46 protein-coding genes and 2 pseudogenes (2 of these 48 running past the window's edge) are annotated in these 57,671 nt (G+C 55.5%); 26 read left to right on the top strand and 22 right to left on the bottom strand.

Features of this window, described 5'->3' with window-relative positions; all coding sequences use genetic code 11:
* Positions 1–935 (top strand): annotated as a pseudogene (locus RAC89_RS31845) (IS3 family transposase); it begins 207 nt to the left of the window's first position.
* Between the two features lie 200 nt (positions 936–1,135).
* Here RAC89_RS31845 and RAC89_RS08810 read toward each other — a convergent pair.
* Entirely contained in the window at positions 1,136–1,495 is a 360-nt protein-coding gene (locus tag RAC89_RS08810) for a group I truncated hemoglobin (RefSeq protein ID WP_284642137.1), read from the bottom strand.
* A gap of 129 nt (positions 1,496–1,624) precedes the next feature.
* Positions 1,625–6,598 (bottom strand): phosphodiester glycosidase family protein, encoded by a 4,974-nt coding sequence (locus tag RAC89_RS08805; RefSeq protein ID WP_306613074.1) that lies wholly within the window; start codon positions 6,596–6,598, stop codon positions 1,625–1,627.
* A gap of 306 nt (positions 6,599–6,904) precedes the next feature.
* Here RAC89_RS08805 and RAC89_RS08800 point away from each other — a divergent pair, with 306 nt between their 5' ends.
* The 6 genes from RAC89_RS08800 to RAC89_RS08775 all read left to right on the top strand — a co-directional run bounded on the left by RAC89_RS08800 (position 6,905) and on the right by RAC89_RS08775 (position 15,866).
* Positions 6,905–8,050: a DUF3048 domain-containing protein gene (locus tag RAC89_RS08800; RefSeq protein ID WP_306613073.1), complete on the top strand. Its 1,146-nt coding sequence runs from the start codon at positions 6,905–6,907 to the stop codon at positions 8,048–8,050.
* Positions 8,051–8,132: 82 nt separating this feature from the next.
* Positions 8,133–8,657, top strand: coding sequence for a PadR family transcriptional regulator (locus RAC89_RS08795; RefSeq protein WP_306613072.1), 525 nt, complete (start codon positions 8,133–8,135; stop codon positions 8,655–8,657).
* Between the two features lie 201 nt (positions 8,658–8,858).
* A complete protein-coding gene (locus RAC89_RS08790; protein ID WP_306613071.1) occupies positions 8,859–10,022 on the top strand; it encodes a PP2C family protein-serine/threonine phosphatase in 1,164 nt (387 codons plus the stop codon).
* Between the two features lie 30 nt (positions 10,023–10,052).
* Positions 10,053–13,688 (top strand): response regulator, encoded by a 3,636-nt coding sequence (locus RAC89_RS08785; protein WP_306613070.1) that lies wholly within the window; start codon positions 10,053–10,055, stop codon positions 13,686–13,688.
* Positions 13,689–13,774: 86 nt separating this feature from the next.
* The gene (locus RAC89_RS08780) at positions 13,775–14,644 is read left to right on the top strand and encodes a CheR family methyltransferase (RefSeq protein WP_306616072.1); all 870 of its coding nucleotides are present in this window, start codon (positions 13,775–13,777) and stop codon (positions 14,642–14,644) included.
* Positions 14,645–14,675: 31 nt separating this feature from the next.
* On the top strand, positions 14,676–15,866 hold the full coding sequence (locus tag RAC89_RS08775) for an ATP-binding protein (protein ID WP_306613069.1): 1,191 nt from the start codon (positions 14,676–14,678) through the stop codon (positions 15,864–15,866).
* A 42-nt stretch (positions 15,867–15,908) separates the two neighbouring features.
* Here the strand turns inward: RAC89_RS08775 and RAC89_RS08770 are convergent, their stop codons facing one another.
* Genes RAC89_RS08770 through RAC89_RS08755 form a run of 4 tightly spaced genes read right to left on the bottom strand, consistent with a single transcriptional unit; the run spans position 15,909 to position 20,051 of the window.
* Positions 15,909–16,127, bottom strand: coding sequence for a CLC_0170 family protein (locus RAC89_RS08770; RefSeq protein WP_306613068.1), 219 nt, complete (start codon positions 16,125–16,127; stop codon positions 15,909–15,911).
* 28 nt (positions 16,128–16,155) lie between these two features.
* Entirely contained in the window at positions 16,156–17,391 is a 1,236-nt protein-coding gene (locus RAC89_RS08765; RefSeq protein WP_306613067.1) for a Ger(x)C family spore germination protein, read from the bottom strand.
* Positions 17,360–18,484, bottom strand: coding sequence for a GerAB/ArcD/ProY family transporter (locus RAC89_RS08760; RefSeq protein ID WP_306613066.1), 1,125 nt, complete (start codon positions 18,482–18,484; stop codon positions 17,360–17,362). The genes RAC89_RS08765 and RAC89_RS08760 overlap by 32 nt, the downstream gene beginning before the upstream one ends.
* Positions 18,432–20,051 carry a spore germination protein gene (locus RAC89_RS08755; protein WP_306613065.1) on the bottom strand — a complete coding sequence of 540 codons (1,620 nt, stop codon included), beginning with the start codon at positions 20,049–20,051 and terminating at the stop codon, positions 18,432–18,434. The genes RAC89_RS08760 and RAC89_RS08755 overlap by 53 nt, the downstream gene beginning before the upstream one ends.
* Positions 20,052–20,248: 197 nt before the next feature.
* Here RAC89_RS08755 and RAC89_RS08750 point away from each other — a divergent pair, with 197 nt between their 5' ends.
* The 4 genes from RAC89_RS08750 (at position 20,249) to RAC89_RS08735 (ending at position 22,990) form a co-directional block, all read left to right on the top strand.
* Entirely contained in the window at positions 20,249–21,442 is a 1,194-nt protein-coding gene (locus RAC89_RS08750; RefSeq protein ID WP_306613064.1) for a glucose-1-phosphate adenylyltransferase, read from the top strand.
* 80 nt (positions 21,443–21,522) lie between these two features.
* The gene (locus RAC89_RS08745; protein ID WP_306613062.1) at positions 21,523–22,074 is read left to right on the top strand and encodes a hypothetical protein; all 552 of its coding nucleotides are present in this window, start codon (positions 21,523–21,525) and stop codon (positions 22,072–22,074) included.
* 116 nt (positions 22,075–22,190) lie between these two features.
* Complete coding sequence (locus RAC89_RS08740) at positions 22,191–22,526, top strand: STAS domain-containing protein (RefSeq protein WP_306613061.1); 336 nt, start codon at positions 22,191–22,193, stop codon at positions 22,524–22,526.
* Positions 22,523–22,990: an ATP-binding protein gene (locus tag RAC89_RS08735; protein ID WP_306613060.1), complete on the top strand. Its 468-nt coding sequence runs from the start codon at positions 22,523–22,525 to the stop codon at positions 22,988–22,990. The genes RAC89_RS08740 and RAC89_RS08735 overlap by 4 nt, the downstream gene beginning before the upstream one ends.
* 79 nt (positions 22,991–23,069) lie before the next feature.
* Here RAC89_RS08735 and RAC89_RS08730 read toward each other — a convergent pair whose 3' ends face one another.
* The 7 genes from RAC89_RS08730 to RAC89_RS08700 all read right to left on the bottom strand — a co-directional run bounded on the left by RAC89_RS08730 (position 23,070) and on the right by RAC89_RS08700 (position 31,141).
* Positions 23,070–24,032 (bottom strand): ABC transporter permease, encoded by a 963-nt coding sequence (locus RAC89_RS08730; RefSeq protein WP_306613059.1) that lies wholly within the window; start codon positions 24,030–24,032, stop codon positions 23,070–23,072.
* A gap of 3 nt (positions 24,033–24,035) precedes the next feature.
* A complete protein-coding gene (locus RAC89_RS08725; protein WP_306613057.1) occupies positions 24,036–25,112 on the bottom strand; it encodes an ABC transporter permease in 1,077 nt (358 codons plus the stop codon).
* Complete coding sequence (locus tag RAC89_RS08720) at positions 25,105–26,670, bottom strand: ABC transporter ATP-binding protein (protein ID WP_306613056.1); 1,566 nt, start codon at positions 26,668–26,670, stop codon at positions 25,105–25,107. The genes RAC89_RS08725 and RAC89_RS08720 overlap by 8 nt, the downstream gene beginning before the upstream one ends.
* A 14-nt stretch (positions 26,671–26,684) precedes the next feature.
* On the bottom strand, positions 26,685–27,752 hold the full coding sequence (locus RAC89_RS08715; RefSeq protein ID WP_306613055.1) for a BMP family lipoprotein: 1,068 nt from the start codon (positions 27,750–27,752) through the stop codon (positions 26,685–26,687).
* Between the two features lie 6 nt (positions 27,753–27,758).
* The gene (locus RAC89_RS08710) at positions 27,759–28,646 is read right to left on the bottom strand and encodes an aldo/keto reductase (RefSeq protein ID WP_306613054.1); all 888 of its coding nucleotides are present in this window, start codon (positions 28,644–28,646) and stop codon (positions 27,759–27,761) included.
* A 156-nt stretch (positions 28,647–28,802) separates the two neighbouring features.
* On the bottom strand, positions 28,803–30,455 hold the full coding sequence (locus RAC89_RS08705) for a sensor histidine kinase (protein ID WP_373430010.1): 1,653 nt from the start codon (positions 30,453–30,455) through the stop codon (positions 28,803–28,805).
* 224 nt (positions 30,456–30,679) lie between these two features.
* On the bottom strand, positions 30,680–31,141 hold the full coding sequence (locus RAC89_RS08700) for a Dps family protein (protein WP_306613052.1): 462 nt from the start codon (positions 31,139–31,141) through the stop codon (positions 30,680–30,682).
* Positions 31,142–31,363: 222 nt separating this feature from the next.
* Here RAC89_RS08700 and RAC89_RS08695 point away from each other — a divergent pair, with 222 nt between their 5' ends.
* From RAC89_RS08695 to RAC89_RS08685, 3 genes are read left to right on the top strand one after another with little or no spacing between them, the layout of a single operon-like run.
* On the top strand, positions 31,364–31,699 hold the full coding sequence (locus RAC89_RS08695; RefSeq protein ID WP_284642101.1) for an STAS domain-containing protein: 336 nt from the start codon (positions 31,364–31,366) through the stop codon (positions 31,697–31,699).
* A 44-nt stretch (positions 31,700–31,743) separates the two neighbouring features.
* Positions 31,744–32,187: an anti-sigma B factor RsbW gene (rsbW, locus tag RAC89_RS08690; RefSeq protein ID WP_284642099.1), complete on the top strand. Its 444-nt coding sequence runs from the start codon at positions 31,744–31,746 to the stop codon at positions 32,185–32,187.
* The gene (locus RAC89_RS08685; protein WP_306613050.1) at positions 32,184–32,963 is read left to right on the top strand and encodes a sigma-70 family RNA polymerase sigma factor; all 780 of its coding nucleotides are present in this window, start codon (positions 32,184–32,186) and stop codon (positions 32,961–32,963) included. Before rsbW ends, RAC89_RS08685 begins: the two co-directional genes overlap by 4 nt.
* A gap of 99 nt (positions 32,964–33,062) precedes the next feature.
* On the opposite strand, the gene RAC89_RS08680 is transcribed toward RAC89_RS08685, so the two are convergent.
* From RAC89_RS08680 to RAC89_RS08665, 4 genes are all read right to left on the bottom strand, one after another.
* The gene (locus RAC89_RS08680; protein WP_306613048.1) at positions 33,063–33,323 is read right to left on the bottom strand and encodes a GlsB/YeaQ/YmgE family stress response membrane protein; all 261 of its coding nucleotides are present in this window, start codon (positions 33,321–33,323) and stop codon (positions 33,063–33,065) included.
* 88 nt (positions 33,324–33,411) lie between these two features.
* The gene (locus RAC89_RS08675) at positions 33,412–34,578 is read right to left on the bottom strand and encodes a Ger(x)C family spore germination protein (protein WP_306613047.1); all 1,167 of its coding nucleotides are present in this window, start codon (positions 34,576–34,578) and stop codon (positions 33,412–33,414) included.
* A 14-nt stretch (positions 34,579–34,592) separates the two neighbouring features.
* On the bottom strand, positions 34,593–36,032 hold the full coding sequence (locus tag RAC89_RS08670; RefSeq protein ID WP_306613045.1) for a spore germination protein: 1,440 nt from the start codon (positions 36,030–36,032) through the stop codon (positions 34,593–34,595).
* A 36-nt stretch (positions 36,033–36,068) separates the two neighbouring features.
* A complete protein-coding gene (locus tag RAC89_RS08665; RefSeq protein ID WP_306613043.1) occupies positions 36,069–37,157 on the bottom strand; it encodes a GerAB/ArcD/ProY family transporter in 1,089 nt (362 codons plus the stop codon).
* A 154-nt stretch (positions 37,158–37,311) separates the two neighbouring features.
* On the opposite strand from RAC89_RS08665, the gene RAC89_RS08660 reads away from it, so the two are divergent.
* From RAC89_RS08660 to RAC89_RS08645, 4 genes are all read left to right on the top strand, one after another.
* Entirely contained in the window at positions 37,312–37,863 is a 552-nt protein-coding gene (locus tag RAC89_RS08660) for an RNA polymerase sigma factor (RefSeq protein WP_306613042.1), read from the top strand.
* Positions 37,860–39,380, top strand: coding sequence for an ABC transporter substrate-binding protein (locus RAC89_RS08655; protein WP_306613041.1), 1,521 nt, complete (start codon positions 37,860–37,862; stop codon positions 39,378–39,380). The genes RAC89_RS08660 and RAC89_RS08655 overlap by 4 nt, the downstream gene beginning before the upstream one ends.
* 20 nt (positions 39,381–39,400) lie before the next feature.
* Positions 39,401–40,747, top strand: coding sequence for an extracellular solute-binding protein (locus RAC89_RS08650; protein WP_306613040.1), 1,347 nt, complete (start codon positions 39,401–39,403; stop codon positions 40,745–40,747).
* Between the two features lie 80 nt (positions 40,748–40,827).
* On the top strand, positions 40,828–41,697 hold the full coding sequence (locus RAC89_RS08645; protein ID WP_306613038.1) for a helix-turn-helix transcriptional regulator: 870 nt from the start codon (positions 40,828–40,830) through the stop codon (positions 41,695–41,697).
* A gap of 17 nt (positions 41,698–41,714) precedes the next feature.
* On the opposite strand, the gene RAC89_RS08640 is transcribed toward RAC89_RS08645, so the two are convergent.
* A complete protein-coding gene (locus RAC89_RS08640) occupies positions 41,715–42,569 on the bottom strand; it encodes an AraC family transcriptional regulator (protein ID WP_306613036.1) in 855 nt (284 codons plus the stop codon).
* A 139-nt stretch (positions 42,570–42,708) separates the two neighbouring features.
* Between RAC89_RS08640 and RAC89_RS08635 the strand changes: the two genes are divergently transcribed.
* Together RAC89_RS08635 and RAC89_RS08630 are read left to right on the top strand one after the other, a co-directional pair.
* Positions 42,709–45,204 carry a glycoside hydrolase family 2 protein gene (locus RAC89_RS08635; RefSeq protein ID WP_306613035.1) on the top strand — a complete coding sequence of 832 codons (2,496 nt, stop codon included), beginning with the start codon at positions 42,709–42,711 and terminating at the stop codon, positions 45,202–45,204.
* Positions 45,205–45,762: 558 nt separating this feature from the next.
* Complete coding sequence (locus tag RAC89_RS08630) at positions 45,763–46,914, top strand: glycoside hydrolase family 88 protein (RefSeq protein WP_306613033.1); 1,152 nt, start codon at positions 45,763–45,765, stop codon at positions 46,912–46,914.
* 49 nt (positions 46,915–46,963) lie between these two features.
* On the opposite strand, the gene RAC89_RS08625 is transcribed toward RAC89_RS08630, so the two are convergent.
* Complete coding sequence (locus RAC89_RS08625) at positions 46,964–47,884, bottom strand: AraC family transcriptional regulator (RefSeq protein WP_306613031.1); 921 nt, start codon at positions 47,882–47,884, stop codon at positions 46,964–46,966.
* Positions 47,885–48,087: 203 nt separating this feature from the next.
* On the opposite strand from RAC89_RS08625, the gene RAC89_RS08620 reads away from it, so the two are divergent.
* Positions 48,088–48,816, top strand: coding sequence for a ThuA domain-containing protein (locus RAC89_RS08620; protein WP_306613030.1), 729 nt, complete (start codon positions 48,088–48,090; stop codon positions 48,814–48,816).
* A gap of 74 nt (positions 48,817–48,890) precedes the next feature.
* Here the strand turns inward: RAC89_RS08620 and namA are convergent, their stop codons facing one another.
* Positions 48,891–49,898 (bottom strand): NADPH dehydrogenase NamA, encoded by a 1,008-nt coding sequence (namA, locus tag RAC89_RS08615; protein WP_306613028.1) that lies wholly within the window; start codon positions 49,896–49,898, stop codon positions 48,891–48,893.
* Between the two features lie 136 nt (positions 49,899–50,034).
* Complete coding sequence (locus RAC89_RS08610) at positions 50,035–50,523, bottom strand: hypothetical protein (protein WP_306613027.1); 489 nt, start codon at positions 50,521–50,523, stop codon at positions 50,035–50,037.
* A gap of 330 nt (positions 50,524–50,853) precedes the next feature.
* Here RAC89_RS08610 and RAC89_RS08605 point away from each other — a divergent pair, with 330 nt between their 5' ends.
* From RAC89_RS08605 to RAC89_RS08585, 5 genes and pseudogenes are all read left to right on the top strand, one after another.
* Entirely contained in the window at positions 50,854–51,144 is a 291-nt protein-coding gene (locus RAC89_RS08605) for a YerC/YecD family TrpR-related protein (protein ID WP_010494821.1), read from the top strand.
* 95 nt (positions 51,145–51,239) lie between these two features.
* The gene (locus RAC89_RS08600) at positions 51,240–52,013 is read left to right on the top strand and encodes a sirohydrochlorin chelatase (protein ID WP_306613026.1); all 774 of its coding nucleotides are present in this window, start codon (positions 51,240–51,242) and stop codon (positions 52,011–52,013) included.
* 7 nt (positions 52,014–52,020) lie between these two features.
* A complete protein-coding gene (locus tag RAC89_RS08595; RefSeq protein WP_306613025.1) occupies positions 52,021–53,013 on the top strand; it encodes a diacylglycerol kinase in 993 nt (330 codons plus the stop codon).
* Positions 52,997–54,457 carry a 23S rRNA (uracil(1939)-C(5))-methyltransferase RlmD gene (gene rlmD, locus RAC89_RS08590; protein ID WP_306613024.1) on the top strand — a complete coding sequence of 487 codons (1,461 nt, stop codon included), beginning with the start codon at positions 52,997–52,999 and terminating at the stop codon, positions 54,455–54,457. The genes RAC89_RS08595 and rlmD overlap by 17 nt, the downstream gene beginning before the upstream one ends.
* A gap of 213 nt (positions 54,458–54,670) precedes the next feature.
* Positions 54,671–56,008: pseudogene (locus RAC89_RS08585) on the top strand (IS3 family transposase).
* Between the two features lie 82 nt (positions 56,009–56,090).
* Here RAC89_RS08585 and RAC89_RS08580 read toward each other — a convergent pair.
* On the bottom strand, positions 56,091–57,671 hold the 3' portion of the coding sequence (locus RAC89_RS08580) for an HD domain-containing protein (RefSeq protein ID WP_306613023.1). The gene runs 840 nt beyond the window's last position; only the last 1,581 of its 2,421 coding nucleotides appear in the window; its start codon lies beyond the right edge, outside the window — the gene reads right to left on this strand; the stop codon is at positions 56,091–56,093.

Genomic DNA, 57,671 nt, shown 5'->3' with positions numbered 1-57,671 from the left:
GAACTTCAAGAGGAGAACGAGATTCTAAAAAAGGCGATGCACTTCTTCACGAAAAACCGAGACTGATTTACGCGTTTATCCGTAAATTCCGCTTCCAGTTTCGTGTTGAGAAGATGTGCTCTGTGATGGGCGTTTCCCGAAGCGGTTACTACAAGTGGCTGAACCGAAAGCCAAGCGAACAGGAAAAGCTTCGCAAGAAACGGATGAAGCGAATCCAGCATCATTTCTATGCCTACAAGCGTCGTTACGGCAGTGATAAGATTGCGACAAATTGCGTGAAGAAGGCGATACCATCTCGACGAAAACAGTGGCTCGCCTGATGAAAGAGATGGGGTCGCGCTCTTGCACAGTGAAGAAATACAAAGCAACCACCAACTCGAAACATAATCAACCGGTGTATGACAATGTGTTAAACCGCGGCTTTAACGTACTTGCACCGAACAAGGTATGGGTAACAGATATTACGTACATTGGGACATCTAAGGGCTGGGTTTACCTAGCGAGCGTGATGGACCTGTACTCTCGCAAAATCGTCGGTTGGGCGCTTGGGGAGCGAATGACCAAAGAACTAGTGTTGGAAGCGTTTGACCAGGCTTGTGAACGGCAAAAGCCTCCCAGGTCTAATTCACCATTCTGATCGAGGCTCACAGTATGCCTCAAACGAATACCGCGAGCGGCTGACGAAGCATGAGATGATTGGCGACATGAGTCGTAAGGGCAACTGCTACGACAATGCATGTATCGAGTCCTTCCACAGCGTAATGAAGAAAGAGCTCGTGTACCAAACAAAGTTTCACACCCGAAAACAGGCGTATGATGCAATTTACCGGTACATTGAGTTCGACTACAACCGGATCCGCATCCACTCGACGATTGGTTATCTCACCCCGCATCAGTGCGAGAAGAGGTACTATGAACAACACCAGGTTTCATAGTTTCTGTGTCTACTTTCTTGACAGAGGTCCAGCCAGCCCCTCAGCGCGCTGTGCAGTGGCATAATTGCCACTATTACCGTGACTTGGGGCATGATCGGCCTGTGTAATCGCACAATTGCGATTACACTGTCTCTGCGAGCGACGCCGGCTGCGTGCGTCCTGATGGGGGCATGGTCTACCTGCGGCTGCGTGTATCCAACCTATTTATATAAAATATCGTCCTTAAGCGAGGCAACCCGCGTCAGAATTTGATCAATCTCAGCGGCACTTACGCCAAAGTGAGCCAGAGCATCATGAAGATGCGTTGCAATCGCCTGGAAATGGGCCGGCTGCAGGTTCATGCCTTCATGCGCCTTCGCCATCGACAAGCCGGAGTATTGATTCGGTCCGCCCAGGGCAAAGCTGATAAACTTCGTTTGGTGCTTTCTTTGCTTCTCCATGTCCGTGTTGTTGAAAAAGTGGTTCACCGTTTCATCCGCCAGCACAAGCTCATAAAAGTAATCGACTACCTTCCCGATCGTTTCTTCTCCGCCAAGCTTCTCATAAAGCGCTGTTGTCATGTTCACTCCACATCCTTCTCTTTATTTTGTACTCCGCCATTGTACCGGGATTCCAAGAAGCGAAGTGTGATTTCAATCACACCTCCATAAAAAAACAAGAGGCCCACTAAACGGACCCCTTGTTTCAGCTTATCTCCCCGGGCGACCGGGTGGGTTGTGACCGGAGGGCGAGCCCGGATTCGCCGGATTCGCCGAAACGTTCAAGCGGACGCTTGCGGAATGACCGCCGAAGGCTGCGGTGAGGACGGTGCTGCCTGCTTGCAAGGCAGAGATTTCACCCGCCGTGCTTAGGGCGGCGACCCCCGGCTTGCTGCTCGTGAACTGTACGCCGTCCGTCAGGACCGTGACCGTGCCGTCGCTATACACCGCCTTCACTACGGCGGTATCCTTCTGGCCGACCTTCAGGGAAGCCGGCGCTTCCAGTACAATCCCCGTCAGCGCTGCAGGGGGCTTCACTACGGTCAACCCATAGGACGCGGTTTTCCCGCCATACGTGGCCGAAATGACGGTGCTGCCTTCCGCCAAAGCCAACACCAAGCCCTGTGCATCGATAGCAGCTGCAGCAGGATTGCTGCTTTGGAAGTAGACGCCGCTTGTCACGGTGGTTTCCGTACCGTTGCTGTACTGAGCCTTCGTCACGACTTGGCCCATCGTGCCGGCAACCATCGAGGTCGGCCCGTCGAGCTGAAGGGAGGTCAGGACGACCGGCGGCTCCGGCTTGACGATTTCGAAGCGATCGACTTCCTGTCCTGCCAATGTCTTGGCAACTACTGTAAGGGTGCGATTTATGATTTCGACCGTAGTATAGATTTGCGTATTGTCATCGAAGACGATTTCCTGCCAAGGCCTTGGCGTCAGTTCATAAAATTTGGGACCGGTTGATCCGCCGACTACATACCGGGTGCCCTGGCCTTCCTCGACCTTCGCGCCGCCTTTCATAGGGAAGGTCCTCATATAAATATGATCATGTCCGTTAAGCACCAGATCGACCCCATGCTTATCGAAAATAGGTACCCAATGTGTTTGTACAGCTGTGCTTGAATAAATGCTGCCGTAAGGTCCCTGGTGGAAAATAACGACCTTCCATCGCTTCTTGGAAGCCGCCAAATCTTGATCCAGCCACACGGCTTGCTCCTGAAGGTCTGCAACGGACATCTCGGTATTCATAACCGCAAAGTGCGTATCCTTGATATCGAACGAGAAGTTCGAGCCGACGGCGTTCGGAGCCCCGTTCTGCGGATGATGGAAATGAGCCAAATAATCTCCGTTTCCGTTCGTGCCCGTCACCTCGTGATTGCCTACCACGGTAACCAGGGTATGCTTCAGGAACTGATCCTGAGCCGCATCAAACCACAGGTTCCATTGCTCCTGCTCGTGTCCGTGATCCACCATATCGCCAGCGTGGATCAGCAGATCAGCATCAGGATGCTCCGAGGCAGCCTTAGAGATCACCTGACCCCATAGGCTGAAGCCTGCCGCATCGGATGCCTGGGAATCGCCGAAGAACAGAAGCTTCGTGCCGGTGCCGTCAGGCGACGATGTGCGGAAGGTTCCCGAAACACTCACTTGGTCGGCTCCATCGCCAACGCGGTACACATAAGAGGTATCCGGCTGAAGTCCCGTAACCGCCGCCTTATGGACACGGTAGGTGCCGTCGTTGTTGGTGTTGTAAGTGGAGCTGAAGCCTTCCGTTCGGGACACATTGTTCCGGTCAAAGCCGGAGAACTCGGAAGCCTTCACCCACTCGACGATCGTATTCTTCGTATCCGGATGCGTATGCCAGGTGAAGTGACGGCCGGTGCTCGCCTCATCACCCATCGTAACGCTAATGTTTCTAGGGGCGGCGGTCCCGACGAGCGGCGATACCTTGAAGCTCATGACCGGACTATACGCACCATCCTTGACGGCCTGCAGCTGATAGGTTCCGACCGCTTGGGTTGCCGCGCCGGTGATCAGCTTACCCGCAGCATCCGTAACGGCCCCTTCGATAGCGGCTCCATTCAGCAGCAGGGTGGCTCCTTCCACCTTAGCGGTTCCGTCCGCTGCCTCGAAGGCCGCCGGGTATCCAAGGGCGATATCGGCATGCTTCCAGGTCAGCTGCAGCTCGCTCTTCACGGTGGAGGTAACCGGAGCGCCATAGAAAGGAGTGGTCGTACCCGGCGTTTCCGTCTTCACGATAGAACCGGAAACGAATTGAATGGTGCTCGTTCGGGTCACCTCGCTCTTTGCTTGCTCCAAGCTGAGAGGTCCGATGACATCCGGCCGGACGGTATAACGAATTCGAGCAACGAGATCGCTATCCGTAAGTCCGGCTGTTTCTACGTCCGTCAGGTTCAGCCTAACGGTACCTTTAGATGGGTCGATCACCGAGGTCAGCTGCGCCTCCGAGAGCTTAGGACCGCGAAGCACCTGAAGATCCTTGACGATGGCAGGGTTCCATTGAAATTCGGCATGCCCGCTCTTCAGCTTGCCGGCCGATTCTACCCGAACATCCAGATGATAGCTCTTCCCGAGATAGAGGGTGTCAGGTGTGGTGTACAAATACTGCGGCGAGCCGAGATTGACATGGAAATACCATTCCTTGATCGTTTGATTGCCGCTCAAGTCGCGAATGGCTGCCTTCACCTTGTGACGGCCCTCGGTTAACGGCTCCGTCGGTGTGTAAGCAACCCGTCCTTGAGGCGGATACAGGCTGTGCTGCACAAGAACGTCATCGACATATAGACGGATGCGATCCGGGTCAATCAAGGTCGTACCCGGATGCGTGACCGGATCGTAGCCGACGTCCTCACCGATGAAGCGGATTTCCGGAGTGGCCGTCTTAACCGTGGCATTCTCAGCCGGATTCAATATTTTGATCAACGGCGGGGTGATATCTTCCGTTACCGGCCCGTATACGGCCCGAATATCATCGATATAGATCGCTCCGGCATCCTTCCGTGCATTGTTCGTCTCCATATACCGGACCGGCAGATCCATCGTTAACGGGGTCGTCTTGCCTGTCGGCAGCGTGGCCTCTACATACCGCCAGCCGGTCCAGTTGACACCGGTGGTCTGGGGGGTATAATCGACGGCGAAAGCCGCCCCTCCCCCGTCACGCAGCTGCCCGCGAAGCCAGTGACCCTTGCCGTCCCCGTACACCCACATGCTGATCTTCTGAGGGTATCCGGGAATTTGAATCCGGTTCGCCGCCGAGGTGGCTTCCAGATAAGCGCCGGAGGTGCCGGTTTTTCCCGTAAAATCATATTCCAGCTTCAGGGACTTGCCGCCGGATCGGACGAAATCGGGGTCCGTTACCTCAGAGATGGCGACGGAGTTGGCCGCCACGCCGGTTGCCTTGTATTTGCCGATACCGGCTTCGAAGCCCTCCATAACGACGGGCTGCAAGCCGACACTGACCTGCATCGAGGTCTCGATATCGCCATATTTTACATAAATTCGGCCGGTTTGTCCGTTCGCCGATGATGCGGTAAAGACACCGTCCGGACTGATCGTACCTATGGAGCCCTCTACACGCCATTCAAAGCTCTCATTGCTCGCTTGAATCACTTGGCCGCTGCGCAAGGCGGTTACGGACAAAGGAACGACGGCGTTCGATTGAAAGGTCTTGGCCTCATCCGGGAAACGAAGCTCCGTAAGCCGGTCCACGACCTCCACCTCCGCCGTTCCTTGCACCCCGCCCTCTGCCGACGCCGTAATGGTGCCGGTTCCCGCAGCTAAGCCGGCTGTGAATTTCCCGCTGGCATCGATGGACCCGATGGCGGTATCCGCTTGCCAAACCGGAGCTCCTGTGTAGGGGGCCGGATGTCCGTTAGCGTCGATCCCCAGCGCTCTGAAGGGGAAGGAAGCCCCTTTCAAAATACGCTCGGCATTCGGCTGCAGCACCAGCTTGGAGGCGACGGAAAGCTCGGGAGCTGTGTTCACCAGCAGAAGACTGTTCCCTGTGTTCCGTTCCCCTCCGTCGGAGCCGCGATTCAGCATGGGGATCCCGGTGGTGCCCGGCATTCTCGCCACGAAGGTGGAGGAGCCTCCGCCGTCCAGATTCATGGCGTTCACAACGCCGAGGTCAGCCATGATTTGGGCGAGCTCGTATGTTTCCACCCCTTCGCTGAAGCCGGGAGCCCGGCCGTCAATTTCCATCATGACGACGGTACCGTCCGCTTTGGTCCCAATCGCCGTGCGAGGATGCACTCCGGCAGGTCCAACGTTCGTTTGCACTACGCCGTCTTTAAGTAAAGGCCCTTGTCCGCCGATGGCGACCTGCACGTCCGCCCATTCTCCGGACAGCTCGAAAGAGGCGGTGACTTCATCCCCGACCTGCAGCCCGGCCAGAACCGGACGCGCGGTCCCCGAAGCGGAGAGCACGACCTTTCCTTCTACAAGAGGCGTATCTCCCTGATCCTTGCGAAGCTCAGCCACCTTCAGCTTCAAAGGTACGCCGCTTTGAACCGCCCCTTCCACAATGTCGAGCACGACCTCGTCTCCCGTTGCCGATGTTTTGGTAGAGGAGAAATAATCCGTAGTGTAAAGGACAAGCTGGTTCATATCCCGGAACCGGTTGATGTGAGTGAGGTTCGTAGTCGCAGCGCCGATTGTAACCGTTTTCGTTAATACCGGCGTTCCGTACACGGATGTGCCGTCTGCCTTTATTCCGAAAGCGAAGGGGCTCGCAGCGCTATTCAGAATCTTGCCTTCGCCTACAAAAAGGCCGTTCGGAACTCCCGTGGCGTTGCCGCTGATGTCATAGAAGTCGCCGTTAATCCCTGCGACGACGCGATGGCTGGGACGATCGGCGTAGGCTGCCATTTTGGTGACGCCTTCCATGCCCCGCACCTTGCCGGATTTCGTACCCGCTTGAAGCTTGAGATTCGAACTCTTGGGGTCAAAGGATACAAAGTGTACCTTCTCCGCCCCTCGGGGAATCAGCATGTCGTACCAGTGATACATTGCCCCCGGAGCAAGCTCCGCTTGACGCGCATCCACCACCTGCCCGAAGGCGGTAGCCGGCAGGCTCAGCGGTGAAGCCAGTGCGAGCGGCTGCAATAACGTAAGAAGCATGGATAAGATCAAAAACAGGCTGAACAAGCGTTGACGCCTTCCCATGAATGAAATCCCTCCGTTTCCGGCTGAAGGGGAACTTTAGAATTCCTTAATCAGCCTATGGTGGAATTATATGTGAAAAGAAATTTCAGATTCAATACAAATTTTGAAATAAAATATTAAATTTAGAAAAAACAGGAGGAAGGAACTACCGGACCAGCTCGAGTAAGTCAAGCCTTGTCGAAAGGCGCCCTTCTTATGAACGGAGGATTAATAATTCGTGAAAAGTGTCTGTTCGCCGCTTCTAAATCTGTGTCTACTAGAATATAGATTCCTAGACGGACTAGTTGACAGAGGTGACATGAAACAATGAATAAAACGAAGCGAACTACCATGCTGCCCTCATGGCTGCGGAACGCGAAAATGCTGCTGCTTACCGGAGGGCTTGCCATGACGGCGGCAGCTTGCTCCTTCGGCACACCGGAAGCCGTTCCCGCCGCCAGTGAAGCACCGGCGATCCAGACCCCTGCAGGCGCGTCTCCTCAGAACCCCGCAGCCCCTTCTGCCCATAAGCCATCGGTAAAGTCCCCGCTGACGGGACAAGAGACAGCGGTGTCCGACGTCATGAGGCGTCCGGTCATGGTGATGGTGAACAACTTTGCCTCGGCGCGTCCCCAGAGCGGGCTGTCGCAGGCCGATATTCTTTTGGAATGCTTGGCGGAAGGCGATATCACGCGGATTGTGGCGATATTCCAGAGCCGGATGTTTGAGGAGCCGATCGGGCCGGTGCGCAGCATTCGTCCCTATTTTATCGATATCGGACAAAGCTTTCATGCCCTTCAGGTGCATGCCGGGGGCAGTCCCGACGCCTATACCATGATCTCCGAGAAAAGGATTGAGGATCTGGACGAGATTACGAATGCAGGCCCCTACTTCTGGAGGGAGAGCTTCCGCAAAGCGCCGCATAACCTGTACACCAGCTTGCCGAAGCTGAAGAGCGGGGCCCAGAAGAAGGGCTACGCTTGGGAGACGGACAACGCTTCGCCCGCCTATTCCTTTCAAGCCTCCTCCGGCGGAGCGGTAGAAGCGATGGCCGGTGCGGCGGCACACGGGCCTAAGGTGGATGTCACTTTTTTAAGCAAAAATTACGTGGTATCCTACGCCTATGACGCTCAGCGTCGGATTTACCAGCGGTCGATCAATGGAGCGAAGCATATTGACTTGAACAACCAGGAGCAGCTGACGGCGACCAATCTGGTCGTTCTCGGGACGGACCACAGGGTGCTCGACAGCGAAGGACGGCTGGAGGTGCGGCTGACCGGTACGGGTCCGGCTCTGGTATTTATTCGCGGACAAGTAAAGCAGGTGCAGTGGAAGCGGGAGCGAACGGATGATTTGATCCGGCTCTACGACGGGGACAAGGAGATCAGCTTCCAGCCGGGCCAAACGCATATGATGATGGTGCCGCTGAAGCCTGATTTTGAGAGCCATGTCGTGTATTCAACGAACAATTGACAGCTTCTCCGGCCCCGCTGTAAAGTGAATCCTATGAAGCTTATCATCGGCTTTGGGGATGAAGAGGGAGAGGAGACTGCGCATGACACGACTGGCGCTTCTCGGATTGCTGCTGAACAAGTCCATGCATGGCTATGAGCTGCAGAGCATGATCGAACAGAGCAAGATGGACCAGTGGGCGAACATTCTGTCCGGCTCGATTTACTACGCGCTGAACAAGATGGAGGAGGAAGGCCTGGTCGCAGCCGAGTCGGAGGAGCGGACCGGGGCGCGGGTGCGCAAAGTATATGGCATCACGGAAGCGGGAAGAGCACAGTTCAAGGAGCTGCTGCTGCAGTCGCTCGGGGCGTATCCGCATTCGGCGAAGTCCGAGTTTACCTTGAGTCTTGCGTGGCTTCCCCAGCTGCCGAAAGAGGAAGCGCTGGGAGTGCTCCGGCAGAACTTGGCTCAGCTCGAGCAGCAGAAGCAATTCTGGGAGGCGGGCAAGCGAATGACGGGAGAGAAAGATCCGTCCCCGTATTTGGCGGCCGGCTACGAGAATGCTATGGAGCTCATGGAGGCGGATATCCGTTATGTAACGAAGCTCATCACCTTATTGCAAGCGTGAGGGCTTTTCTTTTTGTTTTTATACCCGTTGCCGGCCGGTAAGCTTAGGTTTATCGCTCCAATCTGTTTCAATCGCATTGCCAAAAGGTTACATAATAATAGACGATCCGCATGGGATTGTTTGTTATAATAGAGCGTGATTGTTTTGTGCTCGGATCAAGAACTCGGGAATGCCATAGGGACAAGGAGCGGTAACCAACGGATGAATATAGCAATTGTTGACGATAACCAGGTAAATATTATTGTCATTGAGAAAATATTGAAAAGCGCCGGCTACGAATCGTTCTGGAAGGCATCTTCCGCTGGGGAGCTGCTGGAGAGACTTGACGAGCAGGCGAATGCCTCGGGGGGCAAGGTGCCGGTCGATCTCATTCTGATGGATATGATGATGCCGGAGATGGACGGGATTCAGGCGTGCCGTTTGATTCAGCTGGATGAGCGGTTCAAGGATATTCCCGTCATCATTGTGACGGCGCTGGGTGACTCCAATAAGCTGGCGGAGGCCCTGGAAGCCGGGGCGATCGATTATGTCATGAAGCCGGTGAACAAGGTGGAGCTTATTGCGAGAATCCGCGTGGCGCTGCGACTGAAGTATGAGAAGGACTGGCATAAGGAGAACGAAGCCAAGATCCGCGGGGAGCTGGAGCTGGCCCGTCAAGTGCAGACCAGTGTGCTGAGCTTGCCTGTCAGCAGGGAGGATCTCGATATCAGTGCCGCATATTACCCGTCGTTCGAGCTGGCGGGCGACTTGTATGCATGGCACCGAATCGATGAGGACCGGTACGGCGTGATTTTATTGGATATGATGGGGCACGGCATTTCTTCCTCGCTGGTCTGCATGTTCATCTCCTCCGTCATGCAGGATACGATCACCCGATTCGTAGCGCCGGAATTTGTAATCACCGAGCTCAATCGGTACATGAATCAGCTGAATCGGCAGCGGGCGGCCGTCAGCTATTATTTTACGGCCGTTTATCTGCTCATCGATACGAAGCGCAAGACGATCGAATACGTAAACGCCGGGCATCCGCCGGGATTTTTATTCGAGGAAGGAAAGGCTCCCGTGGCTTTGGATCAGGGCAGCTGTGCAGTGGGCTTTTTCGACCAGATGGATATTGTCAAAAGCACCTACGCCTACGAAAAGCCGATCCGGATCGTGCTGTATACGGACGGCTTGCTTGAAGCGATGCCGCTGCCGGAGGATGTACAGGAGGAGACGCCGGAAAGCGACATTTTGGCGGAAAGACTGCAGGGACTCATCTCGAAGCACGGCGATCCGGCTCAGCTGGTAACTACCCTGCTGTCCAAGGAAGCGCTGGAGAGCCAAAGCGACGATATTTGCCTGGTGCTGGTGCAGGCGGAGTAACGATAGCTGGGGAGAGAGGTATCTGGGGAAATGAACATCCGTACTAAGCTGTACTTAGGGTTCGGCACACTGCTGATATTGATGTTTGCGCTGGCGGGGATCGGTCTCAGCCGGTTAACCAGCTCGGATAACACGATCACGGAAATATACGACAACCGTTACTACAAGGTCCAATATGTTTCGAACATGAGATATGACGTATCGGATCTTGCCAGGGGCATTTCGAACCTGCTGTTAATGAACAATGAAGAATCCGAACGCAGCAACCTGCAAACGATTCTGACGCTGAGGGATAAATTGACGGGTGAGCTGAACCGGGCCAACGGTATATTTGCCGACCCGGATGCCCGCGTGATCGGAAGTAAGCTGCTTTATGACGGACAGCAGTATGTAAAGTTTGTCGACGAGGTCGTACGACTCTACAGGGAAGGCAACAAACAGCAGGCGGGGGAGCTGCGTTCCGGCGTAGGGGTACCTCTGCAGGAGAAGCTCAACGAAAGCATCAAGGAAATGTCCGCTTACCAAGATAAAAGCTTGATTACTGCTATTGATAGTGCCAAGCAGACGAATCGCGATACCATGTACTCCACGGGGCTTGTCACGGTGATCGGGCTGCTGTTCGGCTTTGCCGTCATGTATTGGATTATCGCCAGCATGACCCGGGGCCTTGGCGTGTTAGGCGGGATGATTACGGGCTTCGCTAACGGCCGCTGGGGAGACGCCTCCTATCGTGTTCCGATCGTCAGCCGGGATGAATTCGGACAGCTGGCCAAAGTCTTCAATCAGCTGGCCGAGGATCTGGAGGAGACGACGGCGAAGGAGCGGATGCTCAATAAGCTGACCGAGGAGCGAGCCTGGATTCAGACGCAGATCGCGTCGATGTACTCCCGATTGCAGGAAGCGGAACGCTTGGAAGAGCTCGGCGAGGCATTCATCGGGGAGCTGTGCCGTGTTGTCGAGGCGCAGGCAGGCGCGGTGTACGCGCTGGACCGTTCGGAGCGCGGAGAGCCGCTGCTGCTGATAGGCTCCTATGCGCTGACCGAACGGGAGCCGGCGCTGCGCCTTCGCTTAGGGCAAGGCTTGATCGGCCAATGCGCAGCGGACGGAAAGCCGATAGCCTTGAACAATTGGCCGAGAGATTATGCGGCGATAGGGTCGGCTTACGGCGAGGTAGCTCCTGCTGCGCTCTATGTGATGCCTGTGGTGTACGACGAGGCGGTGATCGGCGCATTCGAGATGGCCTCGATGAAGCCGTTTACGGAGCTGCAGGAGCAGCTCGTCACGCAAATCGCCGAGGTGTTCGGAACGGTCCTGAACGGATTGCAGGGCCGCCTTCGCATTGAGGAGCTGCTGCGGATCCATCAAGCGCTGACCGATGAGCTGCAGAGCCAGTCGGAGGAGCTGCTGTCCCAGCAGGACGAGCTGAAGGCGTCGAACGAGCGGCTGGAGGAGCAGACGAAGGCGCTGCGGTCCTCGGAGCAGCTTCTGCAGCGTCAGCAAGAGGAGCTGGAGCATATCAACCGGATGCTGGAGCTGAAGGCGGCGGAGCTGGAGGAGCAGATCCGTTCGACGGAGGAAGCGAACGAGCAGCTGGAGCAGACCAAGCGGGCCTTAGAGAAGCAAACGGCGGAGCTGAAGCTGGCGTCGAAATACAAATCCGAGTTTCTGGCGAACATGTCGCATGAGCTGCGTACACCGCTAAACAGCCTGTTGATCCTCTCGCAGCTGCTGCGGGAGAACAAGGACAGCAACCTGACAGGGAAGCAGGTGGAATATGCGGAGACCATCTACTCCTCCGGCTGCGATCTGCTGAAGCTGATCGACGATGTACTGGATTTGGCCAAGGTGGAATCGGGTCGGATGGAGCTGCATCATGAACGGGTAAGAATAAGCGAGCTGGTCGAGACCGTGGAGAAGGTATTCGAGCCGGTTGCCAGGAAGAAGGAGCTCATCTTTGAGGTGCAGGTGGCGGACGGGGTGCCGGCGGAGCTGGAATCCGACGGTATCCGGGTGCATCAAATCCTGAAAAATCTGCTGTCCAACGCACTCAAGTTTACGCATAAGGGAAAGGTTCGGCTGACGGTGGACGCTGTTCGGGAGCCGAAGCCGATGATCTCCTTTGCTGTGGAGGATACGGGCATCGGCATCTCGCCGGAGAAGCAGCAGATGATCTTCGAGGCATTCCAGCAGGCGGATGGAACGACAAGCCGTAAGTATGGAGGCACGGGCCTCGGGCTCTCCATCAGCAGAGAGCTGGCGCAGCTGCTCGGCGGCTTCATTGAGCTCAGCAGCACGGAGGGGACCGGCAGCCGGTTTACGCTGCATTTGCCGCTTCGGGCGGGGTGGGAGCACAGCCGTGTGCCTGCGCTGCATGCGGGAGCGGAGGCTTCCGCCGCTGCGGAGCCGCTGAAGCCGGCGGCTCCCGATCCCTGGAAGCGGGCGGCGGCGGAGGAAGAACCACCGGGGGATGACCGCGACGCCATTACGGAAGAGGACCGGGTACTGCTGATTATCGAGGACGATGCGCATTTTGCCCAAATCCTGCTGGATATGACGCGCAGCCGCGGGTTCAAGGGAGTCGTTGCGCATCAGGGCGATACCGGACTCGAGCTGGCGAGGAAGCTGCAGCCCGATGCGATCCTGCTCGATATACAGCTGCCGGTGATCGACGGTTGGTCTGTGCTGGTGCAGCTGAAGCATGACGCGGCAACGCGGCACATTCCGGTGCATGTGATCTCCGTGGTGGATGAAATTCACCAGGGACTTTCCATGGGAGCCATTGCATGGCTTCGCAAGCCTTCGTCCAAGGAAAGTCTGGAGCAGGCTTTTGCCCACGTCCAGAGCTTCCTGCAGCGGGAGCTGCGCGAGCTGTTGATCGTGCAGGAGGATGAGCGGCAGCGCAGCAGCTTAATCGAGCTGATCAGCCATGATGACGTCCGCATTACCGCCGTGGCCGGAGGCAAGGAGGCGCTGCAGGCTTTGGAGGAGCGATCCTATGACTGCATGGTGCTGGATTATGGAATTACGGAGCCCGGGATATATGAGCTTCTTGACCGGATCAAGGCGGAAGAGAAGCTGCGCCGGCTGCCGATCCTCATCTACACGGGAACGACACTGGATAAGAAGGAGCAGCTGAGGCTCAAGAAATATGCGGAGTCCATTATCGTGAAGGATGTCAAGTCACCGGAGCGGCTTCTCGATGAGACGGCGCTGTTCCTGCACCGGGTGGAGGAGCGGCTCCCGGAAGAGAAGAAGATCGTGCTGCAGAAGCTGCACAGCAAGGAGGCCGTCTTCGCCGGCAAGAAGGTGCTGCTGGCCGACGATGACATCCGCAATGTGTTCGCGCTGTCCAATCTTCTTGAGGGCATGGATATGCAGGTCTCCTTCGCGGAAACCGGACGGGGCGCGCTTGAGCTGCTGGAGCGCGAGCCTGATTTCGATATGGTGCTGATGGACATTATGATGCCGGAAATGGACGGCTATGAGGCCATGCGGGCGATCCGGTCCCAAGAGGCGTTCGAGCATCTGCCGATCATAGCGTTAACGGCAAAGGCGATGAAGGATGACCGGGAAAAGTGCTTGATGGCGGGAGCCTCCGACTATATTACGAAGCCGATTCACGCCGAGCAGCTGCTTTCGCTGATGAGGGTATGGCTGTGCAAATAGGGGGAGGGAAAGGCGGCAATCCGGAGCCGGGCGGAAAGGGCGGCGAGATAAAGGAGAGCATTCACATGACGACCAAGACAAGGCACATGTCCCTTCCTGAAATATACCCTCCTCCTCCTCCTGCAGGCAAGGAAGAGGAGGAGCGGGAGCGAATTGAGATCGGGCTGCTGCTTGAGGGGCTGTTCCGGCTCTACGGCTATGATTTTCGCAACTATGCCTACCCCTCCATGCGGCGGCGTATCTGGCACCGGATTCATGCGGAGCGGCTGCAGACCGTATCCGGGCTGCAGGAGAGAATGCTGCACGATCGGGCTTGCATGGAACGGCTCGTTTCCGATCTCGTCATTCACGTAACGGAGATGTACCGTGACCCAAGTCTGTTCGCCGCGTTGCGGCAGCGGGTCATTCCCATGCTGAAGAAGCAGCCGCTCATCCGGATCTGGCATGCGGGCTGCTCGACCGGGGAAGAGGTGTACTCAACGGCCATACTCCTTTATGAAGAGGGCTTATATGACCGGGTACGCATCTATGCGACAGACGTGAACGAAGAGGTGCTGAATACGGCGGAGCGGGCAGCCTATCCGCTGAAAAAGATGCAGCATTATACCAAGAATTACATGCTGGCCGGAGGCAAGGATGCGTTCTCCCGCTACTATTCCGCTTCGGGGGACGCAGCTGTATTTCATCCGTTTTTGAGGGAAAAAATTGTGTTCGCCCAGCATAATCTGGTAACGGACCGTTCATTTAATGAGTTTCATTTGATTTTTTGCCGCAATGTGATGATTTACTTCGATTCCGTTCTGCAAAACCAAGTACATGGGCTCATCTATGAAAGCCTGAGTCCGGAAGGGATTCTGGTGCTCGGGCAGAAGGAATCGATCACCTTCACAAAGCATGCCGCAGGCTATGAGACGCTCGATGCGCAGGAGAAGATTTATCGCAAGGCTGTAACCTAACCTGGAGGCATTCCCGAAGCGAGGTGTTCCTATGGAAGAACCGATTCATATCTTGGCGGTCGATGACCAACCGGAGAACCTGCTGGCGCTGGAAGCGGTTCTGGAGGATGAGCCGTACCGGCTTGTGAAGGCTTATTCCGGTGAAGAGGCGCTTCGCCACTTGCTCAAATACGATTTTGCCGTCATTGTGCTCGATGTGCAGATGCCAGGAATGAGCGGCTTCGAAACGGCGCAGTGGATCAAATCCCGCGAGAAAACGAAGGCGATTCCCATCATCTTCATCACGGCGGCGCCCGAGCACCAGGATCAATCCTTCACCGCCTACTCGGTCGGGGCAATCGACTACATTGTAAAGCCGTTCGTGCCGCGCACGCTGAAGTCCAAGATTGAGGGCTTCGTCAGCATTCATCTGGTCAAAAAAAAGCTGCAGCAGCAAACGGAGCTTCTTAACGAGCGCACGCGCGAGCTTCAGAAGGCGAAGGAGGCGGCGGAGCAGGCGGCACGGGCCAAGGCGCAATTTCTGGCCATCATGAGCCACGAAATCCGAACGCCGTTGAACGGAGTGCTGGCCATGGCCGACCTGCTGCTGGAGACGCCGCTCAATGAGGAGCAGCGGGATTATACGGAAACGATTCGCCGCAGCGGAACGGCGCTGCTGTACGTGATTAACGATATTCTGGACCTCTCCAAGATCGAGTCCGGGAAGATGGAGCTGAAGGAGGGACCGCTCGATCTGCATGCCTGTCTGGTCGAAACCTTCGAGATTTTCTACCATGACTGCCGCAGCAAGTCGCTGGAGATGACGGCGGAGGTGGCACCGAACGTCCCGGCCCTGCTGGTCGGGGACGAAAGCCGGCTGCGGCAAATCTTGATTAACCTGGTCGGCAATGCCGTCAAATTTACCGATCAGGGGGGTGTGCACGTCACGGTATCCCTTCTGCGCAGAGAGGGGGAGCGTCTGGAGCTGGAATTCCGCGTAGCGGATACCGGCATCGGTATTCCCGAGGAGCATCGCCGCCAATTGTTCGAGCCGTTCACGCAGGTGGATTCCTCCATGACGCGCAAGTACAGCGGTACGGGACTGGGGCTGGCGATTTGCCGCAATTTGGTACACATGATGGGCGGACACATCTATCTGGCCAACCGGGACGCCCCCGGCGCCGAATTTGTGTTTACGGTCTTGGCGCGGGAGTGCCGGCTGTCGTTAGCGGAGGAAGCCTGACGCAGCGGGTGCTCACGCCCGGGTGAAGGCTTCCAGCTGCCGTTAGGAAGTATTTTGGATAAACCGATACACGTGATTCCCGGCGTAGGTAACGATGCCGAGGACAATGTTCAACCAGCCGAGGAATCGGGCGGCCTTCCTTTCTTTCTGCATGCCGTCCAGCTCATACACCTTCACATCGAGTAGCAGCATACCGACCCCCGATACGATCAGCAGAAAGATGGTAAAGCTTAAATAACCGATGGAAAATCCCGATGCCAAAGCGGTTCTCCTCCTTCCGTTATAGCCGTTACTTGGCTTTCATGCCGATGCGTCGAATATGCATTTCTGCGGTGATTTCAAACGACAGCGTTTCGTACATTTCCTGCCACGTTTCCTTCGTCTTCACCTGCCGGTTCCAGTAGTCCGGTTTCTTGGCCCGAACATGCTCGCCGAAGCCGAAGATATCGGACCGCTGGGCCTGCGTCTTCTTGATAAGATCGGAGTAGGCCTTGGCGGCCTCCTTCGAGAGCTTGGACTCGATCTCATCGATTTGTTCCGTCGTCAGGGTGCCGACATCCGACGATTTTTCTATAATATTGCCCTCCACCAGAATACGTATGGAGATATGCGGCTTTCCGTCCCGAAGCTCCGCGCGAATAAAGGACTTTCTGCTCCTTCCCCCAAACATATAGTACTCCGATGTGTTCTCCAGCTTAACGTACACTTGCCCCCCGGCAGGATTCATCCCTTTGATCCCCATGAATAACGGTATTTCCAGCGGTGTCGTATGTCCGACCATGCGGTCGCCGCGGAAAAAAGCGAGCCCGGCGATCTCCACCGTATCCTCGCTTCTCAGCCGGATGTAAGGGAGGTACCCTTCCTGACCCTTCGCAGAGGAGTTGCTCCAGAAGATGCCGAGGAAATCATCCGGAAATCGTCCCATCTTCACGGACTGATCCATCGTATTCATCAGATACAGGGTCGGCACCCGTTCCAGTTGGGGCGCGGCCCTCATCAAATCCGAAGCCTTGTCCTGGCTGATGAACATCCAGTTCATCCGTCGGATCTCGGGATTACGCCGGAGAAAGTCGTTCAAATTCTCAATCCCTTCTCTAGCTACGCTTTCCGAGACAACGATGATTCGTAAATGGCCGTAGAACAGCGGAGGCGAAACCCGCTGCTGTAAATTGTTCAAGGCATCGTTCAGCGTATGCCCTCTACCTTCGACCACCCAAACGGTATTCTGCCCGCCTCCCTTGCCGCCCTCCCCGCCGCTTCCCGGTCCCAGCGGGATTCGGCCCGGTACGGCGATTTGAATAGTGACCCGGATCGGTTTGGCTTCGGGAGCCCCAAATCTGCCCTTCATGTGGGAAATTTCGCTTTCCTTTTTCATATCCTCCTCCGAAGCCTTATCGATTCCGATTCCCAGGACAACCGCCCTTTCCTCAATTTCCTGGCGATCCCAGCAGCCGGAGAGGAGGAGGGCCGCCAAAGCTATCGCTAAGGCGGCGTTAAGTAGCCGGATTCCCTTGCTTCTGTTCATGGGAGGGCCCCCTTTTTTTCCGCAGCACGGCGATGATTAGCAAAAGGAGCGGGTAACCGATGGTAAGAATCAGTCCAAGCTGCCCGACTACCGCTACAATTTCGTACATATCCAGAATGTTCTCCGGATACATGGCCATGGCAAAGAGAGTGGGGAGAATAAACAAAGACAGCAGCTTGTGGTCCCTTAGTCCGACGACCTTCGATAAGGTATGTACAGTAAAGTAATAGCTGGAAAACAGCGTCGTGAAGACGGCCGTTACCCAAACAGCCAAAAATGCAGCGTCAAGCCGCTCGAGTATGTTGCCGGGGAGCGTCGTCGTTTTGGCCAGCTCAAGCGTAGGCCACAGCAGCTTCTTCGTTTCCTCCGTGCCGAAGACGCCGACGGCCGCCACAACGATCGACAGATAAAGACCCCCGGCAATAAGCATTCCCCAGAAGCTTCCCTTCATCGCTCTAGCAGGATTGCGCAAGTGGGGGATGACCATCGTGTAAACAAAGGAGCCTTGAAACAGCGCCGCGATGGTCAGGATGCCGGGCAGCATCTGTGGTATCGGCCCGCTGCCCCAAATCGGCTGCATGTAGACCAGCTGTGCGTTCTTGAGGGACAGCGCCACAATCAGGATGGCCGGAAACACAATCAAGGGCAAATAAAAATGGTGAATATAAGTAAACGTAGTCAAATCATTTCTCGCCGAGATCGTCGCCAGCAGCAGCATCGCCAGCACCGTAATTTCCAGAGGTGTTTTCTTGAGTACGGAGGTGATGACCACTTCCCCGAACTCCCTTGCCGCAAGCGAGGTCAGCAGGGCGAAGAACAGCACGATAAGCATGATGGTTGTGCGCGAGAGCGCTTTACCGATCAGCAAGTCGCTATATTGCACAAGGGTAAGGCTGGGAAACCGTTGTCCGAGCTTCGTAATAAGCCACAGGCTTGCGGAAGCGATGAGAATGGCGATCATAGTAACCAGGATCGCCCCCGTATCCGCCGCGCGAACCGCGAACAAGGGAAGAGGCAGTACGCCGACACCGATGATGGTACTAATCAGAATGGCTGCCGCCTGGATCGTTGTGATTTGCTTGGGTGTCTCCATTCGGCGTTTTGCTCCTTTCTCTGCCGACCTTCAACGGGTCAAGCACATTCGTGGTCGGCTGCTTCAGCTTATCCACTACTTGCTTGCCCAGCCTGCGCTTGTTCCTGGTATGGAGCTGGGTAGGCCGCCGCCACATGCTCCACAAGGGCGCGCGAATGACGGTATCCTTCATGCCCTCGAAGTTTCCTGGTACAACGGGACTTAGGTAGGGGATGCCGAACGATTTTAAGGACAACAGATGGTTCGCGATCATAATCAGGCCCAGCATGACGCCGTACAAGCCGAACATACCCGCCATCACGATCAGCGGAAACCGAAGAAGCCGTAACGCAAGGGCGGCATTATAGGCCGGCGTAGCGAAGGAGCCGATGGTGGTCAAAGCGATAACGACTACCGTAATGGGACTGACGAAGCCGGCCGCCACGGCAGCCTGCCCGATAACCAGAACCCCTACGATGGAAAGCGCGCCCCCGATTTGCTGGGGCAAGCGGAGCGTCGCCTCGCGTAACACCTCCATGGAAGCCTCCATAATCATTACCTCAATAACGGATGGAAAAGGGACACCTGCACGCCCTCCGGAAACAGCCACTGCGAACTCGGTCGGGATCAGCTCCGGATTGAACGAGATGATCGCAACGTAGAGGGAGGGCGTGACCAGAGAAAACCCAAGCGCCAGCAAGCGGGCCATCCGAATGAAGCTGACCAGCAGGTATCGTTCCGAATAATCCTCGGTTGTCTGGTAGAACTGATTGAACACCGTAGGGACGATCAAGGCGAAAGGGGACCCGTCGACCAGGATCACCACCCGTCCTTCCATCATGTTCGCTACCGCTTTATCCGTGCGCTCCGTGTTGGCGGTTTGCGGGAAAGGCGAATGGTGGTTATCTTCTATGAACTGCTCCAAGTAGCCCGCATCCAGAACACCGCCGATATCAATAGCCGAGATGCGCTCCATAACTTCCTTCACCAGCTCATCATTCGCGATGCCTTTTAAATAACAGACCGCCACTTTGGATTGGGTGACTCGTCCGATAGACAGCGTACGTACTTGAAAATCGGGTGTCGGCAGGCGATAGCGGAGAAGCGAGATGTTCGTCTGGAGCTGTTCGATGAAGCCCTCCCGAGGACCGCGGATTACCTGCTCGGTATCCGGCTGCTGCAGGGAACGCTTCTCGATCTGGGCCGTGTCGAGCAGAATCGCCTCGGTCAAGCCGTCCACGGTGATAAGCGTGCCGCCGCGAAGAAGATCACTCAGTGCCGAATCTATGGTTTGCACCGACTTTACATTATTGAAATAAATGACATCCCGGAGGAGGACATCCTTTAGCTGGCTCATAGGGATGCTTCGGTTCTGAAGATGGGGCGGGGTATGCATCAAGGGCTTCAGAATATCCTCATTGACGACTGCGGTATTGCTCATGTTCGCCAAATACATCATGGCCGCTTCATGCTCCGCAAAGATCCGAAATCGTCGCACGACAAAATCGTCCGTCTCGCCTAGAAGCTCGGTGAACGAGTGGATGTTGCTTTCCAGCTGGGCTTCAAATGCGGACGACCCTTCCTTCATACGTGAGACCTCCCCATTCAGGTTATGGTTACTTTTCCCTGAATAGTGAGAAAATATGTGGAAAGGGAACCGCCTCAAGCTTGGTTTGCCGAAAATATCATGGATATGGACGACCAATTAATGGAAAAATGATGATTCAACAATTAGCCGGGCGGTTAATGAGAAGTAAGCGAACAGGGAACGAAAGGGGCAGGGAAATGATGAATCCGCAAACTTGTGTTGCCATGCTTCTGGCAGGCGGGGAAGGCCGCAGACTGAGCGTGCTGACGCGGCAGAAGGCGAAGCCGGCCGTTCAATTCGGAGGGGCGTACCGCATTATTGATTTTGCGCTTAGCAACTGTCGGAATTCGGGTCTTTCGGCTGTAGGAGTCATTACTCAGTATAAGTCGGAATCCTTACATAACCATATCGGATGCGGAGACACGTGGCTGCCGGAGAGCGGGGTCACCTTGCTTCCTTCCACACAGCGGCACATACGAAAAAGCGGGTACTCAGGCACTGCGGACGCGGTGTATCAGAACATTCCGTATATAGAAACCTATGAGCCTGAGCATGTCTTGATTCTTTCGGGCGATCACATTTACCGAATGGATTACCGGAAGCTGCTGGAGGAGCATCAACGCTCCGGGGCGGACGTGACCCTAGCGGTTACCCCTGTGAGTACGGGGGAGGCTTCCCGCTTCGGGATTATACGTACGAATGAAAGCGGGCGCGTGATCGAATTCGAGGAAAAGCCGGCTCAGCCCCGGGGCAATCTGGCTTCCATGGGAATCTACATGTTCCGCTGGTCGGCGCTCCGTGCCTGGCTGAAGGCGGATGCCATGGCGATCGGCACGAGTCATGACTTCGGCAAGGATCTGATACCGGCCATGCTGAACAGCGGGGCACGGATGCACACGTATTCCTTCCAAGGCTATTGGCGCGATGTAGGAACCGTAGAGAGCTTATGGAATGCACATATGGATCTTCTCGGGCGTAAGCCGCTGTTTGGCTTCCACGATCCGGCTTGGCCGATTCTCACTCCGCTCCGTACCGTGAACCAAACCTACGTAGATCCTTCGGCGCAGGTCACCCAGTCGCTCATCAGCGGAAATTGCACCATCCATGGGCAGGTGGAGCGGTCGGTCATCTCCTCCGGGGTGGAGATCGGTGCGGGAAGCCAGCTGCAGGGGTGTGTCGTCATGCCGAATGCACGAATCGGCCGCAATGTAACGATTCGGGGCGCCATCATCGGCGAAGGCGCCGTCATTGAAGACGGGGCGGATGTGGAGCGTCTGACGGATCTGCCTGTTGCCGTCGTCGGCGATCGCGAAATCGTACGAAGAAAGCATGAGTTGTTGCCTAAGCTCTATATGCCTGTGCAGGGATTCACCTTCGAGCCCATCGGCTGATCGGAAAGGAAGGCGGATATCGGTCTGCGAGCTTAGAGCTCAATCTGCCCTTCCTTTACCTAAGAAAAGGAGGAAGCCTCATGCGTACTTGGCATTACATCGTACCAGTTATTACCGTCATGTGTCTGTGGGCTGCCTTTCTGCGCGCGGATGATCAGGCAGAGCGAACGCTGCCGCTTACGAGCCAGCCGGTGGCGTTGGCGAGCAGCGCTCCCAAGCCGGCATCGGAAACGGTTAAGGTCAGGACGCCGCTGCAAGTGGGAAGGGTGTGCGGCATTGCGATCCAAGACGATTTGAAAACCGTCTACGAAATGAAGGGAGAGCCTGTGCAGATCGAAACGTCCCCGGAAAATAAACGCGAGCGGGTGCTCATCTATGAGGACTGCCGCATCGGGCTCCTTGACCAGTTCGTGCGGTATGTTACGGTTCCGGCAGCGGCACGGCAGATCGAAATCAACAGCAGTTTGGTCAACATGAGGCTTGATGAGCTGCGGGAGCTGTTAGGCGACCCTTATCATGTGGGCGAGGACGGGCTTGTATACCGTTACGGTCAAACGGCTTTGAAGCTTACCTTGGACGAAACGGGCGAGCAGCTCGAAGCGGTCGACTTTTTTCATGTGGCTGCAGGATAGGACAAACCTAAGGATTCTTTAGCGAATCTTAACCGACGTACTAATTTCCAACGATTGACCTGCATGATAAGATATGAGAGGAATGTTTGCAGTTCCAACGGGGGTACGAACCATTGATGAAAAATGATATCCATAAGTTTCACTTAAAGCTGCTTTCCACGCCTGAAGCGAACGTATTGTTCGCGGCCGGTGAGCTGGATCTCGGCACGTCCGAGGAGTTTCGACGTATGATCGAGCCGCTCGCCGCCGAAGATCGGATTCCTCTCACGCTAAATATGAGGGAGCTCACGTATATTGATAGTACGGGGATCGGAATCCTCGTGTCCATTCTGAAGATCAGGCAAGCTGCCGATGCGCCCTTCACGCTTCAGGAGGTGCCCGCAAAGATTCGCCGCTTGCTCGACATGACCGGCCTGACCAAGTTTCTTACATTGGAGGGAGGCGGCGCATGAGCCCGGACTTGAAGGGAAAAGACGTCGTGCTGAAGGTGCCGGCGATGCCTGCGTATCTGGACACGATTCGATTGGTGCTCTACGGTACCGCAGCGCAGATGGGCTTCTCCTATGAAGCCATCGAGGACATGAAGGTTGCCGTCACGGAGGCATGCACGCATGCGCTTCTGCAGCTGGAGCCGGGGAAGGCCGGTGAGCTGCGGCTGACCCTGGAAAGGAGCCGGCAGGAGCTGCGGATGCGGATTCAGCATGAAGGAGAGCCGGTAACCTATGGCAAGCTTGGTGCGGGAGCGGGCCTTCAGGACGGGGCCTCCGCCGTTCCATTTCCGAATGTCATGCCAGGCTTGCCGCCTGAAACGGAGGGACTCGGCTTGTTCCTGATGCAGTCGCTGGTGGACGAAGTCACCGTACTTAAGCTGGAAGGCGGTGCAGAGGAGGTTGTTCTCTGCAAGCGCCGGGAGTAACAGGAAAGGCCTCAAGTGATCCCGAAGGGATGCACTCGAGGCCTTTTTGCTGCGGACCGGTAGAATCCTGTACCATCCGCTATCGTTTGCCGGGATCGTAGGGTTCACCGAGGGCGGAAGGCGCAGAGGCACGGCCCACGGCACCAGCCAGGACGAGAATCGTTAAAACGTACGGCAGCATGAACAGGAACTCCATCGGAATCAGCTTGGTCGCTTCGAAGAGCTGAACGAAGTTGCGAAGCGCCTGGGCGAAGCCGAAGAAAATCGTCGCGCCAAGCGCACCGACCGGGTGCCATTTGCCGAAGATCATAGCCGCGAGGGCGATGAAGCCTTGGCCGGAGATCGTGTTGTGCGAGAAGTTGCTCGTTGTGGTCAGGGTAATCGTCGCTCCCCCGAGGCCGCCCAGAGCGCCGCTCAGCAATACAGCCAGATAGCGGATGCGCACAACGGCGATGCCCACCGTATCGGCCGCGCCCGGATGCTCGCCTACCGCGCGAAGGCGCAGCCCGAACGGAGTGCGGAACAGAACATACCAGATGACTGCCACGAGCAGCAGGGCTATGTATGTCGTCGGGTAGGCATAGAACAGGGCCGGCCCGATCAATGGAATTTGCGACAAGCCGGGAATGGCAATTTTATGAAACACCACATTCAAGGTTTCCGTTTGGCCGGAGCCTTGGAACAGGATTTTGACCAGGTACACGGACAGGCCTAGCGCCAGAAAATTGATGACGACGCCGCTGACGACCTGATCCGCCTTGAAGGTGATTGAAGCGACGGCATGAATAACCGAGATGGCCATGCCGAAGAGCAATGCAGCCACAAGCCCGATCCAGGGCGACATCGCCCCATACCCCGACCGTTCCGCGGACCAGGTGGCGACCGCGGAAGCGAAGGCCCCGGACACCATCAGCCCCTCAAGCCCGATATTGACGACACCGGATCGCTCGGAGAGGATGCCGCCCATTGACGTAAAGATGAGCGCCGTAGAGAAGACGAGCGTCGTATGCAGCAGCTCGCCGATAATGCGAAGCGTATCCATTCGTTAGGCCGCCTCCCCTCGTTTTCGTTTGCCGAGCAGCGGACGCAGCATCCACCGGATGATGCCGTGCGAGGCGACGAAGAAGATGACCAGGGCGATGATGACCCGAATGATCTCGGGCGGTACATCCGCGCCGAAGCTCATACCGGCGGAGCCGTAGGTTAGGGAGCCGAACAGGACTGCCGCCAGCACCACGCCAAGCGGATGATTGCCGCCGAGCAAAGCTACGGCAATGCCGTCAAAGCCGTAGCCCGGCGATCCGGCGGCAACGACGTGATAATGAAAGACGCCCAGCACCTCGAAGGTGCCCGCCAGCCCGGCGAACAGCCCGCCGATGAACATGGCCCGCACCACATTGCGGTTGACGTTCATGCCGGCATACTCCGCGGCGTGCGGGTTATGTCCGACGGCGCGGAGCTCGAAGCCTTGTTTTGTTTTCCACAGAAGCATATAGAACACCGCTGCCGCCAGCAGGGCGATGGGAATCCCTAAGTGCAGCCGCGCGTTGCCGAACCACTCCGAGAGCCGTACCAGCGAAAGAGACGCCGATTCGTGAATCGGGTAGGTCCGCTGTTGGCCGGGCTGCAGCAGAAATCGGCTGACGATGAAATTGGACAGGAACAGCGCAATCCAATTGAGCATTATCGTCGTGATGACCTCATTTACCCCGCGAGCCGCCTTCAGCCATCCCGCGATGCCACCCCACAATCCTCCCAGCACAGCCCCCGCAATCACAGCGAGAGGCGCATGAAGCCAAAACGGCAGATCGAGCTTGATGCCCACCGTTACGGCTCCGATCATACCGAGCAGGAACTGCCCTTCGCCGCCGATGTTGAATAAGCCCGTACGAAAGGCAAAGGCGACGGACAGGCCCGTAAGAATGAGCGGAGAAATCTCACGAATCGTCTCGCCGATATTATAAGGACTGCCAAGTACCCGATCGAGCAGGGCGGCATAAGCGGCAAGCGGGTTATAGCCGCCCGCCAGCATGATCAAAGCGCCGGCAGCCAGCCCCAGCACGATGGCAACAAGAGGAACCAAGGCCGTATCTGCCGTAAAAGCCCGTACCCATTTATTCACGAAGCAGGTCACCTCCCTCTGCGCGAGCGGATAAGCCCGAGGAACCGGACATCATGAGGCCCAGCTCCCGGTCTGTAGTATTCTTCGGATCGACGATACCGACAATGCGGCCTTCGCTGATCACGGCAATTCGGTCCGACACGCCGAGAATCTCGTCGATCTCCAGCGAGATGAGCAGCACGCCCTTGCCTTTGTCCCGCTGCTCCACCAAGCGCTTATGGATGAACTCGATGGCTCCGACATCCAGTCCCCGCGTCGGCTGTGCGGCGATCAGCAGGTCGGGGTCGGCATCCATCTCGCGGGCAATGATCGCCTTCTGCTGGTTGCCCCCGGACAACGCGCGGGCAGGGGTATGCGTCCCGGGAGTCCGCACATCGAATTCGGCGATCAACCGCCTCGCCTGCCGGTCAATGGCTTCCCGGTTCAAGAAGCCGCCTTGGCTGTAGGCTGGCTGATAGTACGTCTTCAGCACCATGTTCTCCGACATCGAGAAGTCAAGCACCAGCCCGCGCTTATGCCGGTCCTCCGGGATATGGCCGACCCCTGCCTCGGCGACCCTGCGCGGATCCAGTCCGGAGATAGGTTTGCCGTTCAGCGTGATGCTTCCCTGCTCAATAGGACGCAGCCCTGCGAGCGCCTCGATCAGCTCGCTTTGGCCGTTGCCGTCGACGCCGGCAAGCCCCAGAATCTCGCCGCGCCGCACCTCGAAGGTGACGCCGCTCAGTACCGGCACCTGATTCGCCCCTCGGGCGGTCACATCCCGGACGCTAAGGACCGGCTCGCCGGGCCGCGCATCGGTCTTGTCCAGCTCGAAGGTGACGTGGCGGCCGACCATCTTCTCCGCGAGCTCGTCCGGGTTCGTCTCCGTCACCTTCAGCGTATCGATCACCTTGCCGCGCCGGATGATGGTCACCCGGTCGGCGATCGCCATAATTTCCTTCAGCTTGTGCGTAATGATGATGATGGATTTGCCTTCCTTCACCAGCATCCGCAGGATTTCCATCAGCTCCTGTATCTCCTGAGGGGTCAGCACGGCGGTCGGCTCGTCGAAGATGAGAATGTCGGCCCCGCGGTACAGCGTCTTGACGATCTCAACCCGCTGCTGCATGCCGACGGAGATATCATGGATGTAGGCCTTCGGGTCGACTCGCAGCCCGTACCTCTCCGACAGCTCCGTCACCTGCCGTTCCGCGCTCCGGTAATCGATACGCAGCCCCTGCTTCGGCTCCGTGCCGAGAATGATATTCTCGGTTACAGTGAACGGCTGCACCAGCTTGAAGTGCTGATGCACCATGCCGAGGCCGAGCCGGATCGCTTCCTTGGGCCCGGTGATGGTCACCGGACGGCCGCCGATGCGAATCTCGCCTTCGTCCGGCTGGTACAGCCCGAACAGGATATTCATCAGCGTCGATTTACCGGCGCCGTTCTCGCCGAGCAGCGCCAGGATTTCGCCCTTGCGCAGGGTAAGGCTGATTCCGTCGTTGGCTACAATGCCGGGGAAACGTTTCGTTATGCCACGCATCTCCACTATTGTCTCTCTGGCTTCTCCTGCCGCCATGCTTTCTTCACCGCCTATTTTTCCGGTACTTTGATCTCGCCCTTCACAATGCGCTGCTTGTATTCCTCGACCTTCGCCAGCACGTCAGCCGGCACATTCTTCTTCGAAGTTTCGGACAGGCCTACGCCGTCTTCCTTCAGACCGAGCACGATCGTCGTCCCGCCGGGGAACTTCCCTTGAATGACATCGCCCGATACCTTGTACACGGCGGTATCTACACGCTTCATCATGGAGGTCAGCGTTACATCATCGCCAAAAATGAGCGACTGATCCTGATCGACGCCGATAACCCACACCTTGCTGCCGGCTTTTACCCGGTCCTTCGCTTCATTGAATACGCCGTTGCCGGTAGCGCCGGAAGCGTGGAAGATGATATCCGCTCCGGAGTTATAGATCGTCGCTGCCGCCGCCTTCCCGAGGTCAGGCTTATCGAACGCGCCGGTATAGTTGACCGTGACGGTTGCATTCGGATTTACCGCCGTTACGCCGGCCTTAAAGCCGGCCTCGAACTTCTTGATTACCGGAAGGTCGATCCCGCCGACGAAGCCGATCTTGTTCGATTTGGTCATCAGTCCGGCAACCACGCCGACCAGATACGACCCTTCGTTCTCTGCGAAGGTGACTGACACCACATTCGGCGCCGAGACCACATTATCCACGATGGCCAGCTTGGCTTCCGGGTTCTGCTTCGCCACGGTGGCGACGGCATCGCCCAGCATCAATCCGATGCCCCAGGTAAGGTTGAAGTTGGCTTTTACCAGCTGTGTCAGGTTGGGAACGTACTCGGCATCGCTTTTACTTTGAATATATTTGACCTTCGCCCCGGTATCCTTCTCGAGCTTCTGATGGCCGGCCCAGGCGCTTTGGTTGAAGGAGTTATCGTTCACGCCGCCGACGTCCGTGACCATCCCGATATTGAAAGCGGCGCCAGGCTTTTCGCCTCCCCCGGCAGCCGTTCCCGCTCCGCCGCCTGCGCCTTGATTCGTATTACCGGTTTGCGGCGCTGCTGTTTTCCCGCAGCCGCTTAACGTGAAGCCGAGCGCCAGGACAGCGGTCAGACTTAAGGTCATCCATTTGTTCATATCAGCTTATCCCTCCGTTGGTGTTGTTTTCTGGCGTATGTACCATTCATTTGATTCCCATGCGGCAGCCTTCCACTTCATGACACCCGGATCGATGAGCGGCGCGGTTTCCTTCCACAGAAGCGCGCGCTCGATCTCAGTGAGAGGCTGGAAGCTCCGGGCCGCCTCCAGATTCCGCTCCAGCTGCTCCATCGTCTCCATGCCTATGATGGCGGTGGAAATCGGAAGCGACCATGTATAGCGCAGCGCCTGCTCGTACCAGGTAGCGAGCTTGCCGAGCCCAAGCACCTTCATGCCGATGACGGCCGTACCTTGCTCGGCCGCTACCGGCAGAAACTCATGCTCGAAGCTGTAGAGGAACGCATCCACAACCGAAAGCGCAACAAGCGCACTGTCGAAGGGATACCGCTGCAGCGCCGTGATCTGCACATCCGGGTTCGTATGACCGCTGATGCTGGCCAGCTTCACGAGCCCCTGTTCCTTTGCTTCCCGCATAGCCTGCATGGCTCCGTCCTTGGCGAAGCAGCGATCCAGCTCCTCCATCGACGCCACGTTGTGGAGCCGCCACTCGTCGACGTGGTCCGTCTGCAGCCGCTTCAGGCTCTCTTCAAGCAGCCGCCAGGAGCCGTCGCGCGTCCGGTCGTGGGTCTTCGTGGCAAGATGGATGCGATTGCGGCGGCCGTCCTGAGAGAGCGCCTTGCCGAGCCGCTCCTCCGATTGGCCCTTCGAGTAGCTCGGCGCCGTATCGAAGTAGGTGATGCCCTCATCGATCGCGCGATGCACGATCCGGATCGCCTCCTCCTCGCTGCAGCCGTGAGCATCGACGATCCGCTGGGCGCCGAAGCTCAGGATCGGGAACCGGAGGCCCGTTGTACCGAATTGTCTTGTTTGCAAAAGAGGGCTTCCCCCTGTCGTATGAAAGTCATGGCTTCAGCATGGGTAGTATTCTTCAAGCTTTGGTTTCTTATGTAATGTGTGGAAAACGAGAAAAAGCTATCCGCCGGCTGGGGAAGTACCGGAGGATAGCTTATGGGAGGCGGTGCAAGGAAACTACGCACACGGAAGGCTAAGGGTAAAGGTGGTACCCAAGCCAACCTTGCTGCGGACGCGGAGGGTGCCCCGGTGGTCCTGAATGATTTTCTGACAGATGGATAAGCCGAGACCGGTTCCCGATTCCTTGGTGCTGAAGAAAGGATGGAAGATTTGCTCCAGCTGATCCTCGGGGATCCCGGTGCCGGTGTCGGTGATTTCCACCACGGCGAACCGTTCCGGGCTCTCATACATCGTAACGCGCAAGGTACCGGACTCCGGCATCGCCTCCAGTCCGTTCTGCATTAGGTTCAGCAGTACCTGCACCAGCTTGTTCGGATCCGCCCGCACGGTGATCGCTGCCGAAGCGCCCTCCCACTGCAATTGATGCCCGAGACGCAGTGCCTGGGATTCCGCTAGCTGCAAAGCCCTGTTGACGCATTCCAGCAAAGCGATGCTCATGACATCGGCGGCATTCGGTCTGGAGAATTGCAGGAACTCTTTGGTCAGCTCATTCATTCGGCCCACCTCCTCCAGGATGATGTCGTAATATTTGCCTACATCGCCCTGCTGCTTCCCGATCTGGAGGAAGCCTTTCACGGAGGTAAGCGGATTGCGAATTTCGTGGGCTAGTCCTGCTGCCATTTCACCCACGGTTTTGAGCTTCTCATTGTGCAAGAGCCGCTCCTCTTCTTTCTTCCATCGCTCCTTCTTGCTCATGAGCATCTGATCCTCCATGACGGCGACGATCTCTTGCTCGGAAATCCCGGCTCTTAGCTCCAAGGACAAGGTTTCGAATTGCAGACCGCAATATCTCGGCAATTCATTAAGAAGAAAATGACGGGTTCTTTGCTGCTGAAGGCCGTCGATGAGAATGACAAACTTATCCCCGTTATATCGGGCAATCGAATAAGCCCCGGGCAGATACTCCTGAAGCACCTCTGCCGCAAGGACTAACAGCCGGTTAACTTCCTTGTAACCGAGCTTGACGTTCAAAAGCCGGGTCTCTTTGCCGTCCAGCAGGAAAAGGTGAGGGGAAATCTTCGATGAGGAGGTTTGCTTAAGCAGAGCTTGCAGCTGCGATTGAAGTCCCCGAAAATTGCTTAAGCCGGTCAAGGCATCGGTTCGGCTGCTGCGCTGCAGCTTCTCCCGAGCCTTTTCCGCGTTTTCTAAATACACGCAAAAATAATAAGCCATGCTTCCGACGGAGGTATTAAAGATGATGAACTCGATGATGATGGTCGTTAAAAGCTCACGGGACGTAAGGAGGAACGTAAAGCCGATAATGGAAGCGGCAAGATAAAAAAACATCAGCAGAGCCCAATGACTTAGACGAAGGGACCGGTAGAAATACGCTAAGATAGCGGTTGCTATACCACCGACGACGGTAAGCAGGGAACTTGTGACCGCGGCCTCGGATAGGGGGAACAGCAGAATCCGGCCTGCGGCGACAATGAGGGAGCTGATCAGAGCGCCTGGAACGCCGCCTAGTTTCCCTGCGAGCATAATGGAAAGGAAACGGAGGTCAAGAATGCCTCCGTCCTGTAAATGGATTGAATAATACATGAGGAGATTACCGACGACACCGTAAAGGATACCATAAAACATCGAACTGAACCGTACATCCTGTCTGTACCTTTGTAATGTATGATTGAGGCGATGAATCAAAAACATGTGGGAAAGCAGCAAAGCCGCATTAAGATACAGGACAGAGAGCATAAGAAATAGTCACCCTTGGTGTAATTATTCGTTACATAATATAGTTTAGCTATGAACGTATCATTAGTAAAATAAAATATTTTTTTACTTCTGTTTACCGATCACATGAAAAAAGATCAGCAAAAAAAACGGGCAAAGCCTTGCTGTGCAAGGCTTTGCCCGTTCATTCGGTCCGAAGCTTAGTCTACAAAGGACTGCAGCATCCAGACATGCTTCTCCAGCTTGGATCGAATGTCCACCAGCAGATCGATCGTTCCTTCGTCATGCGCATCCTCCGCCGCTGCCATCGTTTCCGTCAATTCTCCGAGCAATTGGCGAAAATCGTCCGTAAGCTGTATTACCATCCGTTCCGCCGACAGGTCATGGCTATCCTCCCGGATCGAGGCAGCCTCCATGAATTCTCTCATCGTTGAGACCGGGACGCCGCCGAGCGCCAGCACCCGCTCCGCCAGCTCGTCCAGAAAGCGGTCCGCCTCCTGGTACAGCTCCTCGAACTTCGTATGCAGCTGAAAGAAGTAGGCTCCTTTGACAAACCAATGGTATTGGTGAATCTTTATGTAGAGTACAGCCCAATTCGCCACCTGCCGGTTCAGCAATCGATTCAGTTCTACTTGGTTTGCCGCCAATGTTGGATTTGTCATCTTCAGAGTCCTCCTTATTCATTTGAAATATTGGGCGGACAGCCCGGGCCGGCGCAGCAGCACCCGGACCGTCCGTATCACAGCGAACACTTGGTCTCGTGTCCGCTTGTCCATCATTTAACCTCAGAACAGGGGAGCGAAACAGGGGCAAGCCGATGTTTCAATAGACGGAAATCCGGTTAAGAATAGGAGAATGAGTACATGTGGAGGTGGAGGCAACCAATGACTCCAGACCGTGACTTTCAATTACAAACGGAACGAACGGAGCTTGCGAATATCGTTTCACTGCAGGGGGAGCTGGACTTGTCCAAGGTGGGCGATTTGCGGCAGGCGCTTGACCCCTTCGTAGCGGATACCGACCGAAGGCTGGTTTTGAACCTGAAGCAGCTCCAATACATTGACAGCACCGGGATCGGTGTGATTGTATCGGTGTTGAAGGCAAGAGATGTACTGAAGGCCGAATTTCGGGTGGAGGAGATTCCTCCCAAAATCAAACGCCTGTTCGACTTGACCGGCATCACGCCGTTCTTGCATATAAGCGAGACCAACGCCAGCTGAGGCACGGCCCAATTAACGGTTATAGAAAGGATCGAAGCGAGAGTATGAAACCGGAAAAAGTACATTTGACCGTACCCGCACAGGCGGAATATATTGATCTGGTCCGGCTTACGCTGTACGGCATCGCTTCCAAGCTCGGATTCTCCTATGAGGAAATCGAGGACATGAAGGTGGCTGTTGCCGAGGCATGCAACAATGTGGTTGTTCATGCCTACGACCCCGGGATGCCGGGCAGCATGGAAGTATGCTTTGAGCGCGTGGGATCGGCACTGAGTATTTCCGTGAAGGATCAGGGACCGAGCTTCGATTACGCCGAGAAAGCAAGCAAGGCCGGCTCGCTGCATGACAAGAGCTTGAACGAAATCAATGTGGGCGGGCTCGGTATTTATCTGATGCAGGCTCTGATGGATCACGTCGAAGTAAAAACCGGCAACGGCACCGAGGTGATTCTGACGAAGACGGTCAGCCAAAGCGAGGAAATGGTATGAATATGCACTCGGAGCGATTCGAAGGCCAGCGCGCTGAGGAGTTGATACTCCACTATCAGAAGACGGGCTGTAACGAAACCGCGACCGTCTTGCTGCAGCATTATGAACCAATGGTGAAAATGGCAGCCGGCAAAATGTCGCGCAATCGCCCCGATCTCTTCGAGGACCTCTACCAAGTGGGGCAGATGTCTGTGCTTCGTCTTTTGAAGCAATTTGATTTTTCCTTGGGCGTACAGTTCGAGGCATATATGATGAAAAGTGTCATCGGCCATATGAAAAATTATCTCCGTGATAAATCCTGGTATGTGCAGGTGCCTCGGCGGATCAAGGAAAAAGGAAATCAGATCCAGCAAATTATCGACACGTTGACGGTGCGCCTGGAACGGTCGCCGAATGTCGACGAAATCGCTGCGGAGATGGGGCTGTCGGTGGAGGAGACGATCGAAATTCTCGCCGGCCGCGAATATTATCATTATGTTTCGCTGGACACGCCGCTGTCCTCGGAGGATAACGGATCGACCATCGGCGATGTGATCGGCTCCTTAAGCGACGCTTACCAGCTGGTCGAAACGCGATTGGATCTACAGGAGGCGCTGGTTCATCTTAAGCCGGAGGAGCAGAAGGTGCTCCAGCTTGCCTATGTCGAGGGGCAGTCTCAGCGAACGATTGCGGCGCAGCTGAACGTATCGCAGATGAGCGTATCCCGGATTCAGAAGCGGGCCTTGGATAAGCTGAAGGCGTTCTTTCAGGAGTCCGCCGGAGGGAAGGAATCGTAGAACACGTCCTTGATCGAGGGCGTGTTTGCTTTGTGCCGTTTCGTAACAAAAAAAGCGGTTCTCCCCCGGTCTCCAAGAGGAATAACCGCTTATCCATCATCAGGCTCTCCGGTTTGCGGAGCCTCGGGAAATCAGACCGAGCAGAAGGGTAAACAGCGCCGCGCCGAGCACGGAGGGAATAACCGCAAAGCCGGCAATGATCGGTCCCCACGACCCTAGCAGCCAATAGCCGATCCAAGCGCCGGCGAAGCCGGCCAGCATGGCGCCGAGAATACCGCCGGGCATGGTGCCCGGTGCAACGGCGGAACCTACGGTTCCGATCACCATCGCCATCAGCAGAGTAATCAGCAAGCTCATCATGGCAAGCAGCTCCTTTCATCACGTAAGATGATTTCGCTTGTCCTGATATTACCCGCTTTGGCCGGCGATGAACCAAATCAGGGAGCCGTTAATAATCAGACCCATCCTGCTCTTTTCTATACATGCCCGAGTGAAGCAGGTCGATGTTCCAATGGATCGACTTCAGGCTATAGTCCGCTAGTGGCTTCTTCCCGTAATCGGTAAGCCTGGCCCACGCCTTGAAATCCTGCTTATAAAGGACGTGCTCAAGTCTCAGCACATCCGATTGCTTATCTTTACCCGCTTGGAAGGCGGAGGTAATCTCCTTTGCGATTTCCTTCTGGGCCTGCTGTTTAAGAAGCTCGTCCGATTCCTCCCCGGTCAACTCGTTGATGCGGCAGCCGACATGGCCCTCGATGCGAAAGCTCGCCTTACCGCCCGTCACCTCGGACTTGATGGCACGCACCGGGTTTCTGCACACCAACGATGAAGTCGGCAGCCCGTCAACGGAGAGGCTCAGGGTCACCCTATCGGTGTCCCTTTCTACCCACCGGGTACCGATCCCTTGCTCCAGAGGGAAATAGACGGCAGGATGATCCTTGTACAGGGCATAGACACCGTCCTTATACAGCAGCGGCTCGTCCTTCTCATCCATCTTCCAACTTTTGCGGGTGATTCCCAAGGAGGGGAGAAGCACGGTGTTGCCCGGCTCTCGCAGCTCCGCTATGAACCGCTGATATCGCATAGGGATGATCGTCGAGCTTTGGCGGTGATTCATCTCGGGCTGATGCAATATGGTGGAGAGGGAGGACAGGTTAAAGAACGATTTGGTGCTGAAAATATCGACGATCGACGATTTCGTCCCATAGACCCATTGGGAGAAGCGGATTTCCCTGAAACGGATCATACTATCAAAGTCCTCTGCGCGAAGTCCCTTCCGAAGAAGCTTATCACCGATGACCAAGGCCGATACGTGGCCCCAGAACATTTCCTGCTGTGCGGCGCGATTGATATCGTGAAACGCCTCCGCTAAGCTTTTACCTTTCCCTGTCCCTACGAAGACCGGAGCCTCTTGACCAGGCTTGCCGCCCCCCTGCTGCTTGGCTACATTCGTGAAATCCAGCAGCTGTACGTAAACCACGTACTTCCCGTCTATATAATCGATCCCGACCGCCGTACTGTAGTTGATATCCTGCATCGTCTTCACGTCCCAGCAGCCGGACAGCAGCAGAAGACTACTGATGAGCGCCGCCGTTCTCCAGTATATGCTGCGCATGAATCAGCTCCTCCTTACCGGTTAGGTTTCCTGGACCGCAGAAAGGCGGGGATTTTGGGCTGCAGCCGCAAGGGAAGCTGCAGCAAAGCCTGGGGCCATTCCTTCCAGGAGGGAGGAGAAATCGGCGCAAGATAAGAAACGCCGAACGACCGCTGCACGGATAAGTATAAAACCGTGGCGAAGATCCCCATGAAAAACCCGTACATGCCGAGCAAGGAAGCGCAGGTCAAAATAAAAAACCGCAGCACCGAAACGGTTCCATTCAAGGACTGATTCACCAGGGTAAACGAGGAAACCGCCGTTAATGCCGATACAACCAGCGTCGTCGGGGAGGTGACTCCCGCTTGAATGGCTGCGTCACCGACGATCAGGCCTCCTACCACAGCTACCGTTTGTCCTACGGCACGGGGAAGCCTTAGCCCCGCCTCCCGAAACAGCTCGAACAGACCGAGCATGAAGTACAGATCCAGCGAGCCGGACATCGGTAGTCCCAGCTTCGAGGAGGTAATGGTAGCCAGCAGCGGGAAGGGAAGCTGATCCATATGGAACGACGTGAGAGCAACCCAGAAGCCGGGCAGCAAAATTGCGATCAGCAGGCCGATTAATCGCAGCAGCCGTTCAAGAGACACGAAATAGAAGGGGAGGTACATATCCTCCGGAGATTTCAGAATGGCGGTTAAATTCGCAGGACCGATGAGCACCATCGGGGAGCCGTCAACCAGAATGGCAAGGCGACCCCGCAGCAGACTTTGAGCCACGAAGTCAGGTCTTCCGATATAATCGAACAGCGGGAACAGCGGATATTTCGTATCCGCAAGCATCTCTTCCAGCTGGGAGCTGCCGAGCAAGGCATCCACATTTACCCGCCGGAGTCTGCTCCGGGCTTCTTCCACTATGGCAGCGTCGGACACATCGTCTATGTACATCAAGGAGACTCGGGTATTGCTCCTTCGGCCGATCTGGAAGGATTCGTTGCACAAGCTGTTGCTTCGAATCCGCTTGCGGATTAGCGCCGTATTGATTGCGAGCTCCTCCGTGAAGGCATCCCTCGGGCCCTTTACCGAAACTTCCGTGCTGGATTCCTCGGGCGTTCGTTGAGGGAGCTTCGCAATGTCGAGCGAGTAGAGCAGCTGCTCCTTCTCGAACAGCAGCAGCAAGTGCCCGGAATAGATCCGGGTCACCGCATCCTGGAAAGGCGAGAAGGGAAGTGAAGTCAGCTGCAGCTGGTTCTGGGATAATGTCTCCGTCAGCAGTCCCGGCTCCTGCTCGGCGAGCATGACATTCAGGGAAGGAAGAACATGCTCGTTCAGCTGCTCCGTATCCGCCATCCCTTCGCAATACAGCAGCACCACGCTATGCAGTCTGCCGGGCTCTCCCAGCTGATGATGATGTATCTGGACATCCGACGATTGGGCAAAAAAGTTCCGCAGCCTTTGTTCGTCCCAACGCTCCATGAGCTTCCCTCCTACTGATGTAATTCCGATTGTGGGTTAAGACGTTACTTCCTTCTTCGCTGCCGGAAGAAATGCAAATAGGGCGATAAGCGCCGTGAGCAGTATCCAGATAGCGAATAGGGACGGATAATACACCTGCTTTAACAGCTGCATAAACTCCATATCGCTAAGCTCAAGCAGGCTGACGCCCATAATCAGTGCGGCAGCTCCGATAAGGATGCCGTTCCGGTAACGCCTCTGCTTCAAAGGAATGATGTCTGACAATATAAACAGCATAAGTGAGATTCGGATAAAAGCGCCCGAGAGCCATTGGTAGATGGAGAGGAAGTCCAGATGGGAGATGAATTTGCCGATCATCACCATTCTCCATTGCTCGAAGGCCGGGTATCTGAGATGCGCGGATTCGAACGGTCCGAATAAAGAAATGGAGCCCATTAGCGGTCCTATGGTAAGTCCCGACAAAATGAGCACCACGGACAGCAGCGGCATTAGCCGAATCGGGCCTTTGACATGGTGCTGAATAAACAATAAAAGCATCAGCTCGCCGGTCGCCTCTCCGAGATAAGGAAGTGCTTGCATCGTAGGGCCAATGCCATGAGTGAATAGCGGCGTGAGCAGCGAATAGTCCTTGAACTGAAAATTCGTAAACATGACGAAATACCCGAGCAGAACGACACCCGGAAGGAAGATGCCGGAAATAATCGCTATGGATTCGATTCCCGCCATCGCGGCAAGCACACAAAGCAGGAGGAAGGTGGCGCCGATGACGGACAATGGAGTCAGGGGCAGATAGGATACGTGCGTCCACATGGCGGTATCTCTCAGGGAAACAAATATCGAAGCGAGCAGCAGAAGAAGAACCGGAAGGGCTACAATCATCGCAGCGAAGGTTCCGTAACGCATCCGAATCCAGTGGAGGATCGGCAGCCGGTCGGAACGCTTGATCATGCCGTACCAAAGGAGGGCCCATAAAAGGGCGGGGATGATCATAATGACGACAGCCATCCAGGAATCCCGCTTCGCGGTTTCGAGCAGGAAGGGCAGAAGGATCACATGATTATTCACCCCGATGACAAGAATCAGCATCATGTAGGCCTGCAATGGGGTAATGGTTCGCTTGGTCATCGTCGTCCTCCCTTGGTAAATATCGCATCAAGGGTAGTATGCGGAATCTTTTGCCATGATTATGCATTTCTTTGTCGGCTAGGATGAACTTTTTGCCATGGAAAGGGAACCTTTTCCTTCCTGTACCGTCCAATGTTTTGAGAGGTGAACACCGGTGGCCTTTGAATATTTGAAGTCGCTCTCCTCAGGGATGGATAAGAGCGCCATTCTGCAGGAGTTAATGGCGGCCTATGGCGAGGATGTGTGGAACTATGCCTTCTTCCTCACACGCAAGCCCGAGCTGGCCGACGATATAACGCAAGATGTGTTTGTGAAGGTGTTTGAGCGGATTTACACATTCCGCGGGGAAGCCTCCGTCAAGACGTGGCTGCTCACGATTACGCGCAATTTGGTACGGGATCACTGGCGTTCGGCCTGGTTTCGCAGAGTCATTCCCTTCGGCGTGCTGCAGCGCGAAGAAACGATGGCTTCGGCGGAAAGCCAAGCGATCGGCAGTCTTGTCACCGAGCAGGTATGGCAGGTGGTGCTGGGCCTGCCCGCCAAGCTGCGGGAGGTGCTGCTGCTGCATGCTCATCATGGCCTAAGCTACGCTGAGATCGCCCGGCTGCTGTCCGTCTCGGAGGGAACGGTCAAGTCGAGGCTTTATCGGGCGCGGGCCAAGGTTTCGGAGCAGTTACATCAGGCGGAAGGAGGTGACGGACGATGAAGCGGATGGAGCCGGAGGCATGGGAGAAGCAGCTGACTAGGCTGCCGCTGAAGGAAGGGGGCTTCTCCAAGGAGCTGATTCAGAAGGTGAAGGAGCGAACCGAGGTGGAGAAGATCGGAGGTCGTAAACGCAGCAGCTGGCTAAGGCTGAGCCCGGTGCTGGCGGCGGCAGTACTGATGGCCGCGGGGTTGACGCAGCAGGAGGCGATCGGCACGCTTCTGACCAAGCTTTCCAAGCCGCAAGAACGAATGGCATTGGAAGCCATGGATAAGGAAAAGGAGCAGAAGCTGAAGGTGTATTATTTTCACGAGGACACCTTCATGGCCAATTATGGCAAGGCATTTATCATTCGCTATCCGAATACGGATCTGGAGATCGTCTCTCACCCGAACGGACCGGCAAGCAGCAGCGGACCGAGCCCGGAGCAGCTGATCGAGCAGCGGCAGCCGGATGTCTTGGCCCTAACGCTGGAGCAATACGAACGCATGGCTTCCGAGGGCAAGCTGTATGCGCTGGATGCCGTTATGAAGCAGGACCGCTATGATCTGCAGGGCCTTTACAGCGGCTTGACTGAGGTGCTGCGGGACAAGGGGGGCGGCAGTCTATACGGACTCGCGCCGCAATATAATCAGCGGGCGCTCTTTTATAATAAAGAGCTGTTCGACAAATACGGTATTCCTTATCCCAAGGACCAAATGAGCTGGGAGGAGCTGTTGCAGCTGGCCCAAAGGTTCCCGGCCGCGGCGGAAGGCGATAAGCTGTACGGGCTTACGATAGGCACGGCCTACGATCCCATGCAGCTGGTGCAGGAGGCGGGGAGAGCCAAGGGGCTGCAAATCATCGATGACGCGGGGCAGCAGGTAACGGTGAATACCCCGGAATGGAAACAGCTGTACATGCAAACGATGGAAGCGTTCCGCAAAGGGAGCTTACATCTGCCCGAAGTGATCATGGGAAGCATCACGATGGAAGAGCTGTATAAGAAAAATCCCTTTATCATGGGCAAGGCGGCTATGTCGCTTCAGACGTACAGCTATGTGCGAAGCTTGGAGGAAGCCCAGAACAATTATAAGCTGTCCGCCTTCCCCTGGGAGCTTGCAACCGAGCCGGTGGATCCCTCGAGGCCGAAGGAGACGACATCGTTCACCGTACCGACTGTGTATGCGGTGAACGCCAAATCGCCCAACAAGCGGACCGCTTGGGAGCTGGTCAAATTTATTGCCAGCGACGAGATGGCGCGCAAAATGGATTCCGGTTCCGGCTCGTGGGGAGTACCGGCCCGCACCGGCGTATTGAAAACAAACGAGCATCGGCTTGAGGTGTTTACGATGCTGAAGCCGGCTGTTCCGGCTTCACCTAAGAATGTGCCGTCTTCCTTCTACCAGTCGTTCAATGAGCTTGCGATGCAGCAATCCCAGGCGGTGCTGGCGGGAAGGAAGGCCGTGGACGCTGCCCTGAAGGAGCTGCAGGAGGCCGGTCAGCAGGCGCTTGTCAGAGCCAAGGCGGAAGCCAAGTGAACAAAGGGGATCTCGATGGCATGAAACAGATGACCTATACGAAGTTATTCCTGATGGGCGCACTCCTGATGAATGTGCTCGGCTGCAGTCAGGAGCAGCCGGCCGTCGCGGAGGCGACTCAGGGCAAGCTGAAGGTTGCGTACTACGACAAGCAGGCGTTCGACCTTCAGTACGGTGACTATTATGCAGTCATGTTCCCGAAGCTGGAAATCGAAGTGATCGAGACGAAGCCGGCGAGCGGCGCGGGCGGGGATCGGCTTCAGGAGCTGGAGCGGCTGATGGACAAGGAGCAGCCTGACCTGCTGCTGCTGGACAAAAACAGCTACGGGAGGCTGGCAGGAGCAGGGAAATTAGTATCCCTGGACTCGATGATCCAGAAGGACCGCTTCGATATTGAAAGTATGCTTCCCGCGTCGGTACAATTTTTGCGCAGCAAGGGAAACGGGCAGCTGTACGGCTTGGCCCCGCAGTTCAGCAATTCCGTGCTTTATTACAATAAGGAGCTGTTCGACCGTTACGGCATCCCTTATCCGAACGAGAAGACGACGTGGGAAGATTTTTACCGGGTGGCAGCGAGATTCGGAGGGGAGCAGGAGGAGCCGAAGGTGTACGGGTATCACTTTCCCTTCATGTCCAGCGTGTACAATATGGTCTTCCAAGCCGGGAGAATGCAAGGGCTGAGCTTCTGGACGGAGGACGGCAGCAGGGCTACGGTGGACACGCCCTCCTGGCGCCGGGTGGTTCAATCGGTGAAGGAAGCCGTTCGCAGCGGCAGCACACCGGCTCCTGCAGATACGAAGAAGCAGCGATGGGAAAAGGAGGATTTGGAGAAGGCCGATCTCTTCGGTCAGGGACGGGCAGCCATGACGATCAATACGACCTGGCAGATCGATCAGCTGAAGCGGAGCGGCAGCAAGGTGTCATGGGACATTGCCCCGCTGCCTGCGGCCGAAGGCGGGAAGCGGTACAGTCCCGATTTTTCCTTGAGCCCGATCTACAGCATTTATGCCGGAGCGGGGAATGTGGAAGCCGCATGGCAGGTCATCCGGTACTTCCACAGTACGGAGGCCGCCAAGGTCGAGAGAAAGACGTCGCAGGCTCTGCTGACCCGCCAAGGGTTTGTAGGGCAGGAGGAGGGACGGAGCCTCCGGATCTTCTATGACGTTGCTTATGACGAAGCAGCGGATCAGGCGCTCCACGCGCCGCTGCACTTAAGCTTCTATGAAGGCTTCGACCGGTTCGCTGAAGAGGAGCTGGACGCCATTATGCAAGGCCATGCGACTGTGGAGCAGGGGCTGCAAAGGCTGGAGCAAAGAGCACAGCGTCTGCTGGAAGAGAGCAAGGCGGCAGCTCAATTGAATGAATAACGTATCGACTCCCATTCATGCAAATAGTATGATGGGAGTATTTACTATGTCTACATGCAGTCCAAGGGGGACGGAAGCACATGGCGGAGAGAAGTCAGCCCATCGACCTGCAGCAGGAGCATCTGCTTCGCAGCTACTTGGAAAATACGCAAATGAACCTGCACATCGCGACCTATACGAAGGTGTCGCATACCTGGGGATCGCCTCCTCATACACCTGACGTGAACCGCTTGTATTACATTCGTGAGGGAGAAGGCTGGATCAAAATCAAGGGACGCCATTATGAGCCCCGGCCGGGCCAGCTGATTCTACTCCCGGCAGGAGTGCGGCTGTCCTTCGGTACGCAAGCGTGGGGCAACACGTACGGCAAGTATTGGTGTCATTTTACCTCGACGGTGGGGGATATCAGTTTGTTTCAGATGCTGGATGTTCCTTATGTATTGGATTTTCCCGATGAAGGATGGCTCGAGCAAAGGTTCCAGGAGCTGATCAAGCACCATAGCCAGCCTACCTTGACCTCGCCCCTGCGCATCAAATCGGTGCTGCACGAGCTCGTATCGGCCTACATGGAGACGGCGGCTGAGCAGGAGCGGGGGGTCCGCATGGTGCATTTAAGCGAAACGGGCAAAATCAACAGCGTCCTCGCCTACATCGATGAGCGTCTGCACGAGCCGATTACCGTGGAGGAGCTGGCGCAGCTGGTGCATTTTCACCCGAATTACTTCATGCCGTATTTCAAATCGATGCTGGGCGTCTCGCCCATTGCGTATATCAATCGCAAACGGATGGAGAAGGCGCGCGAGCTGCTGGTCACAACGGAGCTTACGGTGACGGACGTCGCGGAGCAGGTAGGCTTCGAGCTGTATTACTTCTCCCGGTTATTCAAGCGAATGAACGGGATGTCCCCGAGCGAATTCCGCAAGCTGATGCAGAGACTGTCTACTGATTAGGCAGCTCTGTGGCCGGACTAGGCCTGCGGCGAACGCTTGAATTGATGAGGAGTCAGACCGACGTGCTTCTTGAACATTTGGCAAAAATACGAGAAGTTGCTCAGCCCTACCAGCTGCCCGATTTCCTGAACGGGAGCGTCGGTCGTCTTGAGCAGCCAGCACGCCTGCCGGATGCGCCGGGCGGTCAAATATTCGGTGATGCTGCTGCCGACCGTCATCTTGAACACGGCGGATACATGATTGGGCGAGAGATGAATGGCATGTGCCAGCCTCTTGAGCTCGAAGGGCTCCATGTAATGCGACTCGATCCACTCCATGATCCTCTCCGCGGTATAGGATGGCTTGGAAGGGGCGCCAGGCAAATCGGTGAGCGGACCGGCCGTTGCTTTGAGCTGATGAAGGAGAGCGGTTAAGAACAGAAGCTGCTCCTCCAAACGTTCTTCTTGGGAAGCGTTTGCAAGGATGGGCCTATGGACTTGGAACAGCTGCAGCATCGCCTCCTGAGAGAGCTTGGTGAAGCATTGCTCGGTCAGCGCGCCCTTCCACAGCTTGGTGAAGAAAGCCCGCAGGGACGGGAAAGAGGCGAGACTGGCGTCAAGCACTGCCGGCTCGAAGACGAAGAGGGACCGGATGTAGGTTTTGTTCGGCAGGTCATGGACCCGAATACGATGCAGCTGGAACGGCTTGAAGAAGAATAATATGCCGGGCCTCAGCTCAATAATTTGTTGCTCCACAATGACGGTTCCATACCCTTCGTGAACGTACAGCAGCTCCATGCCCTGATGAGCGTGGAAAACCTCCACAAATTCGCGCGTGCGGTCCAGCTGAAAGGAAAACTGAGCCGGGTGCCGGTTGAGGTTCATATAGTTCATCAGCTTCAAATCGATCACAGCCCTTCGGTCATCGCCTGGCGGCGACCGTAATATAGCAACATTTTATCATAAGAGGACAAAACTTTGGAGTGCCGAATCGTGCTAAGCTGAAAGCAACGAACTTAGAGGAGTGTTTATCTTGCAGAAGCAGCGATTGGTGCAGCAGTGGGAGCATTATTGCGGGAGTTTGGGCGGTCCTTGGGAAGTGTGGCGCGGGGATAAGCTGAAAAATCATTATAATGTGCCGTGGCAGCCGGTTTCTCTGCCGCACAGCTACAACGGGCTCGACGTGATGGACCCGGACGGCAAGTATTATCAAGGACAGGGCTGGTACCGGGCCAAGCTCGAAGTGAACAATCCGTATCCGGGGGGCCGGACGCTTTTGCATTTCGAAGGGGCTGGGCAGCGCTCGGAGGTATACGTTTATACATGGAAGATCGGAGAGCATCTCGGCGGCTATGACGAGTTTACGGTGGATATGACGGAGGCTGTGGAGCAGGCGGCGGCTATCGAACGTTATCGGGGTCTCGTGCCTGTAGCGGTGATGTGCGATAACAGCAGAGATCTGGAGACGATTCCGTCGGATGCGAGCGATTTTCACCTGTATGGGGGGATCTACCGGTATTTGAATCTGGTGTATGTGCCCAAGGTGAGCTTGCAGCAGGTGCATGTGGAAGCAAGTGAGGTAAGCGTGGCGGGCGACGGTAAGGGATCGTGCCGGGTGAAGGTGCGCGCTTCGTTATATAACCCCGAGAAGTGCTCGGAGGCTGTGAAGCTGGCGATTCGGCTGCATGCTCCGAACGGCGACGTGGTGGCGGAATCGACGCTGGAATGCCTGCCGTGGCAAGGGGAGAAGGAGCTTGCGGTGTACGCGTTGAACGGCGCCTCCTTATGGTCGCCGGGGTCGCCCGGATTGTATGCCTGTACGGTGAGTCTGGAGAGTGTGCACGGTGAGACGTCCGTTCGGGAGCGGTTCGGGGTACGGTCGTTTGAGTTCGTGAAGCGGGGACCTTTTATGCTCAACGGCGAGAGGCTGCTGCTTCGGGGGACGCACCGCCATGAGGATCACGCAGGTGTCGGTCCGGCGATGACGGAGGAGCAGATCCGCGAAGAGATGCAGCTGATCAAGGAGATGGGCGCGAATTTTATCCGGCTTGGTCATTATCAGCAATCCCGCATTGTACTGGAGCTATGCGACGAGCTGGGGATCCTGGTGTGGGAGGAGATCCCTTGGTGCCGCGGAGGTCTCGGAGGCGAGGCGTACCGGCAGCAATGCCGCGATATGCTGACGGCGATGATTACGCAGCATTACAATCACCCATCGGTCATTCTGTGGGGATTAGGCAATGAGAATGATTGGGAATGCGACTTTGATTATTTCGATCAGGAAGAGATCCGCCGGTTTATGAAGGAGCTGCACGAGCTGTCGCATCGTTTGGACGACGGGCGGTTGACGGCGATTCGCCGCTGTGAGTTCTGCAAGGATATTGTGGACGTGTACTCGCCCTCGATCTGGGCCGGATGGTATCGGGGCATCTATACCGATTATGAGGAGAGCTGCCGTACGGCGTTCGAGAATGTCGATTCGTTCTTCCATATGGAGTGGGGCGCGGATAATTTGGCCACCCGGCATGTGGAGAAGCCGTTCACGGGCTTCGAATTCATTCCTAAGGGGGAAGGCGGCTCGACGGATGAGCGCGACGGCGATTACCTTCTGACCGGCGGCGAGCCTAGAGTATCCCGGGACGGGGATTGGTCGGAGACGTACTTCTGCGACATGATCGACTGGTATCTGAAGTGCCAGGAGACGATGGACTGGCTGACGGGGGCGGCGCAGTGGTCGTTCAAGGATTTTGCCACGCCGGTGCGGCCGGATTCGCCGATTCCGTTCCTGAACATGAAGGGCATTGTGGAGCGCGATCTGACGAAAAAGGAAGCCTATTACGTGTTCCAATCGTACTGGGCGGCGAAGCCGATGGTGCGTCTGTACGGGCATACGATGCAGGTACGCTGGGGCCAAGAGGGAGAGCGCAAGCTGGTGAAGGTGTACTCCAACTGCGGGGAGGCGGAGCTTTTCCTGAACGGAGTCAGCCTTGGCGTGAAGCGGCGGGATTCGCAGAGCTTCCCGGCTGCCGGCCTGCGCTGGGAGGCGGTGTTCGTCCCAGGAGTGAATCGTCTGCGCGTCGTAGCGACGCAGGATGGGGTCACGGTGGAGGATGAGCTGACGTTCGAGTACCAGACGGAGGCATGGGGAGCGCCGGCACAGCTGCGGCTGACGGCCGAGACGTGCGAGGACGGCCGGGTGTACGTCGAGGCGCGGGCTTATGACGCCAGCGGCGTGTTCTGCCCGGACGCTGCGCAGTTCGTGCGCTTCGGGCTCAGCGGCGACGGCCGTCTGCTCGACGGGCTCGGCACGATCCGCGGCTCGCGGCTCGTGCAGCTGGCGAGCGGCCGTGCGGGCATCTACGTCGACCCGGTCGGCGGTCTTCCGGCAGCCATCGGGGAGACGGGGTTCGTCTCGGCGGGAGGCCCGGCGTCGGCGCTGGCCGGAGCAGGAGGCGCACGGACCGCGCCGGTGTCGGTGGTCAGCGTGCGGTGCGAGGGCCTGCCGACGGCGCTGATCACGCTGGGGTAGGTTGGCCGTTCCGGAGCGCTCGGGTGCGTAGGAGTGGCTGAAGGCTTGGGCGGCGGTAGTGTTGCTCGGGTGCGGTAGAGTGAGGTTGGCTGGTGCGCTCAGGATGGCTATGGCTGGGTAGGTTATAAGGTGCAGTGAGGAGTGCCGGCGGTAAAGTGGCTAGGGTGCGTGGAGTAACTGAAAGAACTAAGAGTGTCGTCGGTCGACAAACTCAGGCGATTATGGCTGGATAGTTAGCAAGGTGCAGTGAGGGAAGTCCCTGCGTAACGTGGCTAGGGTGCGTGGAGTAACTTTTCTTGTTCTGCCGAGCTTCATCGTGCAATAAAGCTGAGCGATAGCGGACTTTTAGGGACTTATTTGCGTGTAATGGATGGTTACAAGCAGCTTAGCGGATTTTCAGGGACTTATTTGGCGGAAATGAGCTATTACGAGCAGTACGAAGCCCATTCTCGCCCAATTAAGTCCCTCAAAAGGACTTATTCCTTCCGGGAAGCCTGTTTTCCTAAGAATAAGTCCCTGAAAGTCCTTTATTACCAAATACAGGGGAGATGGACACGAATGAGCACAATCGATTCAAGCAAGTGGCAGAACGCCGTTACGATGCAGGAAGCTCTTCCGGACGTATGGGAGGCGCTGCAAACCAAGGTCGACCGCATGATCGGACAGCTTGGCGGCAAATCTCCGCATGTAGCGAAGGCGGACGGGATCTATGACGATATGCGGCACGACTGGTGGACCTCCGGGTTCTGGCCGGGGATCCTGTGGATCCTGCACGACCAAACGGGCAAGGAGCATTACAAGGAAGCCGCGTGGGGCTGGGATGAGCGCTTCGAGCGCAAAATGATTGAGGACAACAACTTCCACCACGATGTTGGATTCCAATTCTCGCCTACGGCCGTGATCAAATATATGCTGACCGGCGACAAAGACGCCAGAAGACGCGGGCTTCAAGCGGCGAATTTCCTGGCAGGCCGCTTCAACCTGGCAGGCCGGTTCCTGCGGGCGTGGAACCAGGAGAAGATCGGCTGGGCCATCGTCGATTCCTCGATGAACCTGTCGATCCTGTTCTGGGCGGCGGCGGAGATCGGCGATCCGCGCTTCGAGCAGATCGCAAGGGCCCACGCCGACACGGTCATCACCAAGTTCATCCGAGAGGACGGCTCGGTGAACCACATCCTCAGCTTCGACCCGAGGACGGGCGAGCTGATCGAACCGCTCGGCGGCCAGGGCGCCGGGCCGAACTCCTCGTGGAGCCGCGGGCAAGCCTGGGCGCTCCACGGCATGGCCAACACGTACCGGTATACCGGTGACGTGAAATACTTGCACGCGGCTCAGCGCGTCGCGCATTATTTCCTCGCGTGCCTGCCGGACGACTACGTCGCGCACTGGGACTTCCGCGCGGCGGACGACCTCACCGGCCTGCCGCGTGACACCTCGGCGGCTTCCTGCGCCGCCTCGGGCCTGCTCGAGCTGGCCGCTGCGCTGCCGGGCGTCGAGGGCTCGCTGTACCGCCGCGCCGCCGACCGCATCCTGCTCTCGCTCACGAAGCATTACGCCACGTGGGATCAGCCGGGGCACGAGGCGATTCTTGTGGCCGGCACGGGCAACCTGCCTGCAGGCCAGAACATCGACGTCTCCCTTATCTACGGGGACTACTATTACGTTGAAGCGCTCGCCAAGCTGCAGGGCTGGAAGCATCGGATTTTCTAAACATACGAACAAGCCGCAGGCCCCATCTGGAGAACCTGCGGCTTTCCTTTTATTCCGGCACCTTCGCTTCGCCGCGCATGCGCTGCTTGAATTCCTTCGGCGAGCATTGATTGAACCGCTTGAACATTTTATAAAACTGGGCCATATTCGGAATGCCCGCCTCGCAGCCGACCTCCATAATGCTGAGATCCCGCGTCAGCAGCAGGCGCTCCGCCTTCTTGATCCGTTTGTAGTTGACGTAGTCGATGAACGAGAGGCCCATGACCTTTTTGAAATACTTGATAAAATAATGATAGCTCAAATTCAGCACGCTGCAGACGTCCTCGACGGCAATCTTCTCCGCCAAGTGCTGATCCACATAATCGAGCGCCGGCCGGATGCGCATGAGCTCCTCGCTCTCGGTTCCCTGCAGAAGGCCGCGAGAGTCGTATCTCAGGAGCAGCAGCAGCAGCCGCTTGATCGAAGCGCTGATCGCCATCTCGTAGCCGCGCCGTCCTGATTGCGATTCCTCGAAAATGTCCATAATATGCAAGTAAGCTTCCTTGCGGGCCTCGGGATGCTCCCGAAAAATATAGTTCATCACCCCAAGCGGCCGTGTGAGCTCCGAGAAGCAGTGCAGGTACGGCATCGTGCTCTGGTCAAAATGCTGCGCCAAATCTACCTGGAACACCACATAGCGGAGCTCGCCCGGATGCTGCTTATGCGTGCGGTGCAGCTGAGAGGAGCCGAGGAGATAAACATCGCCGGGTCCCAGCACATGGTACTCATGCTTGGTTTGGATCCCGAGCTCCCCCTCGACGATCACAAGGAATTCCACCTGTTTATGATAATGCCAGCGCCAGAAGCCACCCGGCTTGCCGTGGTGCGGTCTGGACTCGTGAATTTGCCATATTTTGAGAAAAAGCAGCGGATTCTGATAAATAACCTCTTCGTTGACGATATCGGGACCGGTCTCGACTACAGCAGGCACGGCGGCAGCACCTCGGATTGTAAAAGGTTGGATAAAACAGGATTGCATAACGTTATGAAAGATTAACACCACTAAGTATACCATGATTGCCAGGGGGAAGACAGTTTTGGATATAGATCAAACAAGATCGAGAATATCTTTTTGCCTGTCCGAAGACTATACTCAAGGTACATAAGAAACCACTATGGGAGGTTGCCTGCATTATGAGCCAAAAGCTGCGAGTTTTTGTGTGGAACGAATTCCGCCATGAAAAAGAAAACGAAAAAGTCCGTTCGGTATACCCTGACGGGATTCATACCGCTATCGGAGAAGGATTAGGCACCGAGGTGGAAGTGAGCTATGCTACGCTAGACGATCCCGAGCACGGGCTGAGCCAGGAGCGTTTGGACAATACGGATGTGCTCGTATGGTGGGGGCACAAGGCGCATGGCGAGGTGCAGGATGAGATCGTGAACCGTGTGCACCAGCGCGTGCTGAAGGGCATGGGGCTTGTTGTGCTTCACTCGGGTCATTTTTCGAAGGTTTTCAAGAAGCTCATGGGCACAACCTGTGACCTCAAATGGCGCGAAGCCGACGAAAAGGAACGCCTCTGGGTTGTGGCTCCGGGACATCCGATTGCGGAGGGCATCGGCGAGTACATCGAGCTTCCTCAGGAAGAAATGTACGGCGAGCATTTCGATATTCCGGCGCCGGATGAGCTGATCTTCGTGAGCTGGTTTGAAGGCGGCGAAGTGTTCCGCAGCGGCTGCACGTTCCATCGCGGGTCGGGCAAAATCTTCTACTTCCGTCCGGGTCATGAGACATACCCTACGTATTACAATGAGCAGATTCGTACGGTCATCCGCAACGGCGTCCATTGGGCGGCTCCGACGACGCGCGAATATCCGAAGTACGGCAATCATAAGCCGCTGGAAGAAATCAAAGCGAAGTAAGTTATGGTTAAAAAAGAAGGCTATTCCCCCGCTGATCCATAAGTGCTGCGGGCGGAATAGCCTTCTTTTGTCTGTTACCAGCCGCGCTGGTACTGCTTCGGCGGCGTCAGCTGCACGCCGAGAGCCTGCGCAGCGGTTCGCGCCCAGTACGGGTCGCGCAGCAGCTCGCGGCCGAGCAGCACGAGGTCCGCGCGGCCGTTCTGTAGGATTTCCTCCGCCTGCTGCGGCGAGGTGATCAGGCCGACCGCCCCAGTGGCAATCTCCGCACCGCGGCGGATGGCCTCCGAGAAGGGCACCTGGTAGCCGGGATACGCTGCAGGTGCCGCCGGTACGACCGCGCCGGAGCTGACGTCGATGAGGTCGACGCCCTGTTCCTTCATGCGCGCGGCGTAGTACACGTAATCCTCCGGCGTATTCCCGGCCGGATCGTACTCGTGGGCCGATACGCGAACGAAGAGCGGGCCGTCCCAGACGGATCGCACACCGTCGATGACGTCCTGCAGGAAGCGGTACCGCCGGTCGCGGTCACCGCCATAGGCATCGTCGCGCTTGTTGGCGAGCGGCGACAGGAATTCGTTGATCAGGTAGCCGTGCGCCCCGTGGATCTCGATGACGTCGAAGCCGGCTTCCTTGGCGCGCCGCGCTCCCTGCACGAAGGCGTCTATCGTCTCGCGGATTTGCTGCTCGCTCATGGCTTCGGGCGTCTTTGATTTCTCGTTGAACGCAATCGCGGACGGAGCAAGGATCGGGCCGTCGATCATCGCCTTGCGTCCGGCATGGGCCAGCTGGATGCCGATGTGTGCGCCTTGCTCGTGGACGAGCTCCGTGAGCTCCTTCAGCCCGGCGATGTGCTCATCGCTCCAGATGCCGAGGTCCTGCGGCGAAATGCGTCCCTGCGGGGTTACCGCCGTCGCCTCCACGATAAGGAGGCCGACGCCACCGACCGCACGGGTAGGGTAATGCACCTTGTGCCAGTGGTTCACCTTGCCCGATTCGTCGCGGCAGGAGTACATGCACATCGGGGACATCACGATGCGGTTCTTGAAGGTTACTTGCTTGATCGTATAAGGGGTAAACAGCATAGTATGTAAACACTCCTTTGCAGTGGATGGTTTGTTGAGAGTCGGGGTGTAATTATTATACCCAAGCTGCTAACAAAAAAGAAGCACGGGTACCTGCTCCCATGCTCCTTCCCTAATGCGTTGGCCCTTATAGAGCTTACCGTCTGCGCCGACGTCCCCGCACCGGACCGGCTCCGCGGCGCTTCCGTCTGCGGCGCCGCCGGCCGGTCGGCGCCAGACCGTCCAAGTCGTAGTCGGTAGACTCCGATTTCACGCTTCCCCCTTTGGCGATCGAGCCGAAGAGCAGCTTCGCCATCGGCGCCATCTGCTGGAACATCGAAATCATTTTCTGCGCCTGCTGCATGCGGGTCATGATGCCCTCAATACCGCCCATTTTATCGACAAATTGCTTAATCTGGTTCATATTGAGGCCGCTGCCGCCCCCGGACCCGCCGCCGAACAAATTGCCCAGCGCCCCGCCGAGTCCTCCGCCCCCGCCGGCTCCTCCTTCCATGCCCCCCGAATAAGGAGCAGGAAACTGCGCTCCTCCAAGCCCCGGATAATCCCCATACGGATTACCGGAGGCAAAACTGCGTGTCTGCACATCCTTGCCTTGGTTACCGATGATCGGTTTTTGATAGCTCATAGCTTCACAGTCCTTTTATACATAGTTTTGTTGCAAGGCTGTCTGCCCTGCGGGCTTTTGACTATAGACGAATTCCTAGTATACTGTATGAGATAGGCGAATGGTTGGATTGGACTCCTGTCACGGTTTTCCGGAAATTCGGAGATTTTACCCCATTACCGCATAAAAATAGTAACGTTTCGCTAATCTAAAGGGAGGAATTCATCCCCAGATGTCGAATACACTCTTAACAGAGTCTTACCATAGAAAAGCGACGGCGGATCAGGCGGAAACGGTAATCCCTGCCCTATCGCAGAAGTAATGATGACCATCAAGGGGTTGAACGAAACCATGCAATTAAAGAAGCTTAACGATAAAGCGATTGACCAGCTGTTCGAGGCGATCCTCACACTTAAGGATATTGAAGAATGTTATGTGTTTTTTGACGATCTGTGCACGGTGAACGAGATTCAGTCGCTGTCGCAGCGGCTTGAAGTGGCGAGAATGCTTCGCAAGGGCAATACGTACAACCAGATCGAGGCGGAAACCGGCGCCAGCACGGCGACGATCTCCCGCGTGAAGCGGTGTCTGAACTACGGCAACGACGGGTACAAAATGACCCTCGAGCGCCTCGGACGCTAACGAATAGACAGTCCGCCCAAATCCTTCTCGCCTAGGGGTGAGCGGGATTTTTCGTGTTCCGGTTCCATAAGCTGGGCTTGCAGGAGGGATAACACATGGCAAAACACGGTATATTAGTCATAAGTCACGGCTCGCGCAGCGAAGCGTGGGTCAGGCTCGTGGATGAGGCGGTTGCGGGAGCAAGGCTGCCGGCTGACGTGCCGGTGTTTCCCTCGTACCTGGAGCTGGTGGAAGGGCGATTGATCCAGGACGGAATTACCTATCTGGAGGAGCTTGGGGTCACGGACATCATCGTGGTGCCCTTATTCGTGTCTTCGGGGAGCACGCACATCGATGAGATCAGTTACGCGCTCGGCGTGAAGCCGGAGCCGCTGCTGCCGACGGATATGACACCGTTCCGGATTCGGGCGCGCATTCATATGAGATCGCCGATCGATGACGATCCGGTTTTTGCCGGGATTTTGCATGAAAAAATCAAGCCGTTATCCATCGACCCTTCTAAGGAGCTTCTGCTCTTAGTCGGTCACGGCAGTGTGGAACGGGGCTTCCATACCCTCTGGCGGCGAGGGATGGAGCAATTGGCTAAGCGCTTGCAGGCGCTGGGCGGATACGCGGATGCGAAGACGGCGATGCTGCTGCCCGATCAAATCCAGCTTCGCATGAAGCTGTGGCGGAAGCGGTACGATCCGAAGGACTATACGGTGATTGTGGCGCCGCTTTTTTTGAGCGAAGGATATTTTACAAAGCAAGTCATACCTGAGCGGTTGGCCGGATATGATTATCGATATAACGGACGGGCTTTGCTGCCGCATGAGGGCATTTCGCGGTGGATCGAGCAGCAGGCGGCGCCGATACTAGTGAACGGGTGAGGACGAGATGGCGGTAAGAGCGAAGCGGGCAAGACTGATATATAATCCTTCCTCGGGCAGAGAGGAGATCAAGAAGCGGCTGCCGGACATTCTCCAGCGGCTGGAGCGGGGCGGCATTGAGACGAGCACGCATGCGACCATAGGGGAAGGCGATGCGACGCTGGCGGCGGCCGAGGCGGTGGAACGCGGCTTTGACTTGATCATAGCGGCCGGCGGGGACGGGACGCTGTATGAAGTGATCAACGGCATGGCCGAGAAGGAGAACCGTCCGCCGCTCGGTATTCTGCCGCTGGGGACGACGAATGATTTCGCCCGGGCGCTGGGCATTCCGCGGAGCTGGGAATTTGCGATCGACGTGATCCTGCAGCAGCATACGCGGGTTATCGATGTGGGGAAGATGAATCAGCGCTATTTTATCAACATTGCCGGCGGGGGTTCGCTTACGGAATTGACCTACGAGGTGCCGAGCAAGCTGAAGACGATGATCGGCCAGATGGCCTATTATATGAAGGGGCTCGAGAAGCTGCCGCGGCTGCGCCCGATTGAGCTGCTCCTGCGAACGCCGGAGCGGGAGTTCCATGAGGAGGTCATGCTGTTCCTGATCTCCAACAGTAACTCTGTGGGCGGGTTCGAGCGTCTGGCGCCGGATGCGTCGCTCAGTGACGGCCTGTTCGATGTGCTGATCCTGAAAAAATGCAACCTGGCGGAATTCATCCGCGTCGTCTCCCTGGCGCTGCGCGGCGAGCATTTGGATGACCCGAACATCATCTATCTGCAGACCAACTATATTGAGGTAACGTCGCCGGATTACGTTCAGATCAACCTGGATGGGGAGTTCGGGGGCACCCTGCCGTGCGTGTTTACGAATTTGCCGCAGCACTTGCGTATTTTTGTCGATGAATCGGGGCAATCCACCTATAAGCAGCAAAGCATGAACCTGGCGTTGAAATTTCCTTGGAAAACGAAATCCGGAGTGGACGAAGATGAAACAGAAGAATAAAGAGATGATCGGGGTACCCGTCGAGAAAAATGGAGAGTACATCGCCGATATCATCGGAATCGGGCATGAAGGGGAAGGGGTAGGCCGGGTGAACGGCTTTACCCTTTTTATTGTGGGGGCGCTGCCGGGCGAGCGGGTGCGGGTCAAGGTGCTCAAGATCAAGAAGCAGTATGGCTACGCCAAGCTGCTTGAGATCCTGGAGGCCAGCCCGGACCGCATTGGGGCGCCGTGCCCGATCTATAAGCAGTGCGGCGGCTGCCAGCTGCAGCACATGAGCTATGAGGCGCAGCTTCGGTGGAAGCGGCAGCTGGTGGTGGACAACCTCGAGCGGATCGGGAAGCTGCGGGTTGCTGGTGGAGCGGGTGCGAGTGCTGGTGAGAGTGGGGGCGTTGGGGCTGGGTCCGGCATCGTGGTGCATCCGACGCTGGGCATGAGTGAGCCTTGGCGTTACCGCAACAAGGCGCAGGTGCCGATCGGCTTTGGCGAGGAGGGCGGCCTTGTTGCCGGCTTCTACGCGCAGGGCAGCCATCGCATCATCGACATGGAGGCTTGCCTCATCCAGCATGAGAACAACGATGCCGTTGTCGCGGCGGTGAAGCGCATTGCGCGGGAGCTCGGCATCCGGCCGTACAACGAGGAGACGCAGCAGGGGCTGCTTCGCCATGTGGTAGCCCGGTACGGGTTTAACACCGGCGAGATCATGGTCGTGCTGGTGACGAACGGGGAGGACATTCCGCGTAAGGCGGAGCTTGTCGGTTTGATTCGCGAGGACATCCCGGGTGTCCGCAGCATCGTGCAGAACGTAAATACGCGGGCGACGAATGTGATCTTCGGCGAGCGGACCAAGGTGCTGTGGGGCTCCGAGGTCATCTATGATACGATCGGCGAGGTAAGATTCGCCATCTCGGCGCGGTCGTTCTACCAGGTGAATCCGGTGCAAACGGAAGTCCTTTATAGTAAAGCGCTGGAGTATGCCGAGCTGCGCGGGGAAGAGACCGTCATCGATGCGTATTGCGGCATCGGGACGATCTCGCTGTTCCTCGCCCAGAAGGCGGGCGAGGTGTACGGCGTCGAGATCGTGCCGGAGGCCATCGAGGACGCCCGCCGCAACGCGCTGCTGAACGACATCCGCAACGTGCGGTTCGAGGTCGGCCCGGCGGAGGTCGTCATCCCCGCGTGGCGCGAGAAGGGCATCGCCCCCGACGTCATCGTCGTCGATCCGCCGCGCAAGGGCTGTGACAACGCGCTGCTGGAGACGATCCTCGCGATGCGCCCGGAGCGCGTCGTGTACGTCTCGTGCAACCCATCGACGCTGGCCCGCGATCTGCACGTGCTGGAGGATGGCGGCTATCGCACCGTGCAGGTGCAGCCGGTGGATATGTTCCCGCATACCGTTCACGTAGAATCTGTGGCGTTGTTGGTGAGGAATGGTACAGAGTGCTGAGAATGCAGTGGTGGAGCGGGTTTGGGGAGTAGTACAGATTAGATGGAATTGTGAAACAGAGGCTAGAAAATAGTAGAGTTGACTGATTGTTGACGAAATTAATAGATTAATTGGTGGTTGATCTAATTCTTGATTGGTTAGGGGGGAGACTCCCTTGTTAAATTCACAAAAACCAAAAAGGAGCTTAGCCAAACGTGAACTGCTGCAGTTTTTTTGACCAAATATTCATTTGACGAAAAATTAGAGGCTGTCCTAGCCTATCTAGAAGGAAGAGCATCTTAAAAGACAATTGCACAAGCGCGCAATGTGAGCATCACACCATTAAAACGATGGGTTTATCGTTATCGTGAACATGGTGTGCAGGGACTTGTTTCATCCTATATAAATCACGATATCCAATTTAAAATAGATGTACTTAATTATCTGGGGCATCTATAGAGGAAACCACCGCGCGCTTTAATATATCTTCTGAATCTACTCTCTTTACATGGAAGAGGTTGTTCGAAGCAGGTGGGATTGACGCCCTAAAACCAAAGAAGGGGCGTCCAGAGATAAAAGAAGATAAAAAAACCAGTACCAGTTGAAGGGTCTGTTGTAGCGTTACAAGCAGAACTAGAACGTTTACGAATGGAGAACGCCTATTAAAAAAAGTTGAATGCCTTAGTTCAAAGCAAGGAAAAGTTACGCAGCAAGACAAAGCGCAAGTAGTATTTGAGCTAAGGCTAGAATATCCCGTTACTTCACTACTTCAACTAGCTCAGATTCCACGCAGTAGGCACTATTGCTGGATACGTGCAGTGAATCGTCCGGACAAAGACGCAAGCTTAAAAGACCGTATTAAAGCGATCTATCATGAACACAAAGAGCGCTATGGCTATCGTCGTATCATTCTTACAATTGAACAATGAAGGGCACTCCATAAATCATAAAAAGGTGCAACGCATCATACATGATATGAACTTAAAATCCGTTGTTCGCATGAAAAAATATCGCTCGAGCTCGTATAAGGGAACGGTAGGTAAGATTGCACCCAAACATAGTAGAACAGGATTTCAGCGCTACAAAACCGAATGAGAAGTGGGTAACGGATATTACGGAATTCAAACTCTTTGGGGAGAAGCTGTATTTATCACCTATGTTAGACTTGTTTAACGGGGAGATTATTAGGTATACCATCGGTTCACGCCCAACATATACACTTGTCTCTAGGATGCTGGATAAAGCGTTTGAACGATTGGGGGCCGAGAATAAGCTGCTTATACATTCAGGTCATGAGTGGCTCAAATGCCTCAGTATCAGCAAGCGCTTAGAGAATGCGGGATTACACAGAGCATGTCACGTAAAGCCAACTGTTACGTTAATGCTGTCATTGAAAACTTCTTTGGCATCTTGAAATCTGAGTTTTTGTATACACAGCAATTTGAAAATATCGATCAGTTTAGAGCGGATCTAGATAACTACATTCACTACTATAACCATAAACGGATCAAGGCCAAACTTAAAGGCATGAGCCCGGTAGCATACCGAACTCATGCCTTTTCAACAACCTAATAATATAATGTCTAAAAATTGGGGGTCAGTTCAACGTAAAGTGAAGCTCCTTTTCGTTAAATCTTTTTAATAACCAATTTCATTAGAAATCTAGGGCTTCCTTTGCTTTAGCACTTACAAGGCGAATATGTTCATCTCGAATCTTAGTTCCGAGTGTATTTGAATCGTCAGTTTGATTCAACAATCTTACCAGACTCCTAGTTATTTCTGGTTGCGAGATTTCTTCGGCTAATCTTATTGCAATAATATGTGTTAACTTTTCCCTAAAATTATTCCATGTATCATCGAAAATAATATTGTTTCTGGAGGCTGTAAGATTCAATTGAACATCTTTTGTTAGTTCTAAATCATAATGCACAACAAAAGGCCAGCTGATGGTTTCTGCGGTTTTATCTTTGTTAGTAAAAACTGGGCATTCAACGCTAATCCCGTTTATTGTTAAAAAACCGTTGCTGCTGAGAATTGGAACCGTAAAATCCTGATCACCGATTTTATTGAGTTCCTCTATAGTGCCGATATTCATCTTCACCAGTTTTTTAAACGGAACGTTTTTTCCGTTATATTCCAATATTTCGTTCGTAAGGATGATTTCATCTATAAATTCATGATTCTTAAGGAGTAAATAACACTTAACATCACCTTTTATGCCTAATTCCTCATCATTAATCTGGATGTGATAAGGTTTAATATTATATTCATCTATTGCTATATCTACTAAATTTGCGTTAAAATCAACATTTGTAATTGTATCATTATAAATAGTTGTATTGACTTCAACTTCGATATTTATGTGTCTCAAACAGTCCCTCACGTATTTTAGCATTATGGAGTCCTCTTTTTTATCTAGAGGATCTCCAAATGGATGGTTCTTTTTTAAATAAAGCTTAATGATTGTCCCACTTTTCCCCTTATCCCCATCTTTTACATGAAAGACGCCGGATTGTTCTTCAATTAAAATATTTAAAGGTTCTGAAAATTTAGCAGGACCTATCTTTCTCAGAGTATCTATCTCTACCTTATCTGCTACCATAAAGGCTGATAAAAAGCCAATACCGAACTTAGAGATCGGGGTGAAACTCAGTCGATCTTCATCAGAAAGCTCTTCATTAAACTCGGGTGATCGGTAATAAGACATCCCAATCTTAGAAAAGTAGTTTTCCAATATATGCTTATCCATGCCTAATCCGTTATCTTCAATTTGTAGGGTATAACCCTCTTCCTCTTTCTTAAAATCGATTATTATTTTAGGTGTATATGGATCTCCCCATTTCTCTTCCCTTAAACTACGTAATCTACAAGTATCTATGGCATTTTGAAGAAGTTCCCTTAAGGAATACAATGGATTACCATATAAGTTTGTTCCCATTAATAATTCAATAATTCGAGATTGGTCTAAGTTAAAAGAAATATCTACGAATTTATATTTTTCTTTGCCTTGTTCATCTGTTTCCCTGGTAATTTGAGTACTTACTACGGGGATTGGGGCTAGATGATAAGCAGCCATTGCTTCGGTTCTAAGTGGATAATGAAGTTGGTTTAATATATGAGTGCAATCTAGTAATTCTTTACGAATGTCTTCTATAAATACTCTTATCCCTTTTTCAATTGCTGGATGTGAACATTTAGCCGAAAAAATTATCCCTTTGTCTGAAATATTCCAAGC

This window comes from Paenibacillus sp. GD4, assembly GCF_030846225.1.
In the GTDB taxonomy this organism is placed as follows: domain Bacteria; phylum Bacillota; class Bacilli; order Paenibacillales; family NBRC-103111; genus Paenibacillus_G; species Paenibacillus_G silviterrae.
Note: the sequence above shows the minus strand (reverse complement) of the source record. Positions and strands in the feature narration are given on the sequence as shown.

What these genes read in the sequence shown, in the direction of transcription:
- RAC89_RS08810 (WP_284642137.1), bottom strand. Translation starts at nt 1,495, where the DNA reads ATGACAACAGCGCTTTATGAGAAGCTTGGCGGAGAAGAAACGATCGGG.
- RAC89_RS08805 (WP_306613074.1), bottom strand. Translation starts at nt 6,598, where the DNA reads ATGGGAAGGCGTCAACGCTTGTTCAGCCTGTTTTTGATCTTATCCATG.
- RAC89_RS08800 (WP_306613073.1), top strand. Translation starts at nt 6,905, where the DNA reads ATGAATAAAACGAAGCGAACTACCATGCTGCCCTCATGGCTGCGGAAC.
- RAC89_RS08795 (WP_306613072.1), top strand. Translation starts at nt 8,133, where the DNA reads ATGACACGACTGGCGCTTCTCGGATTGCTGCTGAACAAGTCCATGCAT.
- RAC89_RS08790 (WP_306613071.1), top strand. Translation starts at nt 8,859, where the DNA reads ATGAATATAGCAATTGTTGACGATAACCAGGTAAATATTATTGTCATT.
- RAC89_RS08785 (WP_306613070.1), top strand. Translation starts at nt 10,053, where the DNA reads ATGAACATCCGTACTAAGCTGTACTTAGGGTTCGGCACACTGCTGATA.
- RAC89_RS08780 (WP_306616072.1), top strand. Translation starts at nt 13,775, where the DNA reads ATGTCCCTTCCTGAAATATACCCTCCTCCTCCTCCTGCAGGCAAGGAA.
- RAC89_RS08775 (WP_306613069.1), top strand. Translation starts at nt 14,676, where the DNA reads ATGGAAGAACCGATTCATATCTTGGCGGTCGATGACCAACCGGAGAAC.
- RAC89_RS08765 (WP_306613067.1), bottom strand. Translation starts at nt 17,391, where the DNA reads ATGAACAGAAGCAAGGGAATCCGGCTACTTAACGCCGCCTTAGCGATA.
- RAC89_RS08760 (WP_306613066.1), bottom strand. Translation starts at nt 18,484, where the DNA reads ATGGAGACACCCAAGCAAATCACAACGATCCAGGCGGCAGCCATTCTG.
- RAC89_RS08755 (WP_306613065.1), bottom strand. Translation starts at nt 20,051, where the DNA reads ATGAAGGAAGGGTCGTCCGCATTTGAAGCCCAGCTGGAAAGCAACATC.
- RAC89_RS08750 (WP_306613064.1), top strand. Translation starts at nt 20,249, where the DNA reads ATGATGAATCCGCAAACTTGTGTTGCCATGCTTCTGGCAGGCGGGGAA.
- RAC89_RS08745 (WP_306613062.1), top strand. Translation starts at nt 21,523, where the DNA reads ATGCGTACTTGGCATTACATCGTACCAGTTATTACCGTCATGTGTCTG.
- RAC89_RS08740 (WP_306613061.1), top strand. Translation starts at nt 22,191, where the DNA reads ATGAAAAATGATATCCATAAGTTTCACTTAAAGCTGCTTTCCACGCCT.
- RAC89_RS08735 (WP_306613060.1), top strand. Translation starts at nt 22,523, where the DNA reads ATGAGCCCGGACTTGAAGGGAAAAGACGTCGTGCTGAAGGTGCCGGCG.
- RAC89_RS08730 (WP_306613059.1), bottom strand. Translation starts at nt 24,032, where the DNA reads ATGGATACGCTTCGCATTATCGGCGAGCTGCTGCATACGACGCTCGTC.
- RAC89_RS08720 (WP_306613056.1), bottom strand. Translation starts at nt 26,670, where the DNA reads ATGGCGGCAGGAGAAGCCAGAGAGACAATAGTGGAGATGCGTGGCATA.
- RAC89_RS08715 (WP_306613055.1), bottom strand. Translation starts at nt 27,752, where the DNA reads ATGAACAAATGGATGACCTTAAGTCTGACCGCTGTCCTGGCGCTCGGC.
- RAC89_RS08705 (WP_373430010.1), bottom strand. Translation starts at nt 30,455, where the DNA reads ATGTTTTTGATTCATCGCCTCAATCATACATTACAAAGGTACAGACAG.
- RAC89_RS08700 (WP_306613052.1), bottom strand. Translation starts at nt 31,141, where the DNA reads ATGACAAATCCAACATTGGCGGCAAACCAAGTAGAACTGAATCGATTG.
- RAC89_RS08695 (WP_284642101.1), top strand. Translation starts at nt 31,364, where the DNA reads ATGACTCCAGACCGTGACTTTCAATTACAAACGGAACGAACGGAGCTT.
- rsbW (WP_284642099.1), top strand. Translation starts at nt 31,744, where the DNA reads ATGAAACCGGAAAAAGTACATTTGACCGTACCCGCACAGGCGGAATAT.
- RAC89_RS08685 (WP_306613050.1), top strand. Translation starts at nt 32,184, where the DNA reads ATGAATATGCACTCGGAGCGATTCGAAGGCCAGCGCGCTGAGGAGTTG.
- RAC89_RS08680 (WP_306613048.1), bottom strand. Translation starts at nt 33,323, where the DNA reads ATGATGAGCTTGCTGATTACTCTGCTGATGGCGATGGTGATCGGAACC.
- RAC89_RS08675 (WP_306613047.1), bottom strand. Translation starts at nt 34,578, where the DNA reads ATGCGCAGCATATACTGGAGAACGGCGGCGCTCATCAGTAGTCTTCTG.
- RAC89_RS08670 (WP_306613045.1), bottom strand. Translation starts at nt 36,032, where the DNA reads ATGGAGCGTTGGGACGAACAAAGGCTGCGGAACTTTTTTGCCCAATCG.
- RAC89_RS08665 (WP_306613043.1), bottom strand. Translation starts at nt 37,157, where the DNA reads ATGACCAAGCGAACCATTACCCCATTGCAGGCCTACATGATGCTGATT.
- RAC89_RS08655 (WP_306613041.1), top strand. Translation starts at nt 37,860, where the DNA reads ATGAAGCGGATGGAGCCGGAGGCATGGGAGAAGCAGCTGACTAGGCTG.
- RAC89_RS08650 (WP_306613040.1), top strand. Translation starts at nt 39,401, where the DNA reads ATGAAACAGATGACCTATACGAAGTTATTCCTGATGGGCGCACTCCTG.
- RAC89_RS08645 (WP_306613038.1), top strand. Translation starts at nt 40,828, where the DNA reads ATGGCGGAGAGAAGTCAGCCCATCGACCTGCAGCAGGAGCATCTGCTT.
- RAC89_RS08640 (WP_306613036.1), bottom strand. Translation starts at nt 42,569, where the DNA reads ATGAACTATATGAACCTCAACCGGCACCCGGCTCAGTTTTCCTTTCAG.
- RAC89_RS08630 (WP_306613033.1), top strand. Translation starts at nt 45,763, where the DNA reads ATGAGCACAATCGATTCAAGCAAGTGGCAGAACGCCGTTACGATGCAG.
- RAC89_RS08620 (WP_306613030.1), top strand. Translation starts at nt 48,088, where the DNA reads ATGAGCCAAAAGCTGCGAGTTTTTGTGTGGAACGAATTCCGCCATGAA.
- namA (WP_306613028.1), bottom strand. Translation starts at nt 49,898, where the DNA reads ATGCTGTTTACCCCTTATACGATCAAGCAAGTAACCTTCAAGAACCGC.
- RAC89_RS08610 (WP_306613027.1), bottom strand. Translation starts at nt 50,523, where the DNA reads ATGAGCTATCAAAAACCGATCATCGGTAACCAAGGCAAGGATGTGCAG.
- RAC89_RS08605 (WP_010494821.1), top strand. Translation starts at nt 50,854, where the DNA reads ATGCAATTAAAGAAGCTTAACGATAAAGCGATTGACCAGCTGTTCGAG.
- RAC89_RS08600 (WP_306613026.1), top strand. Translation starts at nt 51,240, where the DNA reads ATGGCAAAACACGGTATATTAGTCATAAGTCACGGCTCGCGCAGCGAA.
- RAC89_RS08595 (WP_306613025.1), top strand. Translation starts at nt 52,021, where the DNA reads ATGGCGGTAAGAGCGAAGCGGGCAAGACTGATATATAATCCTTCCTCG.
- rlmD (WP_306613024.1), top strand. Translation starts at nt 52,997, where the DNA reads ATGAAACAGAAGAATAAAGAGATGATCGGGGTACCCGTCGAGAAAAAT.